Here is a 55,184-nt window from a genome sequence, read left to right as displayed (position 1 = left end):
CCGGAAAGGTCGATGTGCATGCGATATCTCCATGGATGCGGATGGAGATATCGGAAGCGGCTCCCTCAGCTGCAATCAGGGCTCACCGATGCGTGAGGCTGGACCATGGCCTAATTCGTGATGCCCTTCAGAATTGCAGCGTCCCTCGTTCCGTCCAGAACTTGCTCAAACTCCTCCACGAACCGGTCGAGGGCCGCGTATTCCGCCCGAAAGCGAACCGTTGCGGAGTTCTGCATGTCGGCATCGGGAGTCTTCCAGACCTCGGAAGAGACGTCCACTTGCACGAGGAGCGTTCCTCGGCTGTCGTGCGGCCTGATTGTAATCCGAAGATGGCATTGGTACCTGGGATCGCCTTCGGCCCAATAGCCGCCTGCCAGCGTTGGCGGGCCGACTGACGGCAAGGGAAATGCCCGAAGCGCTGTTAAGAAGGTGCCCTTCACGTGGGTTCGATCAAACCAGGCCGCACCCTGTGCAGAGAATTGACCTGACTTAACTGTCGCAGTGATCTGACCCGTGTACTCTTCATCCGTCCAGTAAACGACACGCAATTCAGTATCGCTCATTGCGAAGCTCCGCCTTGCCGCGCCTGACATATCGCCGGCGCGGCCGCCTGTAGCAAGTGCTGCACTCATGTCAAAAAAAGCGGCGCCGAAGGCGCCGCTTTTGAAACGTCATGCCGGCCAGCTTACGCCGCCTCGGCTTCCCTTTCCTGCACCGGGCCGGAATCCTGGCCCTTGGCATCGACGTCGCGATCGACGAACTCGATCACGGCCATCGCGGCGTTGTCGCCGTAGCGGAAGCCCGCCTTGATGATGCGGGTGTAGCCGCCCTGGCGGTCCTTGTAGCGGGTCGCCAGCGTGTCGAAGAGCTTCTTGACCATGTCGACGTCGCGCAGCTCGGAGATGGCCTGACGGCGCAGCGACAGGCCGCCCTTCTTGCCGAGCGTGACGAGCTTCTCGACGATCGGGCGGAGCTCCTTGGCCTTGGGCAGCGTGGTGACGATCTGCTCGTGCTTGATCAGCGCGGCCGCCATGTTGGCGAACATCGCCTTGCGGTGCTCGGCCGTGCGGTTGAGCTTCCGATGAACCTTGCCGTGACGCATGTGAGTAGTCCTTCTTCGATTGTGTCGCGGTGGTTCAGCGACTGGTTTCAGGTGGGCTTCCTGCGTTCGCCCTAGGTCGCGCGTGGCGAATGGTGAGTAGCGAATAGTTCTTCCCTATTCGCCACCCCTATTCGCCATTCGCTCAGTAATGATCCTCGAAGCGCTTGGCGAGCTCGTCGATGTTCTCCGGCGGCCAGCCCGGCACTTCCATGCCGAGATGCAGACCCATCTGGGCCAGCACTTCCTTGATCTCGTTCAGCGACTTGCGGCCGAAGTTCGGGGTGCGGAGCATCTCCGCCTCGCTCTTCTGCACGAGGTCGCCGATGTAGACGATGTTGTCGTTCTTCAGGCAGTTGGCCGAACGCACCGACAGCTCGAGCTCGTCCACCTTCTTGAGGAAGGCCGGGTTGAAGGCGAGGTCCGGGATGATCTCCTGGGCGACTTCCTTGCGCGGCTCTTCGAAGTTGACGAACACGTTGAGCTGGTCCTGCAGGATGCGGGCGGCGTAGGCCACCGAGTCATCCGGCGTGATCGCACCGTTGGTCTCGATCGTCATGGTCAGCTTGTCGTAGTCGAGGATCTGGCCCTCGCGGGTGTTCTCGACCTTGTAGGAGACCTTGCGGACCGGCGAGTACAGGCTGTCGACCGGGATCAGGCCGATCGGCGCGTCCTCGGGACGGTTGCGCTCGGCGGGCACGTAGCCCTTGCCGGTCGAGACCGTGAACTCCATCCGGATCTCGGCGCCCTCGTCGAGCGTGCAGATCTGCAGATCGGGGTTGAGCACGACCACATCGCCGACGGTCTGGATGTCGCCGGCGGTGACGACGCCCGGACCCTGCTTCTTCACGACCATGCGCTTGGGGCCTTCGCCCTGCATCTTGATCGAGATGTCCTTGATGTTGAGCACGATGTCGGTGACGTCCTCACGGACGCCCGCGATCGAGGAGAACTCGTGCAGCACGCCGTCGATGTGCACCGACTGCACTGCCGCGCCCTGGAGCGAGGAGAGCAGGATGCGGCGCAGCGCATTGCCGAGGGTCTGGCCGAAGCCACGCTCGAGCGGCTCGGCGACGATGGTCGCGAAACGCGAGGGATCGCTGCCGGGCGTGACCTGGAGCTTGTTCGGCCGAATCAATTCTTGCCAATTTTTCTGGATCGTCACTGTTTCACCCATACAGGCCAGTCAATTTGACGGTGCAAATACTGGCGTTGGAGAAAGGCCGCAGGTCGCACCCGCGGCTTCTTGCAAAGTCACTGCGGGCGCCGATGCGCCCGCAGCTCGTAGAAAATCAAACGCGACGACGCTTGCGGGGACGGCAACCGTTGTGCGGGATCGTGGTCACGTCGCGGATCGAGGTGACGGTGAAGCCGGCGGCCTGGAGCGCGCGGAGCGCCGATTCGCGGCCCGACCCGGGACCGGCGACCTCGACTTCCAGCGTGCGCATGCCATGTTCCTGCGCCTTCTTGGACACGTCCTCGGCGGCAACCTGCGCGGCGTACGGGGTCGACTTGCGCGAGCCCTTGAAGCCCATCGTGCCGGCCGAAGACCAGGCGATCGTGTTGCCCTGCGCGTCGGTGATGGTGATGGTCGTGTTGTTGAACGACGAGTTCACATGCGCGACGCCGGAGGCGATGTTCTTGCGCTCACGACGACGAACGCGGGTGGCTTCCTTGCCCATTGAGTCCCTTTCCTGAAGATCTCAAACGCCGCCGTAATGCCAGCGGCTACACCTATGGAAGCGAATAGCGAGTAGCGAGTGGCGAACAGGGAAGCCCCCTACTCGCCACTCGCCACTTCCAATTCGCCAGTTTACTTCTTCTTGCCGGCGATGGCCTTTGCCGGACCCTTGCGCGTGCGCGCATTGGTGTGGGTCCGCTGACCGCGGACCGGCAGACCGCGACGATGACGCAGGCCGCGATAGCAGCCGAGGTCCATCAGACGCTTGATGTTGATACCGACCTCACGACGCAGGTCGCCCTCGACGAGATAGTCGCGGTCGATCACTTCGCGGATCTGGAGCACTTCGGCGTCGCTGAGCTGATTGACGCGACGATCCACGGGGATCTTCACCTTCTCGAGGATCTCACCAGCGATCTTCTGGCCGATGCCATGGATGTACTGGAGCGCGATCAGCACGCGCTTGTTGGTGGGAATGTTCACGCCGGCAATACGGGCCACGGCCTTCTCTCCTGTTGCCGATCCCTCGTCAGGAATCGGGCTTTAAGTGCTTGCTTTCTCGGGCAGGTGTTCACAAACGCGAACACGACGCCCACCCCCGGTCTTCCTGGGGCCCGGCATCGTCTGAAACTATCCGACTTGGATGCGGGGCTTATTAGGGGATTCCAGGGGCTTCCGTCAACCGCTGCTAGCGCTTGGCTCGCTTTTTCGTGACCTTTTTTGCAGCCGTTTTTGCAACCTTTTTGACGGTCTTCTTGGCTGCTTTCTTGACGGTCTTCTTACCCGGCTTCTTGGCGCCCTTTAGGGCTTTCTTGGTCGCCTTTTTGGCGGTTTTAGCCGATTTCGCGGGCTTTTTTGCTGCCTTTGCAGGATTTTTGGCCGTTTTCTTCCCCGCCTTGGCCATTTTAGCCGGCGCCGCCTTGGCCGCACTCCGGGCATGCGTCTTGGGCTCGACCGCCCCCAGAGCCAGGAGCTGGCGGTGGATGGCACGGGTGACCTCGTCGATGGCCATCATGCCGTCGATGGTCGAGAGCTTCCGCCGCTCGGAATAGTAGTGAATCAGCGGTTCCGTCTGGCTGCGATAGCTGGCCAGCCGCTTGGTCAGGACCTCCGGGGTATCGTCGAGCCGGACCTCCTCGCCGCGCTCCCGCATCTGGGCGACGCGGGTCTCGACGCGGCTCAGAAGCGCGCTCTCATTGACACGGAGCTCGATCACAGCGTCCAGCTTGAGGTGCTTGCGCTTGAGCAGCTCGTCCAGCGCCTCGGCCTGCGGCACGGTGCGGGGAAAACCGTCGAGGATGAAACCGTTCTTGGCGTCGGCCTGGTCGATGCGGTCCGAAATGATTCCCACCACGACGTCATCGGGCACGAGGCCGCCGCTGGCCATGATCTCCTTGGCCTTCAACCCGACCGGGGTGCCGGCCGCAACCGCGGCACGCAGCATCTCACCGGTCGAGAGCTGGACGATGCCATAGCGCTGCACCAGCAGCTGGGCCTGGGTCCCCTTGCCCGATCCCGGCGGTCCCAGAAGTATAATTCTCATCGGCGTACGCCCCCCGGATTGGTGAGCGACACCTCGCGCACCTGTGTTTTGATATCAAGAACAGTGCAAACCACAACCAGCACTGCACCACCATTGACGACCATACTATAAGGCAGCCCGATCCCGTAAAGCTCGAACACCTCCGGAATCAACTGCAACGCCGTCAGGTAGACGGCTCCGACGACTGTCGTCAATGACACGACGCGATCGAGATAGTCCGCAGTAGCCTCGCCGGGAGCGACACCGGGAATTGCGCCATCGTGGCGGGTCAGGGATTTGGCGGTGTATTCGGGATCGACCACATAAGCAGTGTAGACAAAGGCGAGCACCAACACGGCGATCGACATGAGGATGAGGTGCGCCGGCTGCCCCAGCTGGAGATGCCGGTAGGTTGCGGCAACCAGGGGATGATCGCCTCCCATGATGAAGCCCGCAAAGGCAAGCGGCAGATAGAACATCCACGGCGCTACGGTGACGGGAATCAGGAATCCGGCGCTGTTGAGCTTGATCGGCAGCATTGCATCGCGCACAGGCAGTTGCCGCGTACCGATGCTGCGTGCGGCGAACTGGACCCGGATATTTCGCCGCGCGCCTTCGACGAGCACGATCACGACGACGATCGCGATCCAGAACACGACGTGGCCGAGCACAAGATTGCCCGAGATCGCCCCGCTCCGCACGAGATCCGCAATACCGGCAATGTTTTGCGGAATCGCGACGAGAAAGCCGGCGCTCAGGATCAGCGCCAGGCCATTGCCGATGCCGTGGCGGGTGATCTGCTCGCTGAGCCAAACCAGCACGAAGACGCCGCCGACCATCGAGGCCGTGGCCGTCACCACGAACCAGCCGTCTGGATTCCCGACCAGGCCCGGGATCGACGTTAGCGCCGAGGCGATACCGTAGGCCTGAAAGGCCGCAAATCCGAGTGTGAGCCCGAGCGTGGCCCGCGCGATCTTACGCCGTCCGCCCTCGCCCGATCGTTCGAGCGAATTCAGGCCACGCCACACCATTGACAGCAACCGGATCAAGATCGCGGCAGTCAGATAGGGAATGAGGCCGAGCGCAAAGATCGAAAGCCGGGAGACGAGATCCAGCGTCGGCGAGACATCGAAGATATCCACCCCCGGAATCGGGATCTGCGTGCCGAGCCTGAAAACGAGAAGCGCGCCGATCGTGATAGCGATGCGGCGCGCGAGCTCGGTGGTCATTTGCGGCGGGCTTACCTGCGGCGACCGCGCAGCTTGGACTTGCGGATCAGGCCTTCATACTGGTGCGCCAGCAGATAGCCCTGAACCTGCGCCACCGTGTCCATGGTGACGCTGACGACGATCAGCAGGGAGGTGCCGCCGAAATAGAACGGCACCGAGGCGTAGGAGATCAGGATTTCCGGGATCAAGCAGACTATGGCGAGATAAACCGCACCCAGCACGGTGATGCGCGACAGCACGTAGTCGATGTATTCCGCGGTCCGTTCGCCCGGGCGAATGCCCGGAATGAAGCCGCCATGCTTCTTCAGATTGTCCGCGGTCTCGGTCGGGTTGAACACGATCGCGGTGTAGAAGAAGGCGAAGAACACGATCAGCGCCAGATACATGATCAGGAACAGCGGACGGCCATGGCCGAGCTGGGTGGTGATCCACTGGAACCATTCCGGCCCGCTGCCCGTGTTGAAGTTCGCAACCGTCGTCGGCAAGAGGAGCAGCGATGATGCGAAGATCGGCGGGATCACGCCTGAGGTGTTGAGCTTGAGCGGCAGATGCGAGGACTGGCCCTCGAACATCTTGTTGCCGACCTGACGCTTCGGATACTGGATCAAGAGGCGGCGCTGGGCGCGCTCCATGAAGACGATGAAGGCGATCACGACGACGGCCATGATGATGACGACCAGGATCAGGCCGGTCGACATCGCGCCCTGACGGCCGAGCTCGAGCATGCCGGCGAGCGCCGCGGGCAGCTCGGCGACGATGCCGGCGAGAATGATCAGCGAAATGCCGTTGCCGATGCCGCGCGAGGTGATCTGCTCGCCGAGCCACATCAGGAACATGGTGCCGCCGGTCAGCGTGATAGAGGTCGAGAGCAGGAAAAACAGACCGGGTTCGCTGACGACATTGCCGGCGCCCTGAAGTCCTACCGCGATGCCGTAGGATTGGAACGCGGCCAGGATCACCGTGAGATAGCGGGTATACTGATTCAGCGTCTTGCGGCCGGCTTCGCCTTCCTTTTTCAGCGCTTCGAGCTGCGGCGACACCGTGGTCAACAGCTGGATGATGATCGAGGCCGAGATATACGGCATGATGTTCAGCGCGAAGATCGCCATGCGGTTGATGCCGCCGCCGGCGAACATGTTGAACATGCCGAGGATGCCGCCGGCCTGCGAGCGGAACACCTGTTCCCAGGCGCTCGGGTCGATGCCGGGCAGCGGAATGTAGGTCCCGAGCCGATAAACGAGCAGCGCACCCAGGGTGAACCAGATGCGCTTCTTCAGTTCGTCGGCCTTGGCAAACGCGCCGAAATTGAGATTGGCTGCCAGTTGTTCCGCTGCAGAGACCATCTTGGACTTTCTCCCGCCGCCTGTTGCGCCGTCATGCCCGCGGCCGGGCTAGTTTAGCGGACGCCGGACATTATCTGGGGCTCGGCTTCGATAAGTCCACGTCCCGCATGCGTAAAGGCCCGCGCGCCGCGGGCCAATGACGCAGTTGTTACGCCGCCTCGCCTTCTTCCTTGGGCTGGGCGAGGATCTTCACCGAGCCGCCGGCCTTCTCCACCGCAGCGATCGCGGTCTTGCTGGCGCCGTGCACTTCGATGTTGAGCTTGGACTTGAGCTCGCCTCGGCCGAGCAGCCGCAGGCCGGCCTTGGCGCGGCGCAGCACGCCGCCCTTCACCAGGGCCTCGACGTTGACGACGCTGCCGGCGTCGATCTTCTTGGCGTCGACCGCTTCCTGGAGCCGGTCGAGATTGATCTCGGCGAACTCGACGCGGAAGATGTTGTTGAAGCCGCGCTTGGGCAGACGGCGATGCATCGGCATCTGGCCGCCTTCGAAACCCTTGATGCGCACGCCCGAACGCGCGGTCTGGCCCTTGCCGCCGCGACCGGACTGCTTGCCCTTGCCGGAACCGATGCCGCGGCCGACGCGCATACGCTTCTTGCGCGAGCCGGCGTTGTCGGCGATATCGCTGAGCTTCATCGCCCTTCTCCTTGTGTCTTGCGCACGATCTTCGCCGAAAACCGCTTCCCGCTCTCCGGGACCGCGCGCCTTTGCTTACTTCTCGTCGATGATGCGGACGAGATGGTGAACCTTCTCGATCATGCCGCGGACCGCCGGGGTATCTGGCAGTTCGCTGGTGCGGCCGATCTTGTTGAGCTTGAGCCCGATCAGGGTCGAGCGCTGCGAGTGATGGCGGCGGATCGCGCTGCCGGTCTGCTCGACCTTGATCGTCTTTACGGCCTTGGCCATGGGAGTCTACTCCGAAAAGCTTCCGTTAGTCGGCGGCCGCCTCGGCATCGCCGCCGATACGGCGGGACTGGAGGGTGGACACCTTGATGTTGCGGCGGGCTGCGACCGAACGCGGCGAATCCTGGTGCTTCAGCGCGTCGAAGGTCGCGCGCACCATGTTGTACGGGTTTGACGAGCCGATCGACTTCGCCACCACGTCCTGGACGCCGAGCGTCTCGAACACGGCGCGCATCGGGCCGCCGGCGATGATGCCGGTACCGGCCGGAGCTGCACGCAGATAGACACGGCCCGCGCCATGACGGCCGGCGATGTCGTGATGGAGCGTGCGGCCCTCGCGCAGCGACACCCGCGTCAGGTTGCGCTTGGCGGACTCGGTCGCCTTGCGGATCGCCTCGGGCACTTCGCGCGCCTTGCCGTGACCGAAGCCGGCGCGGCCCTTCTGGTCGCCGATCACGACCAGCGCTGCGAAACCGAAGCGCTTGCCGCCCTTGACGACCTTGGCCACGCGGTTGATGTGGACGAGCTTGTCGACGAACTCGCTGTCGCGCTCCTCGCGCTCCCTGCGTTCACGTCCGCCGCCGCGTTGATCGCGTCCACCACGTTGTTCGCGTTCTGCCATTTTTCTAATCCTTCAGAGACTTACGCCTCAATCCTCAAATTCCGTTAGAATCTCAGCCCGCTCTCACGCGCTGCATCGGCAAGAGCCTTGACGCGCCCGTGATAGAGATAGCTGCCGCGATCGAACACGACTTCCTTGACACCCTTCTCTGCAGCGCGCTCGGCCAGCAGCTTGCCGACCGCCTTCGCCGCATCGATGTCGGCACCGGTCTTGCCGCCGTCGCGCATCGACTTCTCGAGCGACGAAGCAGAGGCCAGCGTCTCGCCCTTCAGGTCGTCGATGACCTGGGCGTAGATGTGCTTGGACGAGCGGAACACCGACAGGCGCGGACGGCCGCCGGCGGAACGGCGCAGCTTCAGTCGCACACTCCGCTTGCGCCGGGCATTCGTAACCTTGGCTTTCGACATGACCGGCTCCGTTACTTCTTCTTGCCTTCCTTGCGGAAGATGAATTCGCCCACATACTTCACGCCCTTGCCCTTGTAGGGCTCCGGCGGACGATAGGAGCGGATCTCGGCGGCGACCTGGCCGACGCGCTGGATGTCGCTGCCCGCCACCGTGATCTCGGTCGGCTTCGGCACGGTGATCGTGATCCCCTCGGGGATCGGATAGATCACGTCATGACTGTAGCCGAGCGCGAGCTGCAGGTTCTTGCCCTGCATCGCGGCGCGATAGCCGACGCCGGTGATCTCGAGCTTCTTCTCGAAGCCCTTGGTGACGCCTTCGACCAGATTCGCGACCTGGGCGCGAGCGGTGCCGTAGAGTGCCCGCGCGCGATTGGTCTCGACCCGCGGGTTCACCTTCACCTGGCCGTTCTCGAGCTTCACCTCGACGTCGTCGTGGACGACGAACTGAAGCTGGCCCTTCGGCCCCTTCATCTTGACGGTCTGCCCGTCGACGGTCGCGGTCACACCCGACGGAACCGCCACAGGCCTTTTGCCAACTCGTGACATGGATGAAAAATCCTTCTCAGAACACCGTGAAGAGGACTTCACCGCCCACATTCGCGTCGCGCGCGCTGTGGTCGGCCATGATCCCCTTCGGCGTCGACAACACCGAAATGCCGAGCCCGTTGTTGACCCGCGGCAAGGCCTTCACCGAAGCGTAGACACGACGCCCAGGCTTGGAGACCCGCTCGATCTCACGGATGACGGGCTCACCGTCGAAATACTTCAGCTCGATCTCGATCTCGCTGCGGCCCGAGGAGTGCTCGACCGTGGCGTAACCGCGGATGTAGCCTTCGGTCTTGAGGACCTCGAGCACATTCTCGCGCATCTTCGAGCCGGGCGTGGACACCTTCGTCTTGGAGCGCATCTGCGCGTTGCGGATACGGGTGATCAGATCGCTGATTGGATCGTGCGTAGACATCTAAACGACCCTCCTTACCAGCTGGACTTCACGAGGCCCGGGACCATGCCCTTGGAGCCAAGCTCGCGCAGCGCGATACGGGACAGCTTGTTCTTGCGATAGTTCGAGCGCGGACGGCCCGACAGCTCGCAGCGCAGGCGGATGCGGGTCGCCGACGAGTTGCGCGGCATTTCCGCGAGCTTCAGGGTCGCGGCGAACCGCTCCTCCATCGGCAGCGTCTTGTCGGCGATGATCGCCTTCAACCGCTCGCGTTTGGCGGCGGCGTTCTTCACCATCCGCTTGCGCCGGTTGTTCTTCTCGACTGAACTCTTCTTTGCCATGCTTGGCTCCTGGGTATCCGCGTTTGAGAGGCTCTAAGTCAGCGTCTCACTGCCGGAACGGGAAATTGAAAGCGGTCAACAAGGCCCTCGCCTCTTCGTCGGTCTTGGCCGTGGTGCAGACCGTGATGTCCATACCGCGGGCTTCAGTGACCTTGTCGAAGTCGATCTCGGGGAAAATGATGTGCTCCTTGATGCCGAGCGAGTAGTTGCCGCGGCCGTCGAAGCTCTTCGGGTTCAGGCCGCGGAAGTCGCGCACGCGCGGCAGCGCGACGTTCACCAGGCGATCGATGAACTCGTACATGCGGGCCTTGCGCAGCGTGACCTTGCAGCCGATCGGCTGGTTCTCACGCAGCTTGAAGGTCGCGATCGCGATGCGCGAATAGGTGACGATCGCCTTCTGGCCGGCGATCTGGGTCAATTCGGCGGCGGCGGTCTCGGCCTTCTTGCGGTCGTTGACGGAATCGCCAACGCCCATGTTCAGCACGACCTTGTCCAGGCGCGGAACCTGCATGACGTTCTCGTAACCGAACTTCTCGGTCAGAGCCGTGCGGATCTTCGCGTCGTATTCCGCGCGCAGGCGCGGCGTGTAAGCGGCCTCAGCCATCGATCTCAGCTCCCGAGCTCTTGGCGATGCGGACCTTCTTGCCGTCCGCCAGAATCTTGAATCCGACGCGGGTCGGCTTTCCGTCCTTGCCGACATACGCGATGTTGGACAGTTGGATCGGCGCCTCTTTCGAGATGATGCCGCCCTCCTGGGCCTGCGTCTGCTTCTGGTGACGCTTGACCATGTTGATGCCGCGCACCAGCGCGGTGCCGGCGTCGGGGCGAACCTCGAACACTTCGCCGGTGCGGCCCTTGTCGCGACCGGTCAGCACGACGACCTTGTCGCCCTTGCGGATCTTCGCAGCCATCACAGCACCTCCGGCGCGAGTGAGATGATCTTCATGTGGTTCTTGGCGCGCAGCTCGCGCGGCACGGGCCCGAAGATACGGGTGCCGACCGGCTCGGACTGGTTGTTGATCAGCACGGCGGCGTTGCGGTCGAAGCGGATGACCGAGCCGTCGGCGCGGCGGATGTCCTTGCGGACGCGCACCACGACGGCCTTCATCACGTCGCCCTTCTTCACCTTGCCACGCGGAATGGCTTCCTTGATCGACACGACGATGATGTCGCCGATCGTGGCGTAGCGGCGCTTGGAGCCCCCGAGCACCTTGATACACATGACACGGCGTGCGCCAGAATTGTCGGCCACGTCGAGGTTGGTCTGCATCTGAATCATTGATGCACCTCGTCCTCTTTCTCTTTGCGCCAGCCCAGCCGGCGCTCAACATTTCCCTGAAGTCAGTCGGCTAAAGCCAACAGATCAGGCGCTTTTCTTGTGTTCGCCCCGGATCACGACCCAGCGCTTCAACTTCGAAATCGGCTTCGTTTCCTCGATCCACACCATGTCGCCCGGCTTGAACTGGTTGCTCTCGTCGTGCGCGTGGTAGTTCTTCGAACGGCGGATCGTCTTCTTGTAGATCGGGTGGGTGAAGCGGCGGTCGACGCGCACCACGATGGTCTTGGCTTGCTTGTCGCTGACGACCACGCCCTGCAAAGTACGTTTCGGCATCTTCGTAAGCCTCTTACTTCTTCTTCGCGCGCGTCTGCGCGGCGACGGTCTTGATCCGGGCGATGTCACGGCGGGCCTCGCGCAGGCGCGAGGTGTTCTCGAGCTGCCCGGTGGCGCGCTGGAAGCGCAGGTTGAAGCGCTCCTTCTTCAGGTTCAGGATGGCCTCATCCTGCTGGTCGGGGCTCATCGCGCGGATGTCTTCGATCTTCATCTGTGCCATGGCCATTACTCCGCAATGCGCTCGACGAAGCGCGTCTTGATCGGCAGCTTGGCGGCCGCCAGGGTCAGCGCCTCACGCGCCGTCTGGGTGTTGACGCCGTCGATCTCGAACAGCACCCGGCCCGGCTTGACGCGCGCGACCCACAATTCCGGCGAACCCTTGCCGGAGCCCATGCGGACTTCGGCCGGCTTCTTCGACACCGGAACGTCGGGGAACACGCGGATCCAGACGCGGCCGGCGCGCTTCATGTGGCGGGTCAGCGCGCGGCGGGCGGCTTCGATCTGGCGCGCGGTGACGCGCTCAGGCTCGGTCGCCTTCAGTCCGAACTGGCCGAACGCCAACGTCGCGCCCGAAGACGCGACGCCGTGGATGCGGCCCTTATGCGCCTTCCGGAACTTCGTTTTCTTAGGTTGCATCATGGCTTTGAGCCCTCAAATTCCTGTCTGGCCTTAGGCAGCGGCCGTCTCGCGGCGCTGACGGCCACCGCGATCGCCACTGCCGCCGGTCTCGCCTTCGGCCATTCTCTTGTCCTGGGCCATCGGATCGTGCTCGAGGATCTCGCCCTTGAAGATCCAAACCTTGACGCCGCAGGTGCCGAAGGTCGTGAACGCGGTCGCAACGCCGTAGTCGATGTCGGCACGCAGCGTGTGCAGCGGCACGCGGCCTTCGCGGTACCACTCCATGCGCGCAATTTCCGCACCGCCCAGACGTCCCGAGCAGTTGATGCGGATGCCCTCCGCACCGAGACGCATCGCCGACTGCACGGCGCGCTTCATGGCACGGCGGAACGCCACGCGGCGCTCCAGCTGCTGCGCGATCGACTCGGCCACAAGCGTCGCATCGAGCTCCGGCTTGCGGATCTCGACGATGTTGATGACGACGTCGGACGAGGTGATGTCCGCGACCTTCTTGCGCAGCTTGTCGATGTCGGCGCCCTTCTTGCCGATCACCACGCCCGGACGGGCCGAGTGGATGGTGACGCGGCACTTCTTGTGCGGACGCTCGATCACGATGCGGGCGACGGCCGCCTGCTTGAGCTCCTTGTGCAGGATCTCACGGATCTTGACGTCCTCGTGCAACAGCTTGCCGTATTCCTGCTTGCCGGCGAACCAGCGGGAATCCCAGGTCCGGTTGATGCCGAGACGCAGACCGATCGGATTGATCTTTTGACCCATCGTGTTCTCCTGCGCCCTTAAGCGGCGGCTTCAGCTTCGACCTGACGAACGATGATCGTCAGCTGCGAAAACGGTTTGTAGACACGGCCCGAGCGGCCGCGGCCGCGGGCGGCGAAGCGCTTCATCACGAGGCCGTTGCCGACGAAGGCCTGCGCCACGACGAGATCGTCGACGTCGAGGTCGTGGTTGTTCTCGGCGTTGGCGATCGCCGACTCCAGGCACTTCTTCACGTCGACCGCGATCCGCTTCCGCGAAAACTGCAGGTCGGCGAGCGCGGCAGACGCCTTCCGGCCGCGAATGAGCTGGGCGACCAGGTTGAGCTTCTGCGGGCTCACCCGCAGCATCCGGGCGACCGCCTTGGCCTCGTTGTCGGCGAGGCTCCGTTCGCGCTTAGGTTTGCTCATCGTTTAATCCTCAAGCCTTCTTGGCTTTCTTGTCGCCGGAGTGGCCATGGAAGGTCCGGGTCGGCGAGAACTCGCCGAACTTGTGACCGACCATCTCCTCGTTCACGGCCACCGGCACGTGCTTCTGGCCATTGTAGACGCCGAAGGTCAGGCCGACGAATTGCGGCAGGATCGTCGAGCGACGGCTCCAGATCTTGATGACGTCGTGACGGCCGGACGCGCGCGCGGCATCTGCCTTCTTGAGCAGAGAACCCTCGACGAACGGGCCTTTCCAGACTGAACGAACCATGTCCGGCGTTCCTTACTTCTTCCGCTTGTGGCGGCTTAGGAGAATGAATTTGTTGGTCGACTTGTTGGTGCGGGTCTTCTTGCCCTTGGTCGGCTTGCCCCACGGGGTGACCGGGTGGCGGCCGCCCGAGGTACGACCTTCACCACCGCCGTGCGGATGGTCGATCGGGTTCATCGCGACACCGCGGTTGTGCGGCCTGCGGCCCATCCAACGCTTGCGACCGGCCTTGCCGATCGAGGTGTTCATGTGATCCGGGTTCGACACCGCGCCGATCGTGCCGCGGCAACGGCCGTGCACCAGGCGCTGCTCGCCCGAGTTCAGGCGGATGATGACGTAGTCCTGGTCGCGGCCGACGAGCTGGGCGTAGGTACCGGCGGAACGCGCCAGCTGGCCGCCCTTGCCGATTTTGACCTCGATGTTGTGGATGATCGTGCCGACCGGCATGTTGCCGAGCGGCATGACGTTGCCCGGCTTCACGTCGACGTAATTGCCGGCGATGATCGTATCGCCCACCGCCAGGCGCTGCGGCGCCAGGATGTAGGCCTGCTCGCCGTCCTGATACTTGATCAGGGCGATGAATCCAGTGCGATTGGGATCATACTCGAGACGCTCGACGGTCGCGGGCACGTCGATCTTCTCACGCTTGAAGTCGACGGTACGCAGCGTCTGCTTGTGACCGCCGCCGCGGAAGCGCACGGTGATGCGGCCGGTGTTGTTGCGGCCGCCCGAGGACTTCTTGCCTTCGGTGAGCGCCTTGACCGGCTTGCCCTTGTAGAGGGCGGAACGATCGACCATGACCAGCTGGCGCTGGCCCGGCGTCGTGGGATTGAATGTCTTCAGTGCCATCGTCGTACGACCTTACAGACCGGTGGTGACGTCGATCCGGTGACCCTCTTCGAGGGTCACGATCGCGCGTTTGCTGTTCGACTGCGAGCCGATGGTGCCGCGGAAGGCCTTGACCTTGCCCTTGCGGACCAGCGTGTTGACGCTCTTGACCTTGACGTCGAACAGCTTCTCGATCGCTTCCTTGATCTGCGGCTTGGTCGCCTTGGCGGCCACCTTGAACAGCACCTTGTTGTGCTCCGAGGCGATCGTCGCCTTTTCGGTCACGACCGGCGACAGGATCACGTCGTAATGGCGAGGCTCGATGTTCTTGCTCATTTGAAGCGCGCCTCCAGCGCATCGATGGCGGCCTTGGTCAGAACGAGCTTCTGACGGCGCAGGATGTCATAGACGTTGATGCCCTGGATCGGCAGCACGTCCATGTTCGGGATGTTCCGGGCCGCAGCGGCGAAGCCGTTGTTGAGCTCGGCACCGTCGATGATCAGCGCGTTGGTGAGGCCGAGGCCCGAGAAATGGCCGAGCAGCGCCTTGGTCTTGGCGGCTTCCAGCGCGGCCTTCTCGATCACGACGAGATCGCCGTCCTTGGCCTTGGCCGAGAGCGCATGCTTCAGAGCGAGCGCACGGACCTTCTTCGGCAAATCGGTGGCGTGCGAACGCACCACCGGACCGAAAGCACGACCGCCGCCGCGGAACTGCGGCACGCGGGCCGAGCCGTGACGAGCACCGCCGGTGCCCTTCTGCTTGTACATCTTCTTGCCGGTGCGCCAGATCTCGGCGCGGCCCTTGGCCTTGTGCGTGCCGGCCTGGCGCTTGTTGAGCTGCCACTGCACGCAGCGCGCGATGATGTCCTCGCGCGGCTCGAGGCCGAAAATGGCGTCGGACAGCTGGACGGAGCCGGCTTCCTTACCTTCGAGGGTGGTGACCTTCAATTCCATCTCACGCCTCCTGCGCAGCCGGAGCGGCTTCCGCGTCGCCAGCAACCTTGAACTTGCCGGGCTTCGGGGCTTCCTTCGGCAGCGGCTTCTTGACGGCGTCGCGCACGCGGATCCAGCCGCCCTTGGAACCGGGAACGGCGCCTTCGACGAGGATCAGGCCGCGCTCGACATCGGTCTGGACGACGCGAAGGTTGAGCGTGGTGATGCGGTCGACACCCATGTGGCCGGGCATCTTCTTGTTCTTCCAGGTCTTGCCGGGGTCCTGACGGCCACCGGTCGAACCGATCGAGCGGTGCGAGATCGACACACCGTGCGTGGCGCGCAGGCCGCCGAAGTTCCAGCGCTTCATGCCGCCGGCGAAGCCCTTACCGACCGAGGTGCCGGTGACGTCGACGAACTGGCCGACGACGAAGTGGTCGGCCTGGATCTCGGCGCCGACCGGGATCATGGCGTCGGCGGTGACGCGGAATTCCTCGACCCGGCGCTTCGGCTCGACCTTCGCGACCGCGAACTGGCCGCGCTCGGCCTTCGGCATGTAAACGGTCTTGCGGCTGCCCGAACCGAGCTGGAGCGCGACGTAACCGTTCTTCTCTTCGGTGCGGTGGCCTACGACCTGGCAATTGCCGAGCTTCAGCACGGTCACGGGGATATGTTCGCCGGCCTCCGTGAAGACCCGCGTCATCCCGACCTTTTGTGCGATCACTCCGGAGCGCATCGGCTTGCTTCCTGTTCTCTTTGTCCGCTTTTGGCGAACGGGATCCAAAATCTTAGAGCTTGATCTCGACGTCGACACCGGCGGCCAGGTCGAGCTTCATCAAAGCATCGACGGTCTGCGGGGTCGGATCGACGATGTCGAGCAGGCGCTTGTGAGTGCGCATCTCGAACTGTTCGCGGCTCTTCTTGTCGACGTGGGGCGAACGGTTGACGGTGAACTTCTCGATGCGGGTGGGCAGCGGAATGGGTCCGCGGACCTGCGCGCCGGTGCGCTTCGCCGTGTTCACGATCTCGCGGGTCGACGTATCGAGGATACGATGGTCGAACGCCTTGAGACGGATACGAATGTTTTGGCCGTTCATTGCCGTGTCTCTCTTCAGTGGGTGGCGAATAGCGAATAGCGAATGTCACCATTCGCTACTCGCCGTCCCTTTTCTCGTAATTACTCGATGATCGAGGCGACGACGCCGGCGCCGACGGTGCGGCCGCCTTCGCGGATCGCGAAGCGGAGCTTCTCTTCCATCGCGATCGGCACGATCAGGTGCACTTCCATCGCGATGTTGTCGCCCGGCATCACCATCTCGGTGCCTTCCGGCAGGTGCACGACACCGGTCACGTCGGTGGTGCGGAAGTAGAACTGCGGACGGTAGTTGGTGAAGAACGGGGTGTGGCGGCCGCCCTCTTCCTTGGTGAGGATGTAGGCCTCAGCCTTGAACTTGGTGTGCGGCTTGACCGAACCCGGCTTGGCCAGAACCTGGCCGCGCTCGACGTCCTCGCGCTTGGTGCCGCGGAGCAGCGCGCCGATGTTGTCGCCGGCCTGGCCCTGATCGAGCAGCTTGCGGAACATTTCGACGCCGGTGACGGTGGTCTTCTGGGTGGCGCGGAGACCGACGATCTCGATTTCCTCGCCGACCTTGACGACGCCGCGCTCGACACGGCCGGTCACGACGGTGCCGCGGCCCGAGATCGAGAACACGTCTTCAACCGGCATCAGGAACGGCTGGTCGATCGGACGCTCCGGCTGCGGGATGTACTCGTCGACGTTGCGCATCAGCTCGAGGATGGCGTCGTGGCCGAGCTTCTTGTCGGAGTCTTCGAGAGCGGCGAGCGCCGAACCCTTGATGATCGGGATCTTGTCGCCGGGGAATTCGTACTTGGAGAGCAGCTCGCGGACCTCGAGCTCGACGAGCTCGAGCAGCTCCGGATCGTCGACCATGTCGCACTTGTTGAGGAACACGACGAGCGCGGGCACGCCGACCTGGCGGGCGAGTAGGATGTGCTCGCGGGTCTGCGGCATCGGACCGTCAGCGGCCGACACAACCAGGATCGCACCGTCCATCTGGGCGGCGCCGGTGATCATGTTCTTGACGTAGTCGGCGTGGCCGGGGCAGTCGACGTGCGCGTAGTGGCGGTTCTGGGTCTCGTACTCGACGTGCGCGGTCGAGATGGTGATGCCGCGCGCCTTCTCTTCCGGCGCCTTGTCGATCTGGTCGTACGCGGTGAACGTCGCACCGCCGGTCTCGGCGAGGATCTTGGTGATCGCCGCGGTCAGCGACGTCTTGCCATGGTCGACGTGACCGATGGTGCCGATGTTGCAGTGCGGCTTGGTACGTTCAAACTTTGCTTTGGCCATTTGACTCTCCGTTCAATCGTCGACTTGAGACCGACGACAATCAGGCAAACTTCTTCTGGACTTCTGCCGACACGTTGGCCGGCGCTTCTGCGTAGTGATCGAACTGCATGGTGAAGGTCGCGCGACCCTGGCTCATCGAGCGCAGATTGTTCACGTAACCGAACATGTTCATGAGCGGCACCATCGCGTTGATGACGTTGGCGTTGCCGCGCATGTCCTGCCCCTGGATCTGACCGCGCCGGGAATTCAGGTCGCCGATGACCGAGCCGGTGTAGTCTTCCGGGGTCACCACCTCGACCTTCATGATCGGCTCGAGCAGGACCGACTTGCCCATCTGCAGCGCTTCGCGGAAGCAGGCGCGCGAGGCGATTTCGAAGGCGAGCGCCGACGAGTCGACGTCGTGATACTTGCCGTCGACGAGCTGCACCTTGACGTCGACCACGGGGAAGCCCGCGACCACGCCGGACGACAGCACGCTCTCCAAGCCCTTCTCGACACCGGGGATGTATTCCTTCGGCACCGCGCCGCCGACGATCTTCGATTCGAATTCGAAGCCCTTGCCGGCTTCGTTCGGCTCGACGATGAACGACACGGCCGCGAACTGGCCGGTACCGCCGGTCTGCTTCTTGTGGGTGTAGCTGTGCTCCACGCGCTTGGTGATGCGCTCACGGAACGCCACCTGCGGCGCGCCGATGTTGGCGTCAACCTTGTAGGTGCGCTTGAGGATGTCGACCTTGATGTCGAGATGGAGCTCGCCCATGCCCTTGAGAATGGTCTGGCCGGACTCGTGGTCGGTCGACACGCGGAAGGACGGATCCTCCGCGGCGAGCTTGGCCAGCGCCACGCCCAGCTTCTCCTGGTCGGCCTTGGACTTCGGCTCGATCGCGATCTCGATGACCGGCTCGGGGAACTCCATCTTCTCCAGGATCACCTGCTTGTCGGGATCGCACAGCGTGTCGCCGGTGCGCGCTTCCTTCAGGCCGGCCAGCGCGACGATGTCGCCGGCATAGGCTTCCTTGATGTCCTCGCGGTTGTTCGCATGCATCAAGAGCATGCGCCCGATCCGCTCCTTCTTCTCGCGGGTCGAGTTCACGACGCCGGTGCCGCTCTGCAGAACACCGGAGTAGATGCGGCAGAAGGTGATGGTGCCGACGAACGGATCGTCCATGATCTTGAACGCGAGCAGCGCCAGCGGCTCCTTGTCGTCCGCCTTGCGCACGACTTCGTTGCCCTTGTCGTCGGTGCCCTTGATCGCGGGCACGTCGAGCGGCGACGGCAGATAGTCGACCACGGCGTCGAGCAGCGGCTGCACGCCCTTGTTCTTGAAGGCCGAACCGCACAGCACGGGATAGAACGCGCCGGTCAGCACCGCCTTGCGGATCAGGCGCTTCAGGGTCGCCTCGTCCGGCTCCTTGCCGTCGAGATAGGCCGCCATGGCATCGTCGTCGAGCTCGACAGCGGCTTCCACCATCTTCTCGCGGTATTCCTTGGCCTGGTCGACGAGGTCTTCCGGAATGTCGACATAGTCGAACTTGGCACCGAGCGACTCGTCGTTCCAGACGACGCCCTTCATCTTCACGAGGTCGACGAGACCCTTGAAGTTGTTCTCGGCACCGATCGGAAGCTGGATCGCGACGGGCTTGGCGCCCAGACGGTCGACGATGTCCGACAGACACTTGAAGAAGTCGGCACCGATCTTGTCCATCTTGTTGGCGAAGACGATGCGCGGAACCTTGTACTTGTCGCCCTGGCGCCAGACGGTCTCGGTCTGAGGCTCGACGCCCTGGTTGGAGTCGAGCACGCAGACGGCGCCGTCGAGCACGCGGAGCGAACGCTCGACTTCGATGGTGAAGTCGACGTGGCCGGGCGTGTCGATGATGTTCAGACGCTTGCCGTTCCAGAACGCGGTGGTCGCAGCCGAGGTGATCGTGATGCCACGCTCCTGCTCCTGCTCCATCCAGTCCATCGTCGCGGCACCTTCGTGCACTTCGCCGATCTTGTGGCTCTTGCCGGTATAATAGAGGATGCGCTCGGTGGTCGTGGTCTTGCCGGCGTCGATATGCGCCATGATACCGAAATTACGGTAGTCCTCGATGGCATGTTGGCGGGGCATGGGTGGTTCCTTGCGAGTCCGAGTGTGTCGCCGTTACCAGCGGTAGTGCGAGAAGGCGCGGTTGGCTTCCGCCATGCGGTGCACGTCTTCGCGCTTCTTGACGGCGTTCCCCCGGTTGTTCGATGCGTCCAAGAGCTCCGCCGAGAGCCGCTCGGTCATCGTCTTCTCGTTGCGCTCGCGCGCAGCTGCGATCAGCCAGCGAATGCCGAGAGCCTGCCGGCGGGTCGAGCGCACCTCGACCGGAACCTGGTAGGTCGCGCCGCCGACACGGCGGGAGCGAACCTCGATCGTCGGCATGACGTTCTCGAGCGCCTGCTCGAACACGCCGAGCGGGTTCTGCTTGGTCTTGGATTCGATGATGCCGAACGCACCATAGACGATGCCTTCCGCAACCGACTTCTTGCCGGCGTACATCACCGAGTTCATGAACTTCGTGACGATGATGTTCCCGAACTTCGGATCCGGAAGAACTTCGCGCTTTTCCGCAGAGTGGCGACGAGACATAGGCTTGGTTCCCGCTTACTTCGGACGCTTGGCGCCGTACTTCGAACGACGCTGCTTACGGTTCTTGACGCCCTGGGTGTCCAGAACGCCGCGGAGGATGTGATAGCGCACGCCCGGCAAGTCCTTGACGCGGCCGCCGCGGATCATGACCACCGAGTGCTCCTGGAGGTTATGGCCCTCGCCGGGGATGTAGCCGATCACCTCGAAGCCGTTGGTCAGGCGCACCTTGGCAACCTTACGAAGCGCCGAGTTCGGCTTCTTCGGGGTCGTGGTGTAGACGCGCGTGCAAACACCACGCTTCTGCGGCGACTGCTGCAGCGCCGGCACCTTCTTGCGCGACTTCTGCACTTCCCGCGGTTGAGCGATCAGCTGGTTGATCGTCGGCATTCTGGCCTTCACCCTTTTTCTGCCGCGGCCCCTCTCAGGTCCGCTGTCTTGCCGCGGCCCGTCACCGGGTCCGCAAATTCTGCTCGAGCTACCCGCCCGACGGGGCCGCCTTGCGCGAACGACCCGCGCAAAGCGAAATTGCGCCAACCGCTCCATCAACGAGCGGAAAGCGCTTCGACGCCACAGAGGACCGCAGTCTCGAAGCCGTTCAGCGTAACGCCGCGGCCCGCGCACTGAGGTCATGCATCCGAATTCGATCTCAAGAGAACGTGCTCGAGAGAACTAAAGTCGCACTGGCATTGCCTAGCTATGATCGACAGCGTTTGAGCGGCATTCGTCGAGGTTGGTGCCCGTCTTTTGCGACCCCTTGCAGATCTAGTCTTTGGGGATCGACGGGTGGCCCGTTCCGACGCTGGCGATGCTCACCGCCTGTCGTTAAGTGAGGCGCTTTCTATAAGTGAGAATCGGTCAAGTCAAGGTGAAACGACAGTCACAAAGCGCTTCATGCGCCTGCAAAAATAGCCTCTTGGCCGCCTTCCCGCGCCCACCTGATATAGGACCGGGGTGCTTGACCTGCCAGATCTGAAATCAATTATACCCGGGTTTAATATAGTTTTGTTACCCAGCTGAGGGGCTTTTTTCCCGCGTGCGCTCAGTTTGCTGGCTGGTGGCGCGGCCTACCAGCTCTTCCCGGCCCGCCACGATGCCCGGTCTGACGGGCTTCAGCCCGAACTTCTCGATCTGCGGATGGCTCTTGCCCCAAGCCATGCCTGCAAAAAAAGCGGCGTCGCGGTGGCCGAACGCCCTCCATCAGAGAATCGACGAGTCGGCGCTGAACCGCGCGTTGCTTGTGAGACGAGACGATCAAACGCGGCCGCTCCGGGCTCAACGCCCGCGGTTACTCCTCCTCGTCGTCATCATCGTCATCATCGCGGTCGTGGTCGGCGCGAGCTGCCGCGCCATGGGGCTGGTGGATCTGGTCGTTCCACAGCTTGCGATAGGTGCCGTTCTTGGCGAGCAACTCGGCATGGGAGCCGCGCTCGATCGCCCTGCCCCCTGAAATCACGATGATCTCGTCCATCTCGACCACCGAGGTCAGGCGATGGGTCGACCAGATCATGGTGCGACCCTTGGCGACCCTGAGCAGCGTGCGGTTGATCGCGGCCTCGGTGGTCTGGTCCAGCGCCGAGGTGGCTTCGTCCAGCAGCAGCACGGAGGGGTTACGGATGATCGCGCGCGCGATCGCGATGCGCTGGCGCTGGCCGCCCGACAGCGTGTCGCCGCGCTCGCCCACCGGCGTGTCGTAGCGCTGCGGCAGGCTCATGATGTAGCGGTGGATCTCCGCCTTCTTGGCCGCCTCCTCCACCTCCTGGTCGGTTGCGCCCTCCTTGCCGAGCCGGATGTTCTCGCGGATCGACATGTTGAACAACATGTTCTCCTGGAACACCACCGCCATGCTCCGGCGTAGCGAGTCCAGCGTCACCTTGCGGACGTCGACTCCGTCGATGGTGACGCGGCCTTCGTCGGGCACGTAGAGCCGCAGGATCAGATTGAGCAGCGTGCTCTTGCCGGAGCCGCTCGGACCGACGATCGCGATGCGCTTGCCGGCGTCGAGCTTGAGGCTGAGATTGTCCAGCACCGGCGTCTGACTGCCCTCGTACTGGAAGGTGACGTGATCGAAGGTAATGTCGTGGGTGATGCGCGGCAGATCGGGCGCGCCCGGGCGATCGGCGCTGCGGGTCGGCTCGTCGAGCAATTCCTGGATGTGGCGGATCGCGGCGGCCGAGGAGATCGACACCGGGATGAAATGCATCACATGGGCGATGTTGTAGGAGACTTCCCAGAACGCGCTCTCGAAGGTGACGAAGGTGCCGATGGTGATGTGGCCCTTAGTCGCCAGATAGGCGCCGATCGCGAGCACCACGAGGTGCAGGAGGAGCACCGAGATGGTGACTGTCCGCTCCACCATGGTCGAGAGGAACGTGGCCGAGGCCATCTTGTTGCGGGTCTCGTCGTTGCGCAAGCTGAAGAAGCCGAACATCTTGCGTTGCAGGCTGAACGCCTTGATGACCGCCTGCGCGGCCACGTTCTCCTGGACTTGGCCCAGCAACGCCGATTCGTTGAGCTTCTGCTCGTAATTGGCCTGCACCGCCTTCGGCGTCAGGATCCGGGGGCCGATCAGCGTGATCGGGAACACCAGCAGCGCGACGACCGCGAGCTGCCAGTTGAGGAACAGCATCAGGATGATGCCGGCGATCAGCTCCAGGAACGGCAGCGCGGCGCTGTTGGCGAAGGTCTTGACCGAGCCTTCGAAGGCCGAGAGATCGACCGAGAAGCGGGACAGGATCTCGCCGCGCCTGGTGCGGCCGAAATAGGCGGCGGGCAGGTCCTGGACGTGTTCGAACAGGCGTTTGCGGACATCGGAGATGATGCAAGCGGCGAGTCGCGCGTCCCAGCGTTCGTACCAGACCGCAACGATCGAGGTGAAGATGCCGGCGACGGCGAGCACGCCGAGGATCTTGTAGAGCGCCTGAAAATCCTCCTCGCCGAGCGCATCGTCGATCAGGAACTTGAGGCTGAGCGGCATGATGACGTTGAACAACGTCTCGACCACGACGCCGAATGCCACGAACGACAGCATCCGCTTGTAGTTGGAGAGATAGGGCTTGACGAACCCGACGATGGTCGCAAGGGCTCCCGCGGCTTCGCGCGCGGTAAAGACGACGAGGTCCTCGTCCTCGTCGTCCTCGTCGAGCTCCAGCTCGTCATCCCCCTCGCCTTCGGCATCCTCGTCATCTTCGAGGTCCGGCTTGGCAGCGTCGGCGAGCTTGTCGACGAGCCCGGCCGCCTCCTCCGCGGCGAGCTTCTGTTGATCGGAGGAGGAAGGCTTGTCGCCGGGCAAGAAAGGCTTGGATGCCATGAAACCAACCGATGCTGACGGCCGGCATGACCGCAGAGAACGCAGGAAATAGCGGCAACCGCTATTGCCCCGATTCTATGCGATCAGGATGAATTCGGCAAAACAAATGGCGAATTCGATTGGCGTCCCCAGGGCTAGTCCTCGTCCTCGACCTTGTCGAAGAAGGAATAGCGCAAGCTGTCCGCGTCGGCGTACCACTGCCCCGGCCCCTTGTTGGCGGCGAGCGTCGCCTCCCAGAGCGCATCGGTGCAATCCTTGCGATGCATCGACAGGTCGAAGCCGTTGCCGAAGAACAGCTCGGACCATTCCCACCAGGTACCGAGCTTCTTGACCCCGCGCAGCAGGTCGTAGCGGTCGATCAATGCCGGCGCCATGTCCGAGGTGACGGAGCCGAACACGAGGCCGGTCTTGACCACGCGGTTGAGCTCGCGGATGGCGCGGACCACCTGCTTTGGGGAAACGTGGCAGAGGCTGGTCTCGAACACGAAGTCGAACGTGCCGTCCTTGAACGGCATGTCGGTGATCGATCCGAGCTTGTTGTACTTCTTCAGCGCCTTCGGCGTCCTGGCGTGGATGGCGCGGTTGTTCTCGATTCCCCATGCATCGATGCCGCGATCACGCAGCGCGCCGACCAGTTCGCCGCTGGCGGAGCCCGCGACCAGCAGCTTGGCGCCCGCCGCCCTGCCCCAGACCATGCCGATCAGCTTCGTGAGGTAGTCGGGATCGGTGAAGTGCCGCCACGCCTGGTGATAGGGGCCGAGGCCGCGATAATTCTCGAAATAATCGCGATCGATCTTGTCCGAGAGCGGCTTGTCGTCCTGTGCGCGTAGGCGGCGCAGGCGCATCATCTCGGTCAGGATGATGTCGGTCGCCGCGTCGGAGGAATCGAGCAGGCCGTTCAGCGTCGAATCGAACAGATAGTCGCCGACCACCACGATGCCGGGATGCTCCTTCGGCTCGGGCCGGTGATTGGTCATGACGTCGCGCACGGGCAAACCACCAGGCAGCGCGTTCACCGACGACAGCCAGCGGTGGATCTTGCCTTCCATGAAGTGCAGACGCGCATCGCCGAGAGAAGCCGGCAGCGATTTCAGAGCGGCCTCGATCAGCTCCTGATCCGACAGATTGGCGAAAGCCAGCGCGTCGGAGCCGGGAATGAGCCAGTTCAGAACACCATGCTTGCCGACGTCGTGACGTGCGCCCTCGTTGTAGACGCAGCAGCCGCCGAAGGCTTCCGACATGAACCAGGCGCCCGGAATCTTGTCGCCCCAGAACGGCTCGTCGAACAGGATCGAGACGCGCAGATAGTGCGCGGGCCGATCGAAATAGGCCACGTGCTTGACCATCGACCTGCGCAGCTGCTCGCCCTCCCAGCCGAGAGTGGCGAGCCAGGAGTGCGGCAGGCAGACCAGCACGAGATCGAAGTCGCGGGTCTCCGGCCCCTTGCCGTTCATCATCTTGAGCTGGTACCGGCCGGTCGGCGCCTTGCCGACGGTAAGCACGCGGTGATTGAGCTGGATGTCGGCATTGACCTCCGACTGAAGGCATTCGATCAGCTGCTCGTTGCCGTTCTGGATGGAATAGAGGCCGATATAGCCGTCGACATCCATCAGATAGTTCTTGAGCGCGTTGAGCCCGTTGGTGTTGTGGCTCTCGGTCGCGATGTCGGAACGCGCCATCACCCTGAAGAAGCGCTTGGCGGTGGCGTCCTCGACCTCCTCGTCGAGCACCTGCTCGGCGGTCTTGTAGGCCCAGGGATGTTCGTTGTCGTGCGCGCCGACGCCCTCATAATATTGCACCGGCGACATCACCTCGGCGCAGCGCTCGCGGAAGGCTTCGATCGCGGCGGCAGTCTTGGCGCCGTATTTGCGGCGCATGCCGGAAACGTCGTTGAGCAGCTCACCGCCGAGCTGCACCTGTTCGGCATCCATCGGAATGGTCTGAAGGCCGAAATGCTGGATCAGCTCGCGCAGAGGATCCGGGCCCGTCATCGAGTAGTCGTAGATCTCGGCAACGCCCGCCTCGTAGATAGCGGGCGCCGAATCGAACTTGCGCGTGACGATCTTGCCGCCGAGCCTGTCGGAGGCCTCGTAGATGGTGACGCGGCAGAGGTCGCCGAGCTTGCGCTTGAGGTACCAGGCGCTCATCAGCCCCCCGGGGCCGCCGCCTACGATTGCGAGATCAAGCATGAGAGTTCCGTGGTCTTCCGGCCTTGCCCCCATCGCGGGACCACCGGTCTAAGGCGCCTTAGCACAAGCCCTTTTGCGTCTGAAGGAAAGATGAACAAAGGTCGATCCCGCATCGCAGCAAGCAAACAAAGCAGCAAAAAGGCCGGCGAAAGCCGGCCTTTTCATTGTCCTCGGTATTCCTACGGATGAACGATCATTCCGCAGGCGGCAGCGCTGGAAGCTCGGCCTCCGGCGCGGGCGACACGACGGCGGCCTGCTTCTCGCGCTCGTCGAGGATCAGCTTGTCGCGCTTCATGGCGACTTCGCGGATCTTGGCCATGGAGGCGCCGGTGCCCGCCGGGATCAACCGGCCGACGATGACGTTCTCCTTGAGGCCTTCGAGCGGATCGATCTTGCCGTTGACCGCCGCCTCGGTGAGGACGCGGGTGGTCTCCTGGAACGATGCCGCCGAGAAGAAGGAGCGGGTCTGGAGGCTCGCCTTGGTGATGCCGAGCAGAACCGGCGTTCCCGTGGCGGGCTTCTTGCCCTCTTCCTTGGCCTTCACGTTCAGCGCGTCGAACTCGATCTTGTCGACCTGCTCGCCGGAGATCATGTCCGTGTCGCCCTGGTCGGTGATCTCCACCTTCTGGAGCATCTGACGGACAATCACCTCGATGTGCTTGTCGTTGATGAGCACGCCCTGCAGCCGGTAGACCTCCTGGATCTCGTTGACCAGATAGGCCGCGAGTTCCTCGATGCCCTTGACCGCAAGGATGTCGTGCGGCGCCGGGTTGCCTTCCACGATGAAGTCGCCCTTTTCGACGACGTCGCCGTCCTGAAGGTGGATGTGCTTGCCCTTCGGGATCAGGTACTCGCGCGGCTCGTCGGTCTTGTCCATCGGCTCGATCGAGATGCGACGCTTGTTCTTGTAGTCGCGCCCGAACCGGATGGTGCCCGCGATTTCGGCGATGATCGCCGCATCCTTCGGGCGCCGAGCCTCGAACAGTTCCGCCACCCGCGGCAGACCGCCGGTGATGTCACGCGTCTTGGCGCTTTCGGTCGAGACACGGGCGAGGATGTCGCCCGGCTGGACCTTGGCTCCGATATCGACCGAGAGAATGGCGTCGACCGACAGCATGTAGCGGGCATCGCCGCCACGGGCGAGCTTGAGCACCTTGCCGTCCTTGCCCTTGACCACGATGGCCGGACGCAGGTCCGAGCCGCCGCGCGTCGAGCGCCAGTCGATGACCACGCGCTTGGCAATACCGGTGGCCTCGTCGAGCGTTTCCGAGATCGACTGCCCCTCGACCAGATCCTCGAAGCCGATGGTTCCTTCGACCTCGGTGAGCAACGGACGGGTGTAGGGATCCCACTCGACGATGCGCTGGCCGCGCTTGACCATGTCGCCCTCGTCGACGTGCAGGCGCGAACCGTACTGGATACGGTGCGTCGCACGCTCGGTGCCGTCGGCATCGACGATCGCGACGACCATGTTGCGCACCATCGCGATCAGATGACCTTCGCTGTTGCGGGCGATGGCCTTGTTCCTGATCACGATCTTGCCGTCGAAGTTGGCTTCGACGAAGGACTGCTCGTTGAGCTGCGCCGCACCGCCGATGTGGAAGGTGCGCATGGTGAGCTGGGTGCCCGGCTCGCCGATCGATTGCGCCGCGATGACGCCGACCGCTTCGCCGTGGTTGACCGGCGTGCCGCGGGCGAGGTCGCGGCCGTAGCACTTGCCGCAGATGCCGTTGACGAGCTCGCAGGTCAGCGCCGAGCGGATCTTCACCTCCTGGACGCCACCCTGCTGGATGGCTTCCAGATGACTCTCCTCCATCAGCGTATCGCGCTTGATGATCACCTTGCCAGAGCTGTCGCGAATGTCCTCGCAGGCCGTACGGCCCAGGATGCGCGAGCCGAGCGAGGCGACCACGGTGCCGGCATCGACGATGGCGCGCATCTTGATGCCGAGCTTGGTGCCGCAGTCGCTCTGCGTGATGATGCAGTCCTGCGCCACGTCGACGAGACGGCGGGTCAGGTAGCCGGAGTTCGCGGTCTTCAACGCGGTGTCCGCGAGGCCCTTGCGGGCGCCGTGGGTCGAGTTGAAGTACTCGAGCACCGAGAGGCCTTCCTTGAAGTTCGAGATGATCGGCGTCTCGATGATCTCGCCCGACGGCTTGGCCATCAGGCCGCGCATGCCGGCGAGCTGGCGCATCTGGGCCGGCGAGCCGCGGGCACCCGAGTGAGCCATCATGTAGATCGAATTGATGTCGGCATCGGCCCCGCTTGCCGTCTTCTTGGTGGCGGAGATCTCCTTCATCATCGCTTTGGCGATTTCTTCCGTGGCCTTCGACCAGGCGTCGACCACCTTGTTGTACTTCTCGCCGTGGGTGATCAGACCGTCGTTGTACTGCTGCTCGAAATCCTTCGCCAGCGTACGGGTGGTGTCGACGATCTTCCACTTGCCGTGCGGCACGACCATGTCGTCCTTGCCGAACGAGATGCCGGCCTTGAACGCGTTGTAGAAGCCGAGCGCCATGATGCGGTCGCAGAAGATCACCGTCTCCTTCTGGCCGCAGTGGCGGTAGACCTGGTCGATGACGCCGGAGATCTCGCGCTTGGTCATCAGCTTGTTGATGATCTCGTAGGAGATGCGCGGGTTCTTCGGCAGCAGATTGCCGAGCATGACGCGGCCGGCTGTGGTCTCGATCCAGCGCTTGGAGACCTTGCCGGTCTCGTCCATGCCTTCCCACCGGTACTTGATCTTGGTGTGGAGGTGGATGACCTTCGCGTGCAGCGCGTGCTCGAGCTCGGCCATATCGCCGAACACCTTGCCCTCGCCGGGCAGGCCTTCGCGCATGATCGAGACGTAGTACAGGCCGAGCACGATGTCCTGCGACGGCACGATGATGGGCTGGCCGTTCGCCGGATGCAGGATGTTGTTGGTCGACATCATCAGGACGCGCGCTTCCAGCTGCGCTTCGAGCGACAGCGGAACGTGCACGGCCATCTGGTCGCCGTCGAAGTCGGCGTTGAACGCCGAGCAGACCAGCGGGTGAAGCTGGATCGCCTTGCCCTCGATCAGCACGGGCTCGAACGCCTGAATGCCGAGGCGATGCAGCGTCGGTGCGCGGTTGAGCAGCACCGGATGCTCGCGGATCACCTCGTCCAGGATGTCCCAGACCTCGGGCCGTTCCTTCTCGACCAGCTTCTTGGCCTGCTTCACGGTGGTGGACAGGCCCTTGGCGTCGAGCCGCGAATAGATGAACGGCTTGAACAGCTCGAGCGCCATCTTCTTCGGCAGACCGCACTGATGCAGGCGCAGCTCGGGACCGACCACGATCACCGAACGGCCCGAATAGTCGACGCGCTTGCCGAGCAGGTTCTGGCGGAAGCGGCCCTGCTTGCCCTTGAGCATGTCGGCAAGCGACTTCAGCGGGCGCTTGTTAGCGCCGGTGATGACGCGGCCGCGGCGGCCGTTGTCGAACAGCGCATCGACCGCTTCCTGAAGCATGCGCTTCTCGTTGCGGATGATGATGTCGGGCGCACGCAGCTCCATCAGCCGCTTCAAGCGGTTGTTGCGGTTGATGACGCGGCGATAGAGGTCGTTGAGATCGGAGGTCGCGAAACGGCCGCCGTCGAGCGGCACCAGCGGACGCAGGTCCGGCGGGATCACCGGGATCACGGTCATGATCATCCATTCCGGCTTGTTGCCGGAATGGCGGAACGCTTCCACGATCTTCAGACGCTTGGCGAGCTTCTTGTGCTTGATGTCGGAGTCGGTCTCCTGCATCTCGGCACGTAAGCTGGCCTCGAGCTTCTCGAGGTCCATGCCCTTGAGCAGCTCGCGGATCGCCTCGGCGCCGATCATGGCGGTGAAGCTGTCCTGGCCGTACTCGTCCTGCGCCTTCAGATACTCGTCTTCCGACAGCAGCTGACGGTCCTTCAGCGCGGTGAGGCCCGGCTCGAGCACGACGTAATATTCGAAGTAGAGGATCCGCTCGAGATCCTTCAGCGTCATGTCGAGCAGGAGGCCGATGCGCGAGGGCAGCGACTTCAGGAACCAGATGTGCGCGACGGGAGCTGCGAGCTCGATATGGCCCATGCGCTCGCGCCGGACGCGCGACAGCGTGACCTCGACCGAGCACTTCTCGCAGATGATGCCCTTGTACTTCATGCGCTTGTACTTGCCGCACAAGCACTCGTAGTCCTTGATCGGCCCGAAGATGCGGGCGCAGAACAGGCCGTCGCGCTCGGGCTTGAAGGTACGATAGTTGATGGTCTCCGGCTTCTTGATCTCGCCGTAGGACCAGGACAGAATCTTCTCTGGAGACGCGATCGAGATCCGGATCTGGTCGAAGACCTGAGCCGGCGTCGTCGGGTTGAAGAGATTCATAATTTCTTGGTTCATCGTCTTCTCCTCGCGTGCCGGTCGCCTCCGGCCGCAAATTCGAAAATCACTTCTGCATGGCGCCTGCCCTCAAGGCCTCGGGCGGGGCGCCGATGCCCGGCCGCGAAGGCCGGGCATGAAAGGTCGAATTACTCGGCCGCTTCCGACGTCGGCGCCGGTCCCATCTTGGAATTGTGCAGGTCGACGTTGAGGCCGAGCGAGCGCATTTCCTTGACCAGCACGTTGAACGATTCCGGAATACCGGCCTCGAACGTGTCGTCTCCGCGCACGATCGCCTCGTACACCTTGGTGCGGCCGGCGACGTCGTCCGACTTCACCGTCAGCATCTCCTGGAGCGTGTACGCCGCGCCATAAGCCTCGAGCGCCCACACCTCCATTTCGCCGAAACGTTGGCCGCCGAACTGCGCCTTGCCGCCCAGCGGCTGCTGGGTGACGAGCGAGTACGGACCGATCGAACGCGCATGGATCTTGTCGTCGACGAGATGGTGCAGCTTGAGCATGTAGATGTAGCCCACCGTCACCTTGCGATCGAACGGATCGCCGGTGCGGCCGTCATAGACGGTCGACTGACCCGAAGCATCGAGACCGGCCAGCTTCAGCATCTCCTCGATGTCGGCTTCCTTGGCGCCGTCGAACACCGGGGTAGCGATCGGCACGCCGCGGCTGAGGTTATGGCCGAGCTCGAGCAGCTCGTTGTCGTTGAGCGACTTGATCGTCTCGTCCTCGCCGTAGACCTTCTTCAAGGTCTCCTTCAGCGGCTTGATGTCCTGCTTCGACAGGTACGCATCGACGGTCTGGCCGATACGCTTGCCGAGGCCGGCGCAGGCCCAGCCGAGATGGGTCTCGAGGATCTGTCCGACGTTCATGCGCGAAGGCACGCCGAGCGGATTGAGCACGATGTCGGCATGCGTGCCGTCTTCGAGGAACGGCATGTCCTCGATCGGCACAATCTTCGACACCACGCCCTTGTTGCCGTGGCGGCCGGCCATCTTGTCGCCGGGCTGGATCTTGCGCTTCACCGCGACGAAGACCTTGACCATCTTCATCACGCCGGGCGGCAATTCGTCACCGCGCTGAAGCTTCTCGACCTTGTCGAGGAAGCGCTGTTCCAGCCCCTTCTTCGACTCGTCGTACTGCTTCCGCATGGCCTCGATCTCGGCCATCAGCTTGTCGTTCGGCGAAGCGAACAGCCACCATTGCGACTTCGGGTACTCCTCGAGCACCGCACGGGTGATCTTGGTGTCCTTCTTGAAGCCCTTGGGACCGGCAATGCCCTGCCGCCCCTCGAGCAGCTCGGCAAGACGGTTGTAGACGTTGCGGTCCAGGATCGCCTGCTCGTCGTCGCGGTCCTTGGCGAGGCGCTCGATCTCCTCCCGCTCGATCGCCAGCGCACGCTCGTCCTTGTCGACGCCGTGGCGGTTGAACACGCGTACTTCGACGATGGTGCCCTGCACGCCCGGAGGAACGCGCAGCGAGGTGTCGCGGACGTCGGAGGCCTTCTCGCCGAAGATGGCGCGCAGCAGCTTCTCTTCCGGCGTCATCGGGCTTTCGCCCTTCGGCGTGATCTTGCCGACCAGGATGTCGCCGGCGCGCACTTCCGCGCCGATGTAGACGATACCGGCTTCGTCGAGGTTCTTCAGCGCTTCTTCCGAGACGTTCGGAATGTCGCGGGTGATTTCCTCAGGCCCGAGCTTGGTGTCGCGGGCCATCACCTCGAACTCCTCGATGTGGATCGAGGTGAAGACGTCCTCCTTCACGATCCGCTCGGAGAGAAGGATCGAGTCTTCGAAGTTGTAGCCGTTCCACGGCATGAACGCGACCAGCACGTTGCGGCCGAGCGCGAGTTCGCCGAGATCGGTCGAGGGACCGTCGGCGATGATGTCGCCCTTCTTGACGATGTCGCCGACCTTCACCAGCGGACGCTGGTTGATGCAGGTCGACTGGTTGGAGCGCTGGTACTTCATGAGGCGGTAGATATCGACGCCCGACTTGGTCGGATCGAGATCTTCCGTGGCGCGGATGACGACGCGGGTCGCGTCGATCTGGTCGATCACGCCCGAACGGCGCGCCGCGATCGCAGCGCCCGAGTCACGGGCAACCACGCCCTCCATGCCGGTACCGACGAACGGCGCCTCGGCGCGAACCAGCGGCACCGCCTGGCGCTGCATGTTCGAGCCCATCAGCGCGCGATTGGCGTCGTCGTTCTCGAGGAACGGGATCAGCGCCGCGGCGACCGAAACGAGCTGCTTCGGCGACACGTCCATGTAGTCGACCTTGTCGGGCGTCATCGGAACGACGTCGCGGGTGCCGCTCGAACGGCAGACCACGAGGTCTTCGGTGAAGCGGCCCTTGGCGTCGACCGGCACGTTGGCCTGGGCCACAGAATAGCGCCCTTCCTCCATCGCCGACAGGTACACGACCTCGTCGGTGACGCGGCCGTCCTTGACCTTGCGGTACGGCGTCTCGACGAAGCCGTACTTGTTCACGCGCGCGAAGGTCGCGAGCGAGTTGATCAGGCCGATGTTCGGACCTTCCGGCGTCTCGATCGGGCAGATCCGGCCGTAATGCGTCGGATGCACGTCGCGCACCTCGAAGCCGGCGCGCTCGCGGGTCAGACCGCCCGGTCCGAGCGCCGAGAGGCGGCGCTTGTGGGTGATCTCGCTGAGCGGGTTGGTCTGGTCCATGAACTGCGAGAGCTGCGAGGAGCCGAAGAACTCGCGAACCGCGGCGGCCGCCGGCTTGGCGTTGATCAGGTCCTGCGGCATGACCGTGTCGATGTCGACCGAGGACATGCGCTCCTTGATCGCGCGCTCCATGCGCAACAGGCCGATGCGGTACTGGTTCTCCATGAGCTCGCCGACCGACCGCACACGGCGATTGCCGAGATGGTCGATGTCGTCGATCTCGCCCTTGCCGTCGCGCAGATCCACCAGCGTCTTGATGACGGAGAGGATGTCCTCCTTGCGCAGCGTGCGCTGGGTATCGGGCGCATCGAGGTCGAGGCGCATGTTCATCTTGACGCGGCCGACCGCGGAGAGGTCATAGCGCTCGGCGTCGAAGAACAGCGACTGGAACATGGCCTGCGCCGATTCGAGCGTCGGCGGCTCGCCCGGACGCATCACGCGATAGATGTCGAACAGCGCGTCCTCGCGCGTCATGTTCTTGTCGGCCGAGAGCGTGTTGCGGATGTAGGGACCGACATTGACGTGGTCGATGTCGAGCAGCGGCAGCTCCTTGTAGCCCTGCTCGTTGAGCGCCTTCATCAGCTTGTCGGTGATCTCCTCGCCGGCCTCGGCGTGGATCTCACCGGTCTTCGGATTGACGAGATCCTCGGCGACGTAGTTGCCGACCAGTTCCTCGTCGGCCATGCGCAGCGCCTTCAGCCCCTTCTCCTGGAGCTGGCGGGCGGCGCGGACGGTGAGCTTCTTGCCGGCCTCGAGCACGACCTTGCCGGTGTCGGCATCGATCAGGTCGTTGACCGTGGAGTAGCCGCGGAAGCGGTTGGCGTCGAACGGAACGCGCCAGCCTTCCTTGGTCCGCTTGTAGAGGATCTTCTTGTAGAACGTCGACAGGATCGCCTCGCCGTCGAGGCCGAGGGCGAACATCAGCGACGTCACCGGAATCTTGCGGCGACGGTCGATACGCGCATAGACGATGTCCTTGGCGTCGAACTCGATGTCGAGCCAGGAGCCGCGATACGGGATGACGCGGGCGGCGAACAGCAGCTTGCCCGAGGAATGGGTCTTGCCCTTGTCGTGGTCGAAGAACACGCCGGGCGAACGGTGCATCTGCGAGACGATGACGCGCTCGGTGCCGTTGACGATGAAGGTGCCGTTCATCGTCATGAGCGGAATGTCGCCCATGTAGACGTCCTGCTCCTTGATGTCCTTCACCGACTTCGCGCCGGTTTCCTCGTCGATATCGAACACGATGAGGCGCAGCGTCACCTTGAGGGGCGCCGCGAAGGTCATGCCGCGCTGGCGGCACTCGTCGACGTCGTATTTCGGCTGCTCGAACTCATAGCGGACGAATTCCAGCATCGAGGTGCCCGAGAAGTCGGAGATCGGAAACACCGAGCGGAACACCGCCTGCAGACCCTCGTCGAGACGTCCGCCCTGGGGTTCGTCCACCATCAGGAACTGGTCATAGGACGCCTTCTGAACCTCGATGAGGTTCGGCATCTCGGCGACTTCCTTGATGTGTCCGAAGAACTTGCGAACGCGTTTGCGACCGGTGAATGTCTGCTGCGCCATCGTGGCCTCTCATTTTCGTCGCCCGCCCTGGGCGAACCGTCCGGACCGCGGCTGCCACCGCTTTCCGGGTTGAATTTTCGAACCCGTCTTGGGGGCCGGAGACGCAGTTTCAGGTGCCGATGTCCTGAATCTGTTCTTCAGACCTTCAAAACGCAAAACGACGCGCGGGGCGCAGATGCGCGCCCGCCCGTCACAACCATCATCTTCACGGACTGCAAAAGCCCGAAATAGCCTGCTCTCCCAACGGCTTACAGGGAAATCCGGCATCCCTGCCCACCGCGCTTTCGTGCTGCCGACCCGATATGGGGCGACAATAGTTCAGATTCGAGGGTCAAACCCTCAAATCCCCACACTTTTTCGTGTTCAGCCTGCGTCGGATCGTTCCGTCGCACGCCTTTTGCATTCGGTCTCGGCCTTTCAATCCGTCATGGCCGGGCTTGACCCGGCCATCCACGAATTTGGGGACGAGATCCCGGGTCTCGCTTCGCGAGCCCGGGATTTCGCTGAAGTAACTTGCGTTACTTCAGCTCGACCTTGGCACCAGCCTTCTCGAGCTGAGCCTTGATCTTGTCGGCTTCGTCCTTGTTCACGCCTTCCTTCAGCGGCTTCGGAGCACCCTCGACGAGGTCCTTTGCTTCCTTCAGGCCGAGACCGGTGATGGCGCGGACTTCCTTGATGACCTCGATCTTCTTGTCGCCGGCGCTGGCGAGAACGACCGTGAACTCGGTCTTCTCTTCGGCCGGAGCGGCAGCGGCGCCACCGGCAGCCGGGCCGGCCACGGCGACAGCCGCGGCAGCCGAAACACCCCACTTCTCTTCGAGGAGCTTCGCGAGTTCGGCAGCTTCGAGCACGGTGAGGCTCGAGAGGTCGTCAACGATCTTCTGCAAGTCAGCCATTGTTCAGTTCCTTAAGTGTCAGTCTGGTTCGGGTTTGAGTATTTGCGAAGGGCGTCAGGCCGCTTCGCCCTTTGAGGCATGAGCCTGGATGACGCGCGCGAGCTTGCCCGCGGGCGCGTTGGCGAGCTGGGCCAGCTTGGTCGCCGGGGCCACGATGAGGCCGACGATCTTGCCGCGCAGTTCGTCAAGCGACGGCAGCGAGGCAAGCGCCTTCACGCCGTCGACATTCAGGACGGTCTTCCCCATCGAGCCGCCGACGATGACGAACTTTTCGTTCGCCTTGGCGAATTCGATGGCGACCTTTGGCGCCGCTACCGGATCGTTCGAAGTGGCGATCACGGTCGGCCCCTTCAGCATGGGGCCGATGGCAACGACGTCAGTGCCTTCAAGAGCAATTTTGGCGAGACGGTTCTTCGAGACCTTCACCGCGGCACCCGCCTGCTTCATCTGCTGGCGCAGCTTCTGCATCTGGGCGACGGTGAGGCCGGAATATTGAGCAACGATCGCGACGCTCGTGGTCTTGAAGACCTCATTGAGCTGTTCGACCGCTTCTTTTTTTGCCGCTCGTTCCACAGCAAGCTCTCTCCGGTTGGCGGTCATCGCGAGAAGCGGGACCGCCGGGTTGCACCCATCGTCCCGCCAAACCTGAACCTCCGGGTCAAAAGACCCATCGGACACGCCGGGCAAGACGACAATTCAAAGCCTGCCCTCCGGGAGCCCAAGGGCCCACGGCGTGTCGAGGTCCGAACCAGACCCGTTTCGCAAAGTCAGCCCTTAAAGCTGGATGCGAAGTGAAATCCGGTCTTCACCCGTCTGTGCAGGCCATGCGATTAAGCCGTTGAGGAATCGAAATTCTTCGCCAGCGCCTGCAGTCTTGGACAGGACGAGGTCAGCCGGCGAACCGCCCGACCTCTGCCCGCATCCCTGCCAAACGACGGATCTTCCTTCCTTTTCGGGCAAATCCTCGCGGACGTCCTGAAAAGGAATGATCTCCTGTCGTGTCGGGTTTTCGGAATGCGTGCACGAACGCGCCAGCCGAGGCCGGCACGTCCGGAGGCGGTTCTTTAACCGCTCGGAGCCTGCTTGCCAAGAGCAAAATTCGCACCAGTTCCAATGGATTGGCGCTTGGGGCTTGAGATGGCCCAACAAGGGCCGATTCAGGCCGATTTGACCCGATACGGCAGCGGTTTGCCCTCGAAGAACGCGGTCAGGTTGGCCAGCACGCAGTTCTGCATGGCGACGTGCGAATCCAGGGTGTGGCCGCCGATATGCGGGGCTAACACCACGTTGGGGAGCTCGGTCAGGGCGTCAGGCGCGTGCGGTTCCTTCTCGAAGACGTCGAGGCCCGCCCCCGCGATGGTCTTGTCGGTGAGCGCCGCGACCAGCGCCTTCTCATCGATGACGGAGCCGCGCGAGATGTTGACGACATATCCGTCAGGGCCGAGGCGCCCCAGGATATCGGCGTTGACGACGTGCTGGGTCTCGGGCCCTGCCCGCACTGCGATCATCAGCACGCTGCACCAGTCGGCGAGCGCCTCCAGCGACGAGAAATATTGATAGGGCAGATCGTATTTGGTGCGGCTGAAATAGCCGACCTCGCTCTCGAAGGCGGCGCAGCGCGCCGCGATCTTGCGGCCGATCTCACCCATGCCGTAGATGCCGATGCGGCGGCCGGGCATGCCGGCCTGCGGCCGCATCATCGGCGACTGTTTTGACGCCGCCCAATCGCCGCTGCGGACATACTGGTCCGCTACGAGGATCCGCCGAGTCGTCGCCAGCATCAGGGTCATCGCGATATCGGCGACCGAGGCCGCATTCGCCCCCGGACTGTGGCCGACCGCGATATTGCGGCTGGCTGCCGCTTTTATGTCGACGCCATCATAGCCGGTGCCGTAGCAGACGATGGCGCCGAGCTTCGGAAACAGGTCCATCGCCTCCGCACCGAGTGGCGAGCCGCCAGCAGTCAGCAGTGCGCGGATGCCGCTAAGCTCCTCCGCCGGAAACACCTCCCGCGCGGGCTTGCCGCCGGTGTCGAGCAGCTCGAACCGCTCGGCGAAGCGCGCCATCATCGACTTGGGAAAGCGCGAGTAGATCAGGACCTTGTCAGCCATTGTTATTGTTTCCAGTCAGCGCCACCACAAACGACGAGGGGCGGAATCGGTCGCCCGATCCCGCCCCTCGCCTCATGCAATTTCCAGACTTAGCCGAGAATGGTGCCCGGCTCGACCTTCACGCCCGGGCCCATCGTCGAGGACACCGCAACGCGCTGGATGTAGGTGCCCTTGGAACCGGCCGGCTTCGCCTTGGCGACCGCATCAGCGAGCGCCTTGATGTTCTCGACCAGCTTCTCCTCGGAGAACGAGGCCTTGCCGACGCCGGCCTGCAGGATGCCGGCCTTCTCGACGCGGAACTCGACCGAGCCGCCCTTGGCGCCCTTCACCGCACCGGTGACGTCCATGGTCACGGTGCCGATCTTCGGGTTCGGCATCAGGCCGCGCGGACCCAGCACCTTACCGAGGCGGCCGACCAGCGGCATCATGTCGGGGGTGGCGATGCAGCGGTCGAAATCGATCGTGCCGTTCTGCACCTTCTCGACCAGGTCCTCGGCGCCGACGACGTCGGCACCGGCGGCCTTGGCCTCATCGGCCTTGGCGCCGCGGGCGAACACGCCGACGCGCAGCGTACGGCCGGTGCCGTTCGGCAGGGTCACGACGCCGCGGACCATCTGGTCGGCATGACGCGGATCGACGCCGAGATTGATCGCGACCTCGATGGTCTCGTCGAACTTCGCTTTCGCGCGTTCCTTGACCATCTTGATGGCGTCCGCGAGCGGGTAAAGCTTTTCGCGGTCAATGCCTTCGCGGGCTTTGTTCAAACGCTTTCCGATTGCCATGGCCGCTTACCCCGCAACTTCCAGACCCATCGAACGGGCCGAGCCCTCGACCATCTTCATGGCCGATTCGATGGTGTCGCAATTCAAGTCCTTCATCTTCTTCTCGGCGATCTCGCGCACCTGCGCCTTGGTCACCTTGCCGGCCTTGTCACGGCCCGGCGCCTTGGAGCCGGACTGGATCTTGGCGGCCTGCTTGAGGAAGTAGGACATCGGCGGCGTCTTCATCTCGAAGGTGAAGGAACGGTCCGCATAGATGGTGATGATCACCGGGATCGGGGTGTTCTTCTCTTCCTTCTGGGTCTGGGCGTTGAACGCCTTGCAGAACTCCATGATGTTGAGACCGCGCTGACCGAGCGCGGGACCGATCGGGGGCGAGGGATTCGCCGCACCGGCCGGGACCTGAAGCTTCAGGTATCCGGTCACTTTCTTTGCCATGTATCACTCCTGTTGTGCCGGCATGTCGCCGGCGGTTTCAGGTTCGTGGTCGGGATCAAGGCGCGGCTGGCAACCGCCCTCGTCCTCCCACGGCCTCTTCAGAGACGTCGCCGCCTCCACTCTCGTCATGCCCGGGCTTGACCCGGCAATGACAGCATCCGATCAGACCTTCTCGACCTGACCGAATTCCAGCTCGACCGGCGTCGCGCGACCGAAGATCGACACGGCGACCTTCACGCGCGAGCGCGCCTCGTCGATTTCCTCGACCACACCCGAGAACGAGGCGAACGGGCCATCGGCCACGCGCACGTTCTCGCCGATCTCGAACGACACCGACGCCTTCGGTCGTTCCACGCCCTCCTGCACCTGGTGCAGGATGCGCATGGCCTCGGCTTCCGAGATCGGCATCGGCTTGTTTTCCGCGCCGAGGAAGCCCGTGACCTTCGGCGTGTTCTTGATCAGATGGAACGCCTCGTCGGTCAGCTTCATCTTCACCAGCACGTAGCCCGGGAAGAACTTGCGCTCGGCGTCGATCTTGCGGCCGCGGCGCACTTCCGTGACCTTCTCGGTCGGAACCAGCACCAGCTCGAACAGCTCCTCGAGGCCGCGCTGCTTGGCCTGCTCGCGGATCGATTCGGCGACCTTCTTCTCGAAGTTCGAATAGGCGTGGACGATGTACCAGCGCTTGTCGGACACTTGAGCGGTTGCTGTTGCCATCAGTGAATGCCCAGGAGGAAGGTGATGAGGTAGCGGATGATCTGATCGGCGGCGAAGAAGAAGATCGAGGCCACCGCGACCATCACGAACACCATGATGGTGGTGATCGTTGTCTCACGGCGGGTCGGCCAGGTGACCTTGGCAGTCTCCGAGCGCACTTCCTGCAAGAACTTGAACGGGCTGACTGCCATCGCTTGAGGTCCAGCGTCCGTCGACAGACGCAAATGAATTTCAGGGATCCGAACAGCCGCCGTTGGCCCAGCCCTCTGTCTCGAAGGATGAGCCGGAAACCGGGCTCGATTGTTCGGGGATTTCAAGGCCGCGCCGGAGATCCGCGTCTAACGGGCCGGCTGCGAGTGCGGGCTATCTACTGCGGATGGGACCAAAGGTCAAGGTATAGAGAGGTCGCGCCGGCATGCCGCCCTTCCCCGGACGCCCGTGCGGAAGCCATGCGGATCAAGGACTTGTCGATCGCCCGGAACGCGGCCATCCCAGGAGCGCTATCGGGAGTCCGGTACCGTCAGTCGGCCCGGTCGACCATGGAAATCCCCGGTAGCGGCACCACGAACTTCCCGCCTTCGGCGAAATAGCGGGCGTGCTTGGCCCGGATCGGATCGACATAGCGCCAGGCGAAGACCACGACGAAAGCCGGCTTGCGCTCGTAGAGGGCGGCAGGCGGCAGGATCGGGATGTCATAGCCGGGACCGGCCATCACCTTCCCCTTGTTGGGGTCGTCGTCCACCAGGAAGTCGATCTTGTTCTCCAGGCCGAACTGCGGCAGCAGCGTCGTGGTGCCCACCGAGACGCCATAGCCGGCGACCAGCTGACCGCGCGCATGGGCCGCATCGGCCATCGCGACCAATTCGTCACGGATGGCGGCGATCCTCTTCACGTACGGCACATAATAGGCCGGCTGATCGACACCGAGCCGCTCTTCCTCGGCAACGAAACGCGCAACCTCGGTCGACGGTTTCTTGGCGCCGCCGGCGCGCTGCACGGTCACGCGGATCGACCCGCCCTTGGTCCAGATGTGCTGGACGTCGATCAGCTCCATGCCCAGCCGGGCGAAGAACCGGATCAGCGGCTTGATGTTAAAATACGACAGATGCTCGTGATAGACGGTATCGAGCAGGTTCTTCTCGGTGACGTCGACGCCGTATTGCGTTTCGAACACGAACAATCCGTCCGGCGCGAGCACGTCGCGAACCCCGATCACCAGCGGATCCAGATTGTCGACATTAGCGATCATGTTGTTGGCGATCACGACGCTCGCCGCGCCATGGCTTTGCAGGATGCGGCGACCGATGGCATCGGTGAAGAAATCACCGATGGTTTCGATGCCCGCCTCCGTGGCGCGCCGCGCGATGTCGACGGCGGGATCGACACCCAGCACCCGCATGCCGCGTTCCTTGAAGTAGCCGAGCAACGATCCGTCATTGCTGCCGAGCTCGACCACCAGCAAGCCCGGCGCAATACCGAAGCGGCTGACGACGTCGTTGGCATAGCCCGCGAAGTGCTCGCGCAGACCGAGCGAGAGCGAGGTGGTGTAGACGTAATTGCGGTACTGGATCTCGGGATTACCGACATGGAGAATCTGGAGATGGCCGCAATCCCGGCACAGATGCAGCGCCATTGGTACAGCAGCGCGGAAGACGGGATCGTCGACGCTGGCGTTCGGCACCTGGAAGTTCGGCGTGCCGATCGGCATGCCCGCCATCGGGACGACCAGCTCTTGCTTGTCGGAATGACAGAGGCGGCAGGTATTGCGGACGTAGAACAGGTTTTTCATCGTGCAACCGAAGAATGAGATACGCGCGCGAGTGAGATAATCCCACCCTGTGAAGACCAGATCGGCGACGGGCTCAAGCGGGTCATGGGTGGCTCGAGGCCTCGTTGCCCAGCCCGTAGCTGGGCGCGTCCTCCGCCGCCTTCGCCGCCTTGTCGGCCGAATACGAGCCGCGCTCCGGACTTGCCAGCCAGATGACGCCACCGACGAGCCCGATGATCACGCTGATGGCGCCGAGCAGGAGCGATACCGACAGCGCCTCCTCGGATGGCACACCCGCCAGGCCCAGGCAGGCGACCATCGCTCCTTCGCGAACGCCCCAGCCGCTGATCGAGATGGGGACCGCCGTCAACAGCACCACCGGCGGAATCAGAATGCCGGCGTCGAGGACAGAGAGCTGCGCTCCGACACCGCGCGCCAAGGCGTAGCAGGCCGCGGCGGTGACGAGATGGATGAGGAGCGCCGATCCGAGCAGCAGGGCACGGCGCTGGGACTGCAGGAGCAAATACCTGACCAGCGTTCCGAACCGGACGAAGCTCGCGATCGCGGGAAGCGCGATGAAGCGCTTTGGCAGACGGTCGAGCGTCAACAGGACCAGGGTGCCGCCGACGCCAGCCACCGTCAGTCCGCCGATGGCCAGGATCGCAGCGTGATTCGACACGCGTGACAGCAGAAGCGGCAATCCGGCCACCATCAGCACGATCAGTCCGATCAATGCCGTGAAGCGGTCGGCTGCAACGCCCTTGACCGCCTCCGGCCACTGCACGCCGCGCTGGCGCAGCAGCCAGATCCGCACCGCGTCACCGCCGACCGATGACGGCAACACCTGATTGAACCACAGGCTGATCATGAGGATCCGCCAGCCGGCGAGCCAATCCAGCGACACGCCGAGCGCGCGCATGATCAGCTCCCACCGGCCGTTGAGCACGAAGGTCTGCAAGAAGATCAGCGCAAGCGCGACGGCGAACAGGACCGGATCGACCGAGACGAGATGGTCGCGCAGTTGGCGCAGGTCGAGACCACGCGCGATGTAGACCAGCACGGCGATCGACAGCAGCAGCTTCACCGAAAACAGGGCCGCATTCTTGAATCGCGACTGCATCGGATGCCAGCCTCAGGACGCCGGATATTCCGCGCGACCGATGATGAGGTCGATTGCGGCCATCATCCAGAACTGGTGCGTGGTCTCGACAATGTTGTAGCTGCGGCTGTCGACCCAGAAATTGACGTCACCGAGATTGCGCAGCGGATTGTCCGCGTTCATGCCCGACAACGTGATCACGTCGAGCTTCATCTTGCGCGCCTGCGCGACCGCGTTGAGGATGTTCTTCGAACGCCCCGACGAGCTGATCGCAACGAGGCAATCGCCGGCGCGCGCGTTCAGCCGCACGGCGTGCGCGATCCAGTCCTCGAACCCGTAATCGTTGGCAAGGCACGACATCATGCTCGCATCGCTGAAGCAGAGAGCGGGCACCGACGCATTCTTCGCCAGATCGATCGCCAGATGCGAAGCGATGCCGGCCGACCCGCCGTTGCCGATGAAGATGACACGACCGCCCTGCTCGCGCGTGCGCAACCAGGACGCGCGCGTCGCGGAGATCCTCGCAAAAATACCGTCGTCGACCGCCGTCGCGCGATGCAGGCGCCCCACGTAATCGTCGAGGAAAGCCTTGTGATCGGGATCGACGGATTCGGCAGGCATGGGCTGACGGCTCGATTGCAACATCACCGGGTGATACCGGCTATTACCGAGGATTGCAAAGGTATAATACTTGCAAAGTTTGCGGGCGGCTGATAGTCGGCTTTTCGGGTTTCACTCAACATTGGCGAGCCTATTTCGCTGGGCATTCGCGTCACGGATGTTCCCCATGAAATGCATTGTTACTGGCGGCGCCGGGTTCATTGGAAGTCACCTCGTCGATCGCCTGCTCGATGACGGCCACGAGGTTACTGCGCTCGATAATTTCGTGATCGGACGCGCCGAAAACCTCGCCGCGCGCGCCGGTTCGAGCCAGTTGAAGGTCGTGCGGGCGGACGTCACCGATCTCGACGCGATCAAGCCGTATTTCCACGGGGTGGATTGGGTCTTCCATCTCGCCGCGCTGGCGGACATCGTACCCTCGATCGAATCGCCGATCCCCTATCATCGCGCCAATGTCGATGGGACGGTCAACGTTCTCGAAGCGGCACGGCACGCGGGCGCCAGCCGCTTCATCTATGCGGCCTCCTCCTCCTGCTACGGCATTCCGGATGTCTATCCCACGCCGGAGAACGCCGAGATCCGTCCGATGTATCCCTACGCGCTCACCAAGAATCTCGGCGAGCAATGCGTCATGCACTGGTGCCAGGTCTACAAGCTGCCCGCCGTGGCGCTGCGCCTGTTCAACGTGTTCGGACCGCGCCATCGCACCACCGGCACCTACGGTGCCGTGTTCGGCGTGTTCATGGCCCAGAAGCTCGCGGGCAAGCCCTTCACGGTGGTCGGCGACGGCGAGCAGACGCGCGACTTCACCTTCGTCAGCGACGTCGCCGATGCCTTCGTGACCGCCGCGCGCTCCGACGTCTCGCACGAGATATTCAATGTCGGCTCGGACAACACCTACAGCGTCAACCGCCTGGTCGAGCTCCTCGGCGGCGACAAGGTCCATATCCCCAAGCGCCCGGGCGAGCCCGACTGCACCTACGCCGATATCAGCAAGATCAAGCGGGTCCTGAAATGGGCGCCGAAGGTGAAGTTCGAGGACGGCGTCGCGACGATGTTGAAGTCGATGGACCAGTACAAGGACGCTCCGCTCTGGACGGTGGACAAGATCGCCGACGCCACCAAGGACTGGTTCAAATATCTCGGTGACGACGAGGCCACCCCGCAGAAGGCAAGCCGTTGAGCAGATCCGTTCACCCGCATATTTTGCCGCCAGCCGATCATGTCCGGACCGGCCAACTGAAACCGGCCGGCGCCTTGGGTCATTCACATGGGTAATGCTGCGACAGACAGGCCGAACGGCCATCCGGCACCGCACGAGAAGATCAAGACGATCGAGCAGCTCGGCGAGATTGCGCGCGCCGCGCAGGCTAAGGGCCTGACCGTCGCGCTCTGCCACGGCGTGTTCGATCTGGTGCATCTCGGTCACGTCCGGCACATCCTGGCAGCCCGCAACGAGGCCGACGTGGTCGTGGTGACCATCACCGCCGACCGTTACGTCAACAAGGGCCCGGGACGACCGATCTTTCCGGAGAACATGCGCGCCGAGATGCTGGCCGCGCTCGGCACGGTCGACTGGGTCGGCATCAATCAGACCTCCAGCGCCGAGCCGGTCCTCGATACCGTGCGCCCCGACATCTACGTGAAGGGCTCGGACTACGAGAATCCCGAGGATGACGTGACCGGCAAGATCGCGGTGGAGCGCGAGGCGGTCGAGCGTCACGGCGGGCGAATCGTCTTCACGCGCGACGTGACGTTCTCTTCGTCCTCGCTGCTGAACCGCTATTTCGACATCTACGATCCTCCGCTGCGCGACTACCTCCAGAAGGTGCGCGATGGCGGCGGCGCCGAACGCCTGCTGAAGCTGATCGACAAGATCCAGGACATGCACGTCGTGCTGGTCGGCGACACCATCATCGACGAATACCAGTACGTCACGGCGCTCGGAAAGGCCTCCAAGGAGAACATCGTCGCGACCCTGCTCAAGAACGGCGAGCAGTTTGCCGGCGGCGTCATTGCCGCGGCCAATCACGTCGCGAGCTTCTGCAAGTCGGTCGAGATCGTCACGACGCTGGGTGGCAACGACTACCCCGAAGAGTTCATTCGGGCGCATGTCCGCCCGAACGTAAAGCTCACGCCGATCCGCATTCAGGGCCGTCCGACCACCCGCAAGCTGCGGTACGTCGAGATGGGCTATCTGCACAAGCTGTTCGAAGTCTACACGATGGACGACACGCCGCTCGACGAGGCCGCGCGCACGGAGATCGACCGCGTCACCGCCGAGCGCGTCCGCGGGGCCGACGTCGTCATCGTCACCGATTTCGGTCACGGCATGATCGCATCCAGCACGATCGACGCCTTGATCGCGAATTCCAAGTTCCTGGCCGTCAACGCTCAGAGCAACAGCGGCAACCACGGCTACAACCTGATCACGAAGTATCCGCGGGCCGACTACATCTGCATCGACGCACCGGAAGCGCGCCTGGCCGCCACGGACAAGTTCAGCGACATCGCATCGGTGATCGAGGGCGGCCTGCATCGCAAGATCGATTGCGACAACATGATCATCACGCATGGCTCGTTCGGCTGCTACCCCTTCTCGTCGAAGACCGGCGTTGCGCGCGTCCCTGCTTTCACAAAGACCGTCGTCGACACCGTCGGTGCGGGCGATGCCTTCCTGACGATCACGGCGCCGCTGGTGGCGGCCGGCGGCAACATCGAGGACGTCGCCTTCATCGGCAATGCGGCGGGCGCGATCAAGGTCGGCATCGTCGGCCACCGCAACTCGGTCGAGAAGGCGCCGCTGGTCAAGTTCGTCACCGCGTTGTTGAAATAGCGCGATCGAAGAATCCGGAGAACGACAGTGATTGATCGGAAATGGAATGTGATGGTCACCGGTGGCGCCGGCTATGTCGGCAGCGTGCTGGTTCCGCAATTGCTTGCCGCGGGCCACAAGGTCACCGTGCTCGACTTGTTCATGTATGGCGAGGACGTCTTCAATGCCGTTCGCGACAATCCGAACCTGCGCCTGATCAAGGGCGACATCCGCGACGAGGCCGCAATCAACGAGGCCCTGCGCGGCAACAACGCGGTGATCCACCTCGCCTGCATCTCCAACGATCCCTCGTTCGAGCTGGACCCGGGGCTCGGCAAATCCATCAACTACGACTGCTTCCGTCCGATGGTGCGCGCCGCCAAGAAGGCCGGCATCAAGCGCTTCATCTATGCCTCCTCGTCGAGCGTCTACGGCATCAAGGACGAGGCCGAGGTGACCGAGGAGCTGTCCTGCGAGCCGCTCACCGACTACTCCAAGTTCAAGGCGATGTGCGAGACCGATCTTGCCGACGAGGCCGCGTCCGGCTTCGTCACCTGCACCGTTCGTCCCGCCACCGTCTGCGGCTACGCTCCGCGGCAACGGCTCGACGTCGTCGTCAACATCCTGACCAATCTCGCCGTCAACACCGGCCGCATCCGCGTGTTCGGCGGAACGCAGAAGCGGCCCAATCTGCACATCCAGGACATGTCGGCGGCCTATCTGTTCCTGCTGCAGCAGGACGATGCGAAGATCGACGGCAAGATCTACAACATCGGCTACGAAAACCACTCGCTGATGAAGATCGCCGACATCGTCAAATCGGTGGTCGGCAACAACGTCGACGTGGCCGTCGAGCCGACCGACGATCTCCGTTCCTACCACGTGTCGTCGGAGAAGATCCGCCGCGAGCTCGGGTTTGCGCCGACGCACACGATCGAGCAGGCGGTGTCGGGCCTCGTCGACGCCTTCAAGGCGGGCCGCCTGCCGAACTCACTCAACGATCCCAGGTATTTCAACATCAAGATGATGCAGAACATCAGCCTGAAGTGAGCGGCGTGCGGATCGGGATCGATTTCGACAACACGATCATCTGCTACGACAAGGTCTTTGCCGCCGCCGCGCGCCAGCGCGGGTTGGTGCCGGAGGGCTGGGACGGGCTGAAGACCGACGTGCGGGACTTCTTGCGATCCCGCGCCGGCGGCGAGTTGGCCTGGCAGGGCCTGCAGGGCTTCGTCTACGGCAAGGGAATCGGCGGTGCCGAGATCTACCCGGGAGTCCGCGAATTCCTTGCGGCGGGCCGCAAGGCCGGCGCGAGCGTCCATATCGTCAGCCACAAGACGCAGTTCGGTCATCAGGATCCCGATCGGGTCGACTTGCGCGAGGCTGCGCGTGGCTGGCTGAAGAGCACGGGCCTCATCGACACCGCCGACGCGGCGATCTCGGCGGGCAATGTCTATTTCGAGGATACGCTGGCGGCCAAGGTCGAGCGGTTGGCGAGCCTGCAGCTCGACATCTTCATTGACGATCTCGTCGATGTCTTCGCGCAGCCGCATTTTCCGAAGGCGACGCGATCGATCCTGTTCACGCAGTCGCGGCCGCCGCATCCCGCGCATTGCGAGCCGCTCGCGACCTGGGCCGATATCCTCCGCGGAGTGTTCGGAGCATGAGCCAGCCGGACCTCAGCGTACAGGATGCGGTCTCGATCGGCAGCCGCCTCTCCGGGGCGCGGGTCGCGGCGGCGCAACCGGCGCGGGCCGGCGGCAACAACCGGGTGTTCCGGCTGGAGATGGCGGAAGGTCCGCCCCTCGCCCTCAAGCACTACCCGTCCGACGGACGTGATCGCCTCGGACAGGAATATGACGCACTTTCGTTTCTCTCGCGCCACGGCATCAATGCGACGCCGCGGCCGATCGCAAAAGATCCGGCCGCGGTCTGTGCGCTGTATCAATGGTTAGATGGTGAACCCGCGGTCCTGCATCCGCAGCCTGACGACGCCGACCAGTTGGCCGATTTCCTGATCGAGCTGCAAAAGCTGCACGACGCTGAAGGCGCGCGGACTCTGCGGAGCGCATCAGCCAGCATCTTCTCCCCCGAGGCGGCCATCGCCCAGTACGAGCTACGCCTCGACGACCTGAGGCGGGCCTCGGATGATCATCCGGACCTGCGCGCGTTCATGGACGGCAGCCTGGTTCCCACCGCTGCCATCGCGATCCGGCAACTCCGTCGACGCTATGCGGAACGGGGCCTCGATCCCGCAGCGGACCTCGCACCCGCCCAACGCGCATTGAGCCCGTCGGATTTCGGACTCCACAACGCACTGCGCACCGAGGATGGCAAATTGCGCTTCATCGACTTCGAGTATTTCGGCTGGGACGACCCGGTCAAGCTCGTGTCCGACACCGCGATTCACCCCGGCAGTGGTCTGCCCGAGGCCGATGCGAGCCGATTGATCGAGCGGCTCTCGCGCGCCTTCGCGGCTGGGGATGACGCGTTTGCGGTCCGCCTTGACGTACTGTATCCTGTGTTCGGGGCGATTTGGTGCCTGATTGTCCTGAATGCCTATTTGCCGGAAAGCCGCTCCCGGCGTGCCCTGGCTGCGCAAGGTGGCGATCTGACGGTCCGCCTTGCCGGCCAGCTCGACAAAGCCCGTCGGCTCCACCAAACGATTTGCCAACGTGATCCAGATCTCACCCCACGCTGAAGCTGCTCTCACCTGCCCGCTGGACGAGCGGAGCCTTTATTTGCGCCGTCTGGTCCTCGGCTCTGTCCGCTCCGCAGGACGCGGCCATGTCGGGCCTGCCCTGTCGCTGATCGAGATGGTCCGCGTGCTCTACGACGACGTGCTGCGGATCGACCCAAAGAACCCCGGCGATCCCGATCGCGACCGCGCCATCCTCAGCAAGGGCCACGGATGTCTGGCGCTCTATGCGCTCTTGGCCGACCGCGGCTTCTTCCCGCTGTCGGAGCTGGACGGCTTTTGCGGTCCCGACAGCATTCTGGGCGGACATCCCGAATACGGCATGGTGCCCGGCGTCGAGGCCTCGACCGGCGCGCTCGGACATGGCCTCTCGATCGGCGTCGGCCTTGCGCTCGCCGCCCGCATGCGCGAGCGCAGCTACCGCACCTTCGTGCTGCTCGGCGACGGCGAGATCAACGAGGGATCGGTGTGGGAAGCGGCGATGGGCGCGGCCAAGCACGGCCTCGACAACCTCGTCGCGCTGATCGACTACAACAAGCTGCAGAGCTACGGCCCCACCGACTACGTGCTGCCGCTGGAGCCGCTCGCGGACAAATGGCGCAGCTTCGGCTTCGCCGTGCAGGAGGTCAACGGCCACGACGTTGGCACACTGCGCACCGTCCTGAAGCAGCTCCCGGCCGTTGCCGGCAAGCCCACGGCCATCATCTGCCATACCGTCAAGGGCAAGGGTCTTCCGGCTGCGGAATCCAATGCCGATTGGCATCACAAGAACAAGCTGACCGACAGCGAGCTCGACGCCATTCGCGTCGCCGTCGGCGATTTTTGATCGGCTCCCCATGCGCAACACCGCGATGAACATGGTCCACAAGCTCGCCGCGCGCGACGAGCGTGTGCTCTACATCGGCTCCGATCCCGGCGCCGGCACGCTACGTGCGATGAGCAAGGAATTCCCCAAGCGCCATCTGATCGAGGGTATCTCGGAAGCGCATATCATCGGCATGTCGGCAGGTCTCGCGATGGAGGGCTTCGTGCCCTACGTCAACACCATCGCGACCTTCCTGACCCGCCGCTGCTATGAGCAGGTCGCCGTCGATCTCTGCCTGCACAATCTGCCGGTGCGGCTGATCGCCAATGGCGGCGGCCTCGTCTACGCGCCGCTTGGTCCCACGCACCAGGCGATCGAGGACATCGCCATCATGCGGGCGCTGCCCAACATGACTGTGATCTGCCCGTGCGACGCCGATGAGGCCGCGCGCATGATGGAGCAGACGCTGGATTGGAAGGGTCCGATCTACATCCGGCTCGGCAAGGGCGGCGATGCCATCGTGTCCAAGGCCGAGCACGGCTTTGAGATCGGCAAGGCCATCCTGATGCGCCCCGCCGGCGACGTCCTCATGGTGACCACCGGCATCATGCTGCAGCGGGCGCTGGCCGCAGCCGACCTGCTGGCCGCGCAAGGCATTCGCGCCGGCATCCTGCACATGCATACCGTGAAACCGCTCGACACGGCCGCCCTGCTGCAGGCGATCCGCGGCGCCAGGCTCCTGGTCACGCTGGAGGAGCACGTGCCCTCCGGCGGCCTCGGCAGCGCGGTCGCGGAGGCGCTGATCGACAAGCTAGGCTCCGGTTTCCCTGCGATGCTGCGGCTGTCGCTGCCGGACCGCTTCATGCACAATTACGGCTCGCAGGACTCGCTGCTGAAGAAGCACGGGCTCTCCCCAAACGCCATTGCGACCTCGATCGAGCATGCGCTCGCGGCGTCGCATACCCCCTCTCCTCAACTTCATTCCACCTGACGGGTCACATGTACGACGTTCGCTATTCCTATCTGCTCGAGCAATTCGCGGATCCCGCCCCCATCCTCGCCGAGATCGGCCGGCTGGTTGCGACCGGTGACTTCACCCTTGGCAAGCCCGTTGCCGAATTCGAGAAACGCTTCGCTGAGCTAATCGGCGTCCGTCACGCCATCGGCGTCGGATCCGGCACCGACGCGCTCAAGCTGCCGCTCAAGGCGCTCGGCATCGGTCATGGCGACGAGGTCATCACCGCCGCGAACACCTTCATCGCCACGGTCGGCGCGATCGCGGAAACCGGCGCCACCCCGGTGCTGGTCGACTGCGACGATTCCTTCTGCATGAACGTCGACCAGGTCGAGGCCGCGATCACCGGGAAGACCAAGGCGATCATGCCGGTCCAGTTGACCGGCGAGGTCACTGACATGGGCAAGCTGATGCCGATCGCGCAGCGCCACAACCTGCCGGTGGTCGAGGACGCCTGCCAGGGCATCCTGTCGGAGTTCGCGGGAAAACGCTCGGGCACCCACGGCATCGCGGCCGGCTTCTCGCTACATCCGCTCAAGAACCTCAACGTCTGGGGCGATGCCGGCGTCGTCGTCACCAATGACGACGGCATGAACGAAAAGCTCCGCCTGATCCGCAACCACGGCATGAAGAACCGCGACGAGATCGCGATCCTCGGCTGCAACTCGCGGCTGGATTCTCTGCAGGCCGTGGTCGGCAACTGGCTGATCGGCCAGACCAGCGAGATCACGCGCCGCAGAATCGAGAATGCGGCCTATTACGACGCCGGTCTCACCGGCCTGCCCGGCCTGCGCATCCCGCCGCGCCGTCCCAACGTGAAGCACGTCTACCATCTCTACATGGTGTTCGCCGAACGCCGCGACGAGCTCTACAAATACTGCCTGGACAACGGCATCGAAGCCAAGATCCACTATCCGATCCCGCTGTATCAGCAGGAAGGCCTGAAGCATCTCGGCTACGCGCCGGGAACGTTCCCGGTCACCGACCGCCATGCCAAGGAAGTCATCAGCTTCCCTGTCGACCAGCACCTGACTCGCGCCCAGCAGGACCGCGTCATCGAGACAGTCAGGAGGTTCTGCCATGGACGCTGACACCGGCCGCCGGCGCATCGGCTACGTCAATCTTCCCGCGCAGTTCGGGGAAGAACGCGCCGAGATCATGCAGGCGGTCGAGGGCGTGTTCCAGCGCGGCGACTTCATCGGCGGGGCGGCGGTTGCCAAGCTCGAGGAGGAATTGTCCGCCTATCTCGGCTCGCCGCATGTGGTGACGCTGAATTCGGGCACCGACGCGCTGATCCTCGCCATGCGGGCGCTCGACATCGGTCCGGGCGACGAGGTGATCACGCCGCCGAATTCGTTCGTGGCGTCGACCGCCGCGATCATCGCGGTCGGCGCCACGCCGGTGTTTGCGGACGTGCTGCCGGACCAGAACATCGATCCGGCCGCGGTCGAGGCCGCCGTCACCCCGCGGACCAAGGCGATCATGCCGGTGCATCTGACCGGACGCATGGCCGACATGACCCCGCTGATGGCGATCGCTGCCAAGCACGCGCTCGCCGTGATCGAGGACAGCGCCCAGGCGGTCGGCTCGACCTATGACGGCCGGATGAGCGGCACCATCGGCACGTTCGGCTGTTTCTCCGCCCACCCCTTGAAAAATCTCAATGCCGCCGGAGATGCCGGCTTCCTCGTCACTGCCGACGGCGAGCTTGCCGCAAGAATCCGACGGCTACGCAATCACGGCCTGATCAACCGCAGCGACGTCCAGGAATGGGGAATCGTGTCGCGGCTCGACACGCTCCAGGCCGAGGTGCTGCGCATCCGCCTGCGCCACCTTCCTTCCGTGATGGAACGCCGGCGGCGCAACGCCGCGCAATACCGCGCCGAGCTCGCCGGCCTGCCCCTGTTCATTCCGCCCTGCCGGAACATCGAGTTCAACACCTTCCACACTTTCGTGGTGCAGACCGAGCGTCGCAACGACTTCCAGAAATATCTTGCCGACAAAGGCATCGAGACCGCGATCCACTATCCGGTCCCGATCCACCTGCAGCCGGCAGCGGCGCATCTCGGCCATGGCCGCGGCGCGTTCCCGGTGACGGAACGGCAGGCGGACCAGATCCTCACGCTTCCCATCAACCAGTTCCTGTCGGCCGCCGACATCAGCTATATTTGCGCGACCGCCCGGGAGTATTTTGCATGACGGACACGGACTTCCTGCACGCCGAGGAGCAGGCGCTGGCGCAGCGTTTCATCGACCATGGCTTCGTCACCACCCCGGCCGACGATCGCGCCGGGCTCGACCGGATCCAGCGCCGTGCTGCCGAGCTCGCGGCGGACTATCTGAAGCTGCCGCACAGCAACGATCCCTACGCGATGCTCGACACCATCCACACGCGGGTGAGCGTGGATGATCTCAACGGCCTGCGGCTGCACGTCTTCAACGGCCTGAACGCCGAGCCCTGGTTCCGCCCGACCTATTTCCGCCTGGCACGCTCGACCATCGAGACCATCGTCGGCAACGAGCTGTGCATGCAGCGCCGCGTCAATCTCAGCATCCAGCTTCCCGGCGACAGCTCCTCGCTGCTCGCCACCCATTCCGACGTCTGGTCGGGCGACTCGCCGTTCGAGGTCGTGGTGTGGGTGCCCCTGGTCGACGTCCACCGCACCAAGTCGATGTATCTGCTGCCGCCGTCCCTGAACGGCGAGATGCAGGACCGGATGGCGGCCTTGCGCAGCGCCGAAGAGCTGTACAAGACCATCAAGCCGCATGCGACCTTCATCGAGATCCCCTACGGTCACGTCATGCTGTTCAACCAGACCCTGATGCACGGCAATCGCGTCAACGAGGAAGCCGGCACGCGCTGGAGTATGAACTGCCGCTTCAAGAGCATCATGTCGCCCTACGCGGACAAGCGGTTCGGCGAGTTCTTCGAGCCGATCCTGCTGCGCCCCGCAACCCGGGTCGGGATGCAGTACAAGCTGCCGGGAGGCTTCCATGGCTGAACGAGCCGGCCACCGCGGCTATATCGGTGCCCGGCCGCTGAACGGCAGCCGCACCCCGCAGCACGTCCAGAACATCGTGATCCGCGACTATGCGCGGCGCAAGAACCTGCACTATCTGCTGAGCGCCGCCGAGCACACCATGCCCGGCAGCTACATGGTGCTGGAAGACATCCTGGACGAGCTGCCGCAGCTGCGTGGGCTAATTCTCTACAGCATCTTCATGCTGCCGCCCGACGAGGCGCGTCGGCGGCAGATCTACGACCGCGTGCTGCGCGAGGGCTGCGATCTCCATGCAGCGGTCGAGGAAATCACGCTGGCCTCGCAGAAGGACATCCAGGCCGTCGAGGACATCCTGCTCGTCAACAAGTTCGCAACCATCCTGTGACGATGCCGCGGAGCACTTGGCCCCCATGACCGAGATCAACCTGCTCCAGCCGATGCACGCATCGACCAAGCGGGACTACGTCCAGCGCGTGGTCGAGCACGACAAGGCGGAATCCGCCACTGTGGCGCGGCAATGGGGACGCGACTATTGGGACGGCGACCGGCGCTACGGCTACGGCGGCTATCGCTATGACGGACGGTGGCGCCCGCTGGCCCAGACCCTGATCGATCGCTATGGCATCAAGCCGGGCATGAGCGTGCTCGACGTCGGCTGCGGCAAGGGCTACCTGCTCTACGAGTTCACCCAGCTCGTGTCCGATCTCAGGATCGCCGGCATCGACATCTCCGAATACGGCATTGCCAACGCCAAGGAGGAGGTGCGGCCGCATTTGAAGGTCGGCAGCGCCGTCGAGCTCCCCTATCCCGATCACAGCTTCGATCTCGTCGTCTCGCTCGGCGTGCTGCACAACCTTCCGCTCGAGGACGTGTTCCGCGCGGTACCCGAGATCGAGCGCGTCGGACGCGGCACCTCGAAATATCTGATGGTCGAATCCTTCCGCAACGAGCGCGAGAAGGCCAATCTGCTTTACTGGCAGCTCACCTGCCTGAGCTTCCACGGCCCGCAAACATGGGCCTGGATCTACGACAAATGCGGGTATCGGGGCGACCATGGGTTCATCTTCTTCGAATGAGGCAGGCCGGCGCCGGCCGGCCTCGTTGCGCGCACAGAATCCGGAAGTGTATTATTCGGACGACGCCATCGTCACGGCGGACGACGCCACGATCGCGGAGCTGAAGCGCATTGCCGCCGGCAACCCGCGCCTGCGCAGCCGGCTGTGCACGCATCCGGATCCCTCGTCCGGACTGCACGAGATGCTGATCGTGCACCATCGCGAGGCTTACGTGCGACCGCACAAGCACCTTGGCAAGCCTGAATCGTTCCACGTGATCGAGGGCACCGCGCAGGTCGTGATCTTCGAGGACGACGGCCGCATTCGCGAAGTGCTCGAGATGGCGCCTTACGGTCAAGGCAAGCGCTGCTATTATCGCATGCCGGAACAGGTCTTTCATTCGATCCTGATCACGTCCGAGTGGCTGGTGTTTCACGAAACCACCGCCGGCCCGTTCGATCCGTCGCGCACCGCATTTCCCGATTGGGCGCCTGATGGCAGCGACGCTCCCGCGGTGCAGGACTACGTGACAAGAATTGGTACGCTCGCCCTGGAGAATCTGGCGAAGCACTAGATTCCCATCGCTGCTCGACGAGCGCGCCGTGAATGATAGAGGACGACACCAGCCGATGAAGCGGCCTGCAAAAGCACTGGTTACTGCGGCCAAATTCGCCGTCTCGATCGGTATCCTCGTGCTGTT

The 55,184-nt window shown here is 63.6% G+C and carries 62 protein-coding genes (2 of these 62 running past the window's edge); 14 read left to right on the top strand and 48 right to left on the bottom strand.

Annotated elements, in window-relative coordinates:
- From AC24YW_RS16800 to AC24YW_RS16565, 48 genes are all read right to left on the bottom strand, one after another.
- Positions 1-20, bottom strand: partial view of an SDR family NAD(P)-dependent oxidoreductase gene (locus AC24YW_RS16800; RefSeq protein WP_487483758.1) — the start only. The gene continues 769 nt to the left of window position 1, outside the view; 20 of the gene's 789 nt are visible here — the first part of the coding sequence; the start codon lies at positions 18-20; its stop codon lies beyond the left edge, outside the window.
- A 90-nt stretch (positions 21-110) separates the two neighbouring features.
- Positions 111-563, bottom strand: coding sequence for a hypothetical protein (locus AC24YW_RS16795; protein ID WP_487483757.1), 453 nt, complete (start codon positions 561-563; stop codon positions 111-113).
- A 122-nt stretch (positions 564-685) separates the two neighbouring features.
- Positions 686-1,102: a 50S ribosomal protein L17 gene (gene rplQ, locus AC24YW_RS16790; RefSeq protein ID WP_487483756.1), complete on the bottom strand. Its 417-nt coding sequence runs from the start codon at positions 1,100-1,102 to the stop codon at positions 686-688.
- A 142-nt stretch (positions 1,103-1,244) separates the two neighbouring features.
- A complete protein-coding gene (locus AC24YW_RS16785) occupies positions 1,245-2,276 on the bottom strand; it encodes a DNA-directed RNA polymerase subunit alpha (protein WP_029674561.1) in 1,032 nt (343 codons plus the stop codon).
- 115 nt (positions 2,277-2,391) lie between these two features.
- Entirely contained in the window at positions 2,392-2,781 is a 390-nt protein-coding gene (rpsK, locus tag AC24YW_RS16780) for a 30S ribosomal protein S11 (RefSeq protein ID WP_007603045.1), read from the bottom strand.
- A 131-nt stretch (positions 2,782-2,912) separates the two neighbouring features.
- Complete coding sequence (gene rpsM / locus AC24YW_RS16775; protein WP_008549231.1) at positions 2,913-3,281, bottom strand: 30S ribosomal protein S13; 369 nt, start codon at positions 3,279-3,281, stop codon at positions 2,913-2,915.
- A 187-nt stretch (positions 3,282-3,468) separates the two neighbouring features.
- Positions 3,469-4,323, bottom strand: a complete 855-nt coding sequence (locus AC24YW_RS16770; RefSeq protein WP_487483755.1) for an adenylate kinase — start codon at positions 4,321-4,323, stop codon at positions 3,469-3,471.
- Positions 4,320-5,531 (bottom strand): preprotein translocase subunit SecY, encoded by a 1,212-nt coding sequence (locus AC24YW_RS16765; protein ID WP_487483754.1) that lies wholly within the window; start codon positions 5,529-5,531, stop codon positions 4,320-4,322. Before AC24YW_RS16765 ends, AC24YW_RS16770 begins: the two co-directional genes overlap by 4 nt.
- Positions 5,532-5,542: 11 nt before the next feature.
- Positions 5,543-6,874, bottom strand: a complete 1,332-nt coding sequence (gene secY, locus AC24YW_RS16760; protein ID WP_487483753.1) for a preprotein translocase subunit SecY — start codon at positions 6,872-6,874, stop codon at positions 5,543-5,545.
- A gap of 148 nt (positions 6,875-7,022) precedes the next feature.
- Positions 7,023-7,508, bottom strand: coding sequence for a 50S ribosomal protein L15 (gene rplO, locus AC24YW_RS16755; protein ID WP_025036983.1), 486 nt, complete (start codon positions 7,506-7,508; stop codon positions 7,023-7,025).
- Positions 7,509-7,583: 75 nt separating this feature from the next.
- Positions 7,584-7,778 (bottom strand): 50S ribosomal protein L30, encoded by a 195-nt coding sequence (gene rpmD, locus AC24YW_RS16750; RefSeq protein WP_487483752.1) that lies wholly within the window; start codon positions 7,776-7,778, stop codon positions 7,584-7,586.
- A 25-nt stretch (positions 7,779-7,803) separates the two neighbouring features.
- Positions 7,804-8,397: a 30S ribosomal protein S5 gene (rpsE, locus tag AC24YW_RS16745; protein WP_025036985.1), complete on the bottom strand. Its 594-nt coding sequence runs from the start codon at positions 8,395-8,397 to the stop codon at positions 7,804-7,806.
- Positions 8,398-8,441: 44 nt separating this feature from the next.
- Positions 8,442-8,804 carry a 50S ribosomal protein L18 gene (gene rplR / locus AC24YW_RS16740; RefSeq protein WP_487483751.1) on the bottom strand — a complete coding sequence of 121 codons (363 nt, stop codon included), beginning with the start codon at positions 8,802-8,804 and terminating at the stop codon, positions 8,442-8,444.
- Positions 8,805-8,815: 11 nt separating this feature from the next.
- Positions 8,816-9,349 carry a 50S ribosomal protein L6 gene (gene rplF, locus AC24YW_RS16735; protein ID WP_487483750.1) on the bottom strand — a complete coding sequence of 178 codons (534 nt, stop codon included), beginning with the start codon at positions 9,347-9,349 and terminating at the stop codon, positions 8,816-8,818.
- A gap of 16 nt (positions 9,350-9,365) precedes the next feature.
- Positions 9,366-9,764 (bottom strand): 30S ribosomal protein S8, encoded by a 399-nt coding sequence (gene rpsH / locus AC24YW_RS16730; protein ID WP_063701834.1) that lies wholly within the window; start codon positions 9,762-9,764, stop codon positions 9,366-9,368.
- A 14-nt stretch (positions 9,765-9,778) separates the two neighbouring features.
- Positions 9,779-10,084 (bottom strand): 30S ribosomal protein S14, encoded by a 306-nt coding sequence (gene rpsN / locus AC24YW_RS16725; RefSeq protein ID WP_028137018.1) that lies wholly within the window; start codon positions 10,082-10,084, stop codon positions 9,779-9,781.
- A gap of 46 nt (positions 10,085-10,130) precedes the next feature.
- Entirely contained in the window at positions 10,131-10,688 is a 558-nt protein-coding gene (rplE, locus tag AC24YW_RS16720; protein ID WP_025036988.1) for a 50S ribosomal protein L5, read from the bottom strand.
- Entirely contained in the window at positions 10,681-10,995 is a 315-nt protein-coding gene (rplX, locus tag AC24YW_RS16715) for a 50S ribosomal protein L24 (protein ID WP_011088142.1), read from the bottom strand. Before rplX ends, rplE begins: the two co-directional genes overlap by 8 nt.
- Positions 10,995-11,363: a 50S ribosomal protein L14 gene (gene rplN, locus AC24YW_RS16710; protein WP_007603030.1), complete on the bottom strand. Its 369-nt coding sequence runs from the start codon at positions 11,361-11,363 to the stop codon at positions 10,995-10,997. The genes rplX and rplN overlap by 1 nt, the downstream gene beginning before the upstream one ends.
- Positions 11,364-11,447: 84 nt before the next feature.
- The gene (gene rpsQ, locus AC24YW_RS16705) at positions 11,448-11,696 is read right to left on the bottom strand and encodes a 30S ribosomal protein S17 (RefSeq protein WP_024342452.1); all 249 of its coding nucleotides are present in this window, start codon (positions 11,694-11,696) and stop codon (positions 11,448-11,450) included.
- 13 nt (positions 11,697-11,709) lie between these two features.
- Positions 11,710-11,916, bottom strand: a complete 207-nt coding sequence (gene rpmC / locus AC24YW_RS16700; RefSeq protein WP_157280557.1) for a 50S ribosomal protein L29 — start codon at positions 11,914-11,916, stop codon at positions 11,710-11,712.
- A gap of 5 nt (positions 11,917-11,921) precedes the next feature.
- Positions 11,922-12,335, bottom strand: coding sequence for a 50S ribosomal protein L16 (gene rplP, locus AC24YW_RS16695; RefSeq protein ID WP_008136349.1), 414 nt, complete (start codon positions 12,333-12,335; stop codon positions 11,922-11,924).
- Positions 12,336-12,365: 30 nt separating this feature from the next.
- Positions 12,366-13,091, bottom strand: a complete 726-nt coding sequence (rpsC, locus tag AC24YW_RS16690) for a 30S ribosomal protein S3 (RefSeq protein ID WP_061876881.1) — start codon at positions 13,089-13,091, stop codon at positions 12,366-12,368.
- A 17-nt stretch (positions 13,092-13,108) separates the two neighbouring features.
- Positions 13,109-13,495: a 50S ribosomal protein L22 gene (gene rplV, locus AC24YW_RS16685; RefSeq protein ID WP_008549264.1), complete on the bottom strand. Its 387-nt coding sequence runs from the start codon at positions 13,493-13,495 to the stop codon at positions 13,109-13,111.
- A 10-nt stretch (positions 13,496-13,505) separates the two neighbouring features.
- Positions 13,506-13,784 (bottom strand): 30S ribosomal protein S19, encoded by a 279-nt coding sequence (rpsS, locus tag AC24YW_RS16680; protein ID WP_008136357.1) that lies wholly within the window; start codon positions 13,782-13,784, stop codon positions 13,506-13,508.
- A gap of 12 nt (positions 13,785-13,796) precedes the next feature.
- A complete protein-coding gene (rplB, locus tag AC24YW_RS16675; protein ID WP_024342450.1) occupies positions 13,797-14,630 on the bottom strand; it encodes a 50S ribosomal protein L2 in 834 nt (277 codons plus the stop codon).
- A 12-nt stretch (positions 14,631-14,642) separates the two neighbouring features.
- Positions 14,643-14,945 carry a 50S ribosomal protein L23 gene (locus AC24YW_RS16670; protein ID WP_025036992.1) on the bottom strand — a complete coding sequence of 101 codons (303 nt, stop codon included), beginning with the start codon at positions 14,943-14,945 and terminating at the stop codon, positions 14,643-14,645.
- Positions 14,942-15,562 (bottom strand): 50S ribosomal protein L4, encoded by a 621-nt coding sequence (gene rplD, locus AC24YW_RS16665; protein ID WP_018647243.1) that lies wholly within the window; start codon positions 15,560-15,562, stop codon positions 14,942-14,944. Before rplD ends, AC24YW_RS16670 begins: the two co-directional genes overlap by 4 nt.
- A gap of 1 nt (position 15,563) precedes the next feature.
- The gene (gene rplC, locus AC24YW_RS16660) at positions 15,564-16,277 is read right to left on the bottom strand and encodes a 50S ribosomal protein L3 (RefSeq protein WP_025036993.1); all 714 of its coding nucleotides are present in this window, start codon (positions 16,275-16,277) and stop codon (positions 15,564-15,566) included.
- 52 nt (positions 16,278-16,329) lie between these two features.
- Positions 16,330-16,638, bottom strand: a complete 309-nt coding sequence (gene rpsJ / locus AC24YW_RS16655; protein ID WP_002712302.1) for a 30S ribosomal protein S10 — start codon at positions 16,636-16,638, stop codon at positions 16,330-16,332.
- An 80-nt stretch (positions 16,639-16,718) separates the two neighbouring features.
- Complete coding sequence (gene tuf / locus AC24YW_RS16650; RefSeq protein WP_024342447.1) at positions 16,719-17,909, bottom strand: elongation factor Tu; 1,191 nt, start codon at positions 17,907-17,909, stop codon at positions 16,719-16,721.
- A gap of 40 nt (positions 17,910-17,949) precedes the next feature.
- Entirely contained in the window at positions 17,950-20,022 is a 2,073-nt protein-coding gene (gene fusA, locus AC24YW_RS16645; protein WP_487483749.1) for an elongation factor G, read from the bottom strand.
- A 33-nt stretch (positions 20,023-20,055) separates the two neighbouring features.
- On the bottom strand, positions 20,056-20,526 hold the full coding sequence (gene rpsG, locus AC24YW_RS16640; RefSeq protein WP_018647239.1) for a 30S ribosomal protein S7: 471 nt from the start codon (positions 20,524-20,526) through the stop codon (positions 20,056-20,058).
- Between the two features lie 15 nt (positions 20,527-20,541).
- Positions 20,542-20,913: a 30S ribosomal protein S12 gene (gene rpsL / locus AC24YW_RS16635; protein WP_007603006.1), complete on the bottom strand. Its 372-nt coding sequence runs from the start codon at positions 20,911-20,913 to the stop codon at positions 20,542-20,544.
- An 898-nt stretch (positions 20,914-21,811) separates the two neighbouring features.
- A complete protein-coding gene (locus AC24YW_RS16630) occupies positions 21,812-23,833 on the bottom strand; it encodes an ABC transporter ATP-binding protein (RefSeq protein WP_487483748.1) in 2,022 nt (673 codons plus the stop codon).
- A 134-nt stretch (positions 23,834-23,967) separates the two neighbouring features.
- A complete protein-coding gene (locus AC24YW_RS16625; RefSeq protein ID WP_487483747.1) occupies positions 23,968-26,022 on the bottom strand; it encodes an FAD-dependent oxidoreductase in 2,055 nt (684 codons plus the stop codon).
- Positions 26,023-26,215: 193 nt separating this feature from the next.
- On the bottom strand, positions 26,216-30,412 hold the full coding sequence (gene rpoC, locus AC24YW_RS16620) for a DNA-directed RNA polymerase subunit beta' (protein ID WP_487483746.1): 4,197 nt from the start codon (positions 30,410-30,412) through the stop codon (positions 26,216-26,218).
- A gap of 128 nt (positions 30,413-30,540) precedes the next feature.
- Entirely contained in the window at positions 30,541-34,665 is a 4,125-nt protein-coding gene (rpoB, locus tag AC24YW_RS16615; RefSeq protein WP_124157675.1) for a DNA-directed RNA polymerase subunit beta, read from the bottom strand.
- Between the two features lie 518 nt (positions 34,666-35,183).
- Positions 35,184-35,561 (bottom strand): 50S ribosomal protein L7/L12, encoded by a 378-nt coding sequence (rplL, locus tag AC24YW_RS16610; protein ID WP_025037000.1) that lies wholly within the window; start codon positions 35,559-35,561, stop codon positions 35,184-35,186.
- A gap of 54 nt (positions 35,562-35,615) precedes the next feature.
- Positions 35,616-36,134, bottom strand: coding sequence for a 50S ribosomal protein L10 (gene rplJ, locus AC24YW_RS16605; RefSeq protein ID WP_036010998.1), 519 nt, complete (start codon positions 36,132-36,134; stop codon positions 35,616-35,618).
- 584 nt (positions 36,135-36,718) lie between these two features.
- Positions 36,719-37,672, bottom strand: coding sequence for a 2-hydroxyacid dehydrogenase (locus tag AC24YW_RS16600; protein ID WP_487483745.1), 954 nt, complete (start codon positions 37,670-37,672; stop codon positions 36,719-36,721).
- A gap of 89 nt (positions 37,673-37,761) precedes the next feature.
- A complete protein-coding gene (gene rplA, locus AC24YW_RS16595; protein ID WP_487483744.1) occupies positions 37,762-38,454 on the bottom strand; it encodes a 50S ribosomal protein L1 in 693 nt (230 codons plus the stop codon).
- 6 nt (positions 38,455-38,460) lie between these two features.
- The gene (gene rplK / locus AC24YW_RS16590; RefSeq protein ID WP_011088164.1) at positions 38,461-38,889 is read right to left on the bottom strand and encodes a 50S ribosomal protein L11; all 429 of its coding nucleotides are present in this window, start codon (positions 38,887-38,889) and stop codon (positions 38,461-38,463) included.
- Between the two features lie 162 nt (positions 38,890-39,051).
- Positions 39,052-39,606, bottom strand: a complete 555-nt coding sequence (gene nusG, locus AC24YW_RS16585; protein WP_018647229.1) for a transcription termination/antitermination protein NusG — start codon at positions 39,604-39,606, stop codon at positions 39,052-39,054.
- Positions 39,606-39,797 (bottom strand): preprotein translocase subunit SecE, encoded by a 192-nt coding sequence (gene secE / locus AC24YW_RS16580; protein ID WP_007611620.1) that lies wholly within the window; start codon positions 39,795-39,797, stop codon positions 39,606-39,608. The genes nusG and secE overlap by 1 nt, the downstream gene beginning before the upstream one ends.
- Positions 39,798-40,126: 329 nt before the next feature.
- Positions 40,127-41,395, bottom strand: coding sequence for a methyltransferase domain-containing protein (locus AC24YW_RS16575; protein ID WP_487483743.1), 1,269 nt, complete (start codon positions 41,393-41,395; stop codon positions 40,127-40,129).
- 82 nt (positions 41,396-41,477) lie between these two features.
- A complete protein-coding gene (locus AC24YW_RS16570) occupies positions 41,478-42,494 on the bottom strand; it encodes a lysylphosphatidylglycerol synthase transmembrane domain-containing protein (protein WP_487483742.1) in 1,017 nt (338 codons plus the stop codon).
- A 12-nt stretch (positions 42,495-42,506) separates the two neighbouring features.
- Positions 42,507-43,094: an SIS domain-containing protein gene (locus tag AC24YW_RS16565; protein WP_275514129.1), complete on the bottom strand. Its 588-nt coding sequence runs from the start codon at positions 43,092-43,094 to the stop codon at positions 42,507-42,509.
- Positions 43,095-43,260: 166 nt separating this feature from the next.
- Between AC24YW_RS16565 and AC24YW_RS16560 the strand changes: the two genes are divergently transcribed.
- From AC24YW_RS16560 to AC24YW_RS16495, 14 genes are all read left to right on the top strand, one after another.
- A complete protein-coding gene (locus tag AC24YW_RS16560) occupies positions 43,261-44,277 on the top strand; it encodes an SDR family oxidoreductase (RefSeq protein ID WP_487483741.1) in 1,017 nt (338 codons plus the stop codon).
- An 87-nt stretch (positions 44,278-44,364) separates the two neighbouring features.
- Positions 44,365-45,930 (top strand): PfkB family carbohydrate kinase, encoded by a 1,566-nt coding sequence (locus AC24YW_RS16555; RefSeq protein ID WP_487483740.1) that lies wholly within the window; start codon positions 44,365-44,367, stop codon positions 45,928-45,930.
- Between the two features lie 27 nt (positions 45,931-45,957).
- Positions 45,958-46,959 carry an NAD-dependent epimerase/dehydratase family protein gene (locus tag AC24YW_RS16550; protein WP_487483739.1) on the top strand — a complete coding sequence of 334 codons (1,002 nt, stop codon included), beginning with the start codon at positions 45,958-45,960 and terminating at the stop codon, positions 46,957-46,959.
- A gap of 5 nt (positions 46,960-46,964) precedes the next feature.
- Positions 46,965-47,576 (top strand): HAD family hydrolase, encoded by a 612-nt coding sequence (locus AC24YW_RS16545; RefSeq protein WP_487483738.1) that lies wholly within the window; start codon positions 46,965-46,967, stop codon positions 47,574-47,576.
- Positions 47,573-48,610, top strand: a complete 1,038-nt coding sequence (locus tag AC24YW_RS16540; protein WP_487483737.1) for a phosphotransferase — start codon at positions 47,573-47,575, stop codon at positions 48,608-48,610. The genes AC24YW_RS16545 and AC24YW_RS16540 overlap by 4 nt, the downstream gene beginning before the upstream one ends.
- A 40-nt stretch (positions 48,611-48,650) precedes the next feature.
- Complete coding sequence (locus AC24YW_RS16535; protein ID WP_487483736.1) at positions 48,651-49,433, top strand: transketolase; 783 nt, start codon at positions 48,651-48,653, stop codon at positions 49,431-49,433.
- Between the two features lie 10 nt (positions 49,434-49,443).
- Positions 49,444-50,403, top strand: coding sequence for a transketolase family protein (locus AC24YW_RS16530; protein ID WP_487483735.1), 960 nt, complete (start codon positions 49,444-49,446; stop codon positions 50,401-50,403).
- A gap of 8 nt (positions 50,404-50,411) precedes the next feature.
- Positions 50,412-51,518 (top strand): DegT/DnrJ/EryC1/StrS family aminotransferase, encoded by a 1,107-nt coding sequence (locus tag AC24YW_RS16525; protein ID WP_487483734.1) that lies wholly within the window; start codon positions 50,412-50,414, stop codon positions 51,516-51,518.
- Entirely contained in the window at positions 51,508-52,626 is a 1,119-nt protein-coding gene (locus AC24YW_RS16520) for a DegT/DnrJ/EryC1/StrS family aminotransferase (RefSeq protein ID WP_487483733.1), read from the top strand. Before AC24YW_RS16525 ends, AC24YW_RS16520 begins: the two co-directional genes overlap by 11 nt.
- Entirely contained in the window at positions 52,623-53,429 is an 807-nt protein-coding gene (locus tag AC24YW_RS16515) for a sporadic carbohydrate cluster 2OG-Fe(II) oxygenase (protein ID WP_487483732.1), read from the top strand. Before AC24YW_RS16520 ends, AC24YW_RS16515 begins: the two co-directional genes overlap by 4 nt.
- Positions 53,422-53,814, top strand: coding sequence for an LIC12192 family sporadic carbohydrate cluster protein (locus AC24YW_RS16510; protein ID WP_036027635.1), 393 nt, complete (start codon positions 53,422-53,424; stop codon positions 53,812-53,814). Before AC24YW_RS16515 ends, AC24YW_RS16510 begins: the two co-directional genes overlap by 8 nt.
- 25 nt (positions 53,815-53,839) lie before the next feature.
- Entirely contained in the window at positions 53,840-54,505 is a 666-nt protein-coding gene (locus tag AC24YW_RS16505; RefSeq protein WP_487483731.1) for a class I SAM-dependent methyltransferase, read from the top strand.
- A complete protein-coding gene (locus AC24YW_RS16500; protein ID WP_487483730.1) occupies positions 54,483-55,058 on the top strand; it encodes a WbuC family cupin fold metalloprotein in 576 nt (191 codons plus the stop codon). Before AC24YW_RS16505 ends, AC24YW_RS16500 begins: the two co-directional genes overlap by 23 nt.
- A gap of 55 nt (positions 55,059-55,113) precedes the next feature.
- Positions 55,114-55,184: the 5' end (the start) of a lysylphosphatidylglycerol synthase transmembrane domain-containing protein gene (locus tag AC24YW_RS16495; protein ID WP_487483729.1), read on the top strand. It continues 910 nt past the right edge of the window; the window shows 71 of its 981 coding nt (coding positions 1-71); its start codon is at positions 55,114-55,116; its stop codon lies beyond the right edge, outside the window.

This window comes from Bradyrhizobium sp. USDA3516 (genome assembly GCF_057651995.1).
The sequence above is the reverse complement of the archived record's forward strand: the minus strand, read 5'-3'. Positions and strand labels throughout refer to the sequence as shown.

Excerpts from the sequence above, each read along its gene's own strand:
- AC24YW_RS16795 (WP_487483757.1), bottom strand. The coding sequence starts at position 563 with ATGAGCGATACTGAATTGCGTGTCGTTTACTGGACGGATGAAGAGTAC.
- rplQ (WP_487483756.1), bottom strand. The coding sequence starts at position 1,102 with ATGCGTCACGGCAAGGTTCATCGGAAGCTCAACCGCACGGCCGAGCAC.
- AC24YW_RS16785 (WP_029674561.1), bottom strand. The coding sequence starts at position 2,276 with ATGGGTGAAACAGTGACGATCCAGAAAAATTGGCAAGAATTGATTCGG.
- rpsK (WP_007603045.1), bottom strand. The coding sequence starts at position 2,781 with ATGGGCAAGGAAGCCACCCGCGTTCGTCGTCGTGAGCGCAAGAACATC.
- AC24YW_RS16770 (WP_487483755.1), bottom strand. The coding sequence starts at position 4,323 with ATGAGAATTATACTTCTGGGACCGCCGGGATCGGGCAAGGGGACCCAG.
- AC24YW_RS16765 (WP_487483754.1), bottom strand. The coding sequence starts at position 5,531 with ATGACCACCGAGCTCGCGCGCCGCATCGCTATCACGATCGGCGCGCTT.
- secY (WP_487483753.1), bottom strand. The coding sequence starts at position 6,874 with ATGGTCTCTGCAGCGGAACAACTGGCAGCCAATCTCAATTTCGGCGCG.
- rplO (WP_025036983.1), bottom strand. The coding sequence starts at position 7,508 with ATGAAGCTCAGCGATATCGCCGACAACGCCGGCTCGCGCAAGAAGCGT.
- rpmD (WP_487483752.1), bottom strand. The coding sequence starts at position 7,778 with ATGGCCAAGGCCGTAAAGACGATCAAGGTCGAGCAGACCGGCAGCGCG.
- rpsE (WP_025036985.1), bottom strand. The coding sequence starts at position 8,397 with ATGGCAGAACGCGAACAACGTGGTGGACGCGATCAACGCGGCGGCGGA.
- rplR (WP_487483751.1), bottom strand. The coding sequence starts at position 8,804 with ATGTCGAAAGCCAAGGTTACGAATGCCCGGCGCAAGCGGAGTGTGCGA.
- rplF (WP_487483750.1), bottom strand. The coding sequence starts at position 9,349 with ATGTCACGAGTTGGCAAAAGGCCTGTGGCGGTTCCGTCGGGTGTGACC.
- rpsH (WP_063701834.1), bottom strand. The coding sequence starts at position 9,764 with ATGTCTACGCACGATCCAATCAGCGATCTGATCACCCGTATCCGCAAC.
- rpsN (WP_028137018.1), bottom strand. The coding sequence starts at position 10,084 with ATGGCAAAGAAGAGTTCAGTCGAGAAGAACAACCGGCGCAAGCGGATG.
- rplE (WP_025036988.1), bottom strand. The coding sequence starts at position 10,688 with ATGGCTGAGGCCGCTTACACGCCGCGCCTGCGCGCGGAATACGACGCG.
- rplX (WP_011088142.1), bottom strand. The coding sequence starts at position 10,995 with ATGGCTGCGAAGATCCGCAAGGGCGACAAGGTCGTCGTGCTGACCGGT.
- rplN (WP_007603030.1), bottom strand. The coding sequence starts at position 11,363 with ATGATTCAGATGCAGACCAACCTCGACGTGGCCGACAATTCTGGCGCA.
- rpsQ (WP_024342452.1), bottom strand. The coding sequence starts at position 11,696 with ATGCCGAAACGTACTTTGCAGGGCGTGGTCGTCAGCGACAAGCAAGCC.
- rpmC (WP_157280557.1), bottom strand. The coding sequence starts at position 11,916 with ATGGCACAGATGAAGATCGAAGACATCCGCGCGATGAGCCCCGACCAG.
- rplP (WP_008136349.1), bottom strand. The coding sequence starts at position 12,335 with ATGATGCAACCTAAGAAAACGAAGTTCCGGAAGGCGCATAAGGGCCGC.
- rpsC (WP_061876881.1), bottom strand. The coding sequence starts at position 13,091 with ATGGGTCAAAAGATCAATCCGATCGGTCTGCGTCTCGGCATCAACCGG.
- rplV (WP_008549264.1), bottom strand. The coding sequence starts at position 13,495 with ATGAGCAAACCTAAGCGCGAACGGAGCCTCGCCGACAACGAGGCCAAG.
- rpsS (WP_008136357.1), bottom strand. The coding sequence starts at position 13,784 with ATGGTTCGTTCAGTCTGGAAAGGCCCGTTCGTCGAGGGTTCTCTGCTC.
- rplB (WP_024342450.1), bottom strand. The coding sequence starts at position 14,630 with ATGGCACTGAAGACATTCAATCCCACGACGCCGGGCCAGCGCCAGCTG.
- AC24YW_RS16670 (WP_025036992.1), bottom strand. The coding sequence starts at position 14,945 with ATGAGCAAGAACATCGAGCCTCGCCATTACGACGTGATCCTGTCGCCG.
- rplD (WP_018647243.1), bottom strand. The coding sequence starts at position 15,562 with ATGGAATTGAAGGTCACCACCCTCGAAGGTAAGGAAGCCGGCTCCGTC.
- rplC (WP_025036993.1), bottom strand. The coding sequence starts at position 16,277 with ATGCGCTCCGGAGTGATCGCACAAAAGGTCGGGATGACGCGGGTCTTC.
- rpsJ (WP_002712302.1), bottom strand. The coding sequence starts at position 16,638 with ATGAACGGCCAAAACATTCGTATCCGTCTCAAGGCGTTCGACCATCGT.
- tuf (WP_024342447.1), bottom strand. The coding sequence starts at position 17,909 with ATGGCCAAAGCAAAGTTTGAACGTACCAAGCCGCACTGCAACATCGGC.
- fusA (WP_487483749.1), bottom strand. The coding sequence starts at position 20,022 with ATGCCCCGCCAACATGCCATCGAGGACTACCGTAATTTCGGTATCATG.
- rpsG (WP_018647239.1), bottom strand. The coding sequence starts at position 20,526 with ATGTCTCGTCGCCACTCTGCGGAAAAGCGCGAAGTTCTTCCGGATCCG.
- rpsL (WP_007603006.1), bottom strand. The coding sequence starts at position 20,913 with ATGCCGACGATCAACCAGCTGATCGCTCAACCGCGGGAAGTGCAGAAG.
- AC24YW_RS16630 (WP_487483748.1), bottom strand. The coding sequence starts at position 23,833 with ATGGCATCCAAGCCTTTCTTGCCCGGCGACAAGCCTTCCTCCTCCGAT.
- AC24YW_RS16625 (WP_487483747.1), bottom strand. The coding sequence starts at position 26,022 with ATGCTTGATCTCGCAATCGTAGGCGGCGGCCCCGGGGGGCTGATGAGC.
- rpoC (WP_487483746.1), bottom strand. The coding sequence starts at position 30,412 with ATGAACCAAGAAATTATGAATCTCTTCAACCCGACGACGCCGGCTCAG.
- rpoB (WP_124157675.1), bottom strand. The coding sequence starts at position 34,665 with ATGGCGCAGCAGACATTCACCGGTCGCAAACGCGTTCGCAAGTTCTTC.
- rplL (WP_025037000.1), bottom strand. The coding sequence starts at position 35,561 with ATGGCTGACTTGCAGAAGATCGTTGACGACCTCTCGAGCCTCACCGTG.
- AC24YW_RS16600 (WP_487483745.1), bottom strand. The coding sequence starts at position 37,672 with ATGGCTGACAAGGTCCTGATCTACTCGCGCTTTCCCAAGTCGATGATG.
- rplA (WP_487483744.1), bottom strand. The coding sequence starts at position 38,454 with ATGGCAATCGGAAAGCGTTTGAACAAAGCCCGCGAAGGCATTGACCGC.
- rplK (WP_011088164.1), bottom strand. The coding sequence starts at position 38,889 with ATGGCAAAGAAAGTGACCGGATACCTGAAGCTTCAGGTCCCGGCCGGT.
- nusG (WP_018647229.1), bottom strand. The coding sequence starts at position 39,606 with ATGGCAACAGCAACCGCTCAAGTGTCCGACAAGCGCTGGTACATCGTC.
- secE (WP_007611620.1), bottom strand. The coding sequence starts at position 39,797 with ATGGCAGTCAGCCCGTTCAAGTTCTTGCAGGAAGTGCGCTCGGAGACT.
- AC24YW_RS16575 (WP_487483743.1), bottom strand. The coding sequence starts at position 41,395 with ATGAAAAACCTGTTCTACGTCCGCAATACCTGCCGCCTCTGTCATTCC.
- AC24YW_RS16570 (WP_487483742.1), bottom strand. The coding sequence starts at position 42,494 with ATGCAGTCGCGATTCAAGAATGCGGCCCTGTTTTCGGTGAAGCTGCTG.
- AC24YW_RS16565 (WP_275514129.1), bottom strand. The coding sequence starts at position 43,094 with ATGCCTGCCGAATCCGTCGATCCCGATCACAAGGCTTTCCTCGACGAT.
- AC24YW_RS16560 (WP_487483741.1), top strand. The coding sequence starts at position 43,261 with ATGAAATGCATTGTTACTGGCGGCGCCGGGTTCATTGGAAGTCACCTC.
- AC24YW_RS16555 (WP_487483740.1), top strand. The coding sequence starts at position 44,365 with ATGGGTAATGCTGCGACAGACAGGCCGAACGGCCATCCGGCACCGCAC.
- AC24YW_RS16540 (WP_487483737.1), top strand. The coding sequence starts at position 47,573 with ATGAGCCAGCCGGACCTCAGCGTACAGGATGCGGTCTCGATCGGCAGC.
- AC24YW_RS16530 (WP_487483735.1), top strand. The coding sequence starts at position 49,444 with ATGCGCAACACCGCGATGAACATGGTCCACAAGCTCGCCGCGCGCGAC.
- AC24YW_RS16525 (WP_487483734.1), top strand. The coding sequence starts at position 50,412 with ATGTACGACGTTCGCTATTCCTATCTGCTCGAGCAATTCGCGGATCCC.
- AC24YW_RS16520 (WP_487483733.1), top strand. The coding sequence starts at position 51,508 with ATGGACGCTGACACCGGCCGCCGGCGCATCGGCTACGTCAATCTTCCC.
- AC24YW_RS16515 (WP_487483732.1), top strand. The coding sequence starts at position 52,623 with ATGACGGACACGGACTTCCTGCACGCCGAGGAGCAGGCGCTGGCGCAG.
- AC24YW_RS16510 (WP_036027635.1), top strand. The coding sequence starts at position 53,422 with ATGGCTGAACGAGCCGGCCACCGCGGCTATATCGGTGCCCGGCCGCTG.
- AC24YW_RS16505 (WP_487483731.1), top strand. The coding sequence starts at position 53,840 with ATGACCGAGATCAACCTGCTCCAGCCGATGCACGCATCGACCAAGCGG.
- AC24YW_RS16500 (WP_487483730.1), top strand. The coding sequence starts at position 54,483 with ATGGGTTCATCTTCTTCGAATGAGGCAGGCCGGCGCCGGCCGGCCTCG.